Here is a 57671-nt window from a genome sequence, read left to right on the forward strand (position 1 = left end):
GGGGGGGGATAGCGAGATGGAACACAAGTACCTTGCCGACGCGAAGAACTGGGAGGAAGGCGGCGACTACCGTGCGGCGCTGCACGCCGCAGGCGGCGCGCTTGTTGCGGGCCTGGGTGGCGGCAACGCGGTGGCCGGCGCAGTCGGTGCGGGTGCGTCGTCGCTGGCTGCGCCCAAGCTTCAAGAGCTTGGCAATGCGGTGTCAGAGAGTTTGGATACTGGCAATGCGGGGCTGAATGAAGCGCTCGGAAATGTGGCGGCGAACATTGCAGCGGGTGGCATTGGTGCCGTTGTGGGTGGTGGGTCGGGTGCGGCGGCGGCCGCGAATGTGGATCGGTTCAACCGGCAGTTGCATCCGGATGAACAGAAGTGGATCAAAGACAATGCCAAGGCTTTCGCACGGCGGCTCAATGGCGGGCAAGCTCCGTCTGATGTCCAGGTTGCTGACGCAGAGCAGCGCCTTGCACAACAGGGCTTTCGTCAAGTGCAGAACGGTGCTGGCGATGCATGGGACCAAGCTGCGAGCGGCTTCCTGAGCCAGGCGCACATGATGCTCCCTGCCGATCCTTCCTGCGCCGCATGCGGGATTAGTTACTCATTCCAGCCGACCGCAGCGCAAAAAGCCAATGCTGACATGTATGCCAACTATCTGCCGCAGGACCGGAACAGTAGTTTCTACGCGCAGAATGACCTCTCACAACCAACGAGCGCCGCTGTTAGTGCAGCTAACCAGCGAGCGCAGACTATTAACAATTTGATGGGGGCTAGTACGATCGCCGCCCCGGTTGCGGCGGCACTGTTGGTTGGGGCGCCTATAGCAACTGCTGCTGGGGGAATCTTTGGATATGCAGCAATTGGTGGGACGGTGGGTGGTGGAATGGATGCTTCCGGCCAATATGCGCAAACAGGCACCATTCGCCTTTTCCAGTCTCTGTTTGCTGGTGGAACAGGGGCCATCACGGGACCGATTGGTGGTAACGTCGGCTTCATAGGCAACGTGTTGGTCGGTGGGGCCGGTGCGGCTGCAAATACAGCGTTCAATAATATTTTCTATGGCGAAAACAATAGCATTCTATTCGCGGGTGCCGTTGGCTCGACATTCAGCGGTGCTGCGTACCCAATCGGCTTAGGAGTAACAAAGCTGGCGGGGCAGACTCTGCCGTCGCTGGTCTACCCCAATGGGCTGAAGCCAAACATACCCGCCTTGCTCCAAGGTTCGCCAAATCCCTATCCTGCAAACACTGGGGCAACGGCGGGCTCTTTCACCCAAGGATTTGGATCGTTTTTTCCGAGTAAAAAAACGGGAAAGCAATGATGCGAAAGATTGATGATCTACTGCGACAGAATGGTTGGGCTGGTATCTTCTTCAGAGTCGGATTTGAGTTTCTCTTCCTATTTTTTATATTTCACGCTGGCGATGCTTCTGTGTGGATTGAGCGGCATTTTTTCGACCGAAACTTAAATTATTGATCGCGACAAGGAGATGCTGTTAGTGCGCATCTTCATGTGCATGATCGCGGTAGGTTTTTTCGTAGAAGCTATTAACGCGATCAAGCTGCTAGTTGCGTCGCGCGACACAAAAGTCGATCGCTGAACGCTTCAATCGGCAGTTTCATCGGGACGATGCAGATGTGGATTCTGGATAATCCCATGCATTTCGCACAGCAACTCAATGGCGGGAAACGTCGTTGCGAATTGCTCGATCAATCCGACGACCTGCACCGCCGCCGGAGGTATTGGCGGTGTTGTGAGCAGCGTTGCAGATATGGTAGGACAAGTTTTGGTAACTGGTGGAATTCGACCCGGACAAACCGCTATGGCTACGGTTAGCGGGGCAATCTTGAAACCCGTAGGCATGAACACAGGCGCGTATGGAAATGCCGTACTCGGTAGCGTATATTCCATTTTAAATGCGCAGTTTCAAAATATGCTTTACGGGGATAGCAATAGCTTAGTAGGTGCAGCCACCGTTGGCTCCCTCTTTGGCGCCTCTGGCGCGAAATCCGGGTAATATATAAAAGGAAGAGCAGCCCTCCTGTTCCCAGCATACGTTAATTCTGGAATTCCAGCGTTACTTCAGAAGCCAAATCAATCGGCACCTCTCATTGGCATCGGATTCGGTAATGCGGCTCAGGATGATGGCTCCTCCCTCCCACCCCCACAAAAACCAAATAAATGAAGAACACATTGCAGAAAATTTTGTGGGCAGCCCAGGGAATTACTGCCCCTTGGATCATGCTACTACCGCTGGTAATTCTAAAACTACTTGGGTTTAACGTTACCAAAAAATACTTTTACGCTGTTTCAGCTCTGTGTCTGCTATGGATGCTAGAAATTTCAGCCTGGTATTTATATGCGTGGATAAAAACACGGCAGATTGAAAGGAAAAAGAAAATTGACAGACAAAAACCGTAGATGGCCTTCGTGAATTCGCGAGCCGGCATGAAAAAGTCCACTGCCGGCGTATCGTATAACCTTGGATTTCCGCAGCAATGCCGGGTGGCGCGCAACAGGTCATAGTACCAACAATGGAAAACACCGACGAAGATTGACCCGTTCACATTACATAGTGAAACATGGATCAGATCGAGCAATTGCAAGAAAGGGCGCGGATACTGCATGCTCTGTTGACTCGCCATGCAAAGTTTGATGAGGACGCAGAGATGGTTTTGGGTTTTATGACTGGTTTGTTTTTCGATATTGAGCGCGGTGAAGTATTCCCGCCGGTTCATGACAAATATCGATGGTACTTCGCGAATACCGAAGGGCCCCTGTTCAAGTATGACGACCTGGGCGAGGCCCATGCTCAGTATTCGCATGCGTTAGAGGGCTGGGCGACATGACCGGTTCATTCGGCAGTTGCATCCGGATGAGCAGAAGTGGATCAAAGACAATGCCAAGGCTTTCGCACAGCGGCTCAATGGCGGGCAAGCTCCGTCCGATGTCCAGGTTGCTGACGCAGAGCAGCGCCTCGCACAACAAGGATTCCGGCAAGTGCAACATGGCGTTGGCAATGCATGGGACCAAGCGGCAAGTAGCTTCCTGAGTCAGGCTCGCATGATGCTCCCTGCGGATCCTTCGTGCGCTGCGTGCGGCATCAGCTATTCGTTTCAGCCGACCGCCGCACAAAAGGCGGATGCTTGGATGTATGCCAACTATCTGCCGCAGGACCGAATCAATAATTTCTACGCGCAGAATGCTCTCTCACTGCCAGCTAGTGCCGCCGTCGATACGGCTGACCAGGGAGTGCAAGGCACCCCGAACATACTACCCGGAAATACATCAGTCACGACTGGTACAGTTGGCGGGTCATGGCCGCCATTTCTCCCCGGCAAGGAATCGAAATGATAGGTGTGACAAATCTTATGGACAGAGCTTTTAAAAATCCGGGATGGCTTGGAATATCCGCACGCGTGACATTTTGCATCCTGATTATTATTGCCGTGCATTGGTTACGGGATTTTATACTATGGCTATACAATGACATTTTTCGCACCCACACCGTTATAACTATTGAGCAGCATCAACATGCCATATTTACATTTAGCTTCTTAGGCCTATTTTGGCTATCTCTTGAGCTAGTCTACGCGATTATTCTCCTAGTACGCAAAAAACCTCCAAAGAGGTAGCTTTCCGCCCCCTTCACTCTCGCCTCCACATCGAACGCAAGGCATAAATAGATGAAAAATAATAGAAACTTAGTAATCCGTAGCACTATCTATGTGGCCTTAATTTTTTTCGCGATGATGGTTGTGCTGGTATCCTGCCTGGACTTACTCGCCTCACCGATCCTTCGAGAGTTACTGCTTGAACCTTATCAACGAAATTGGTGCGGGATTTTCTCGCGTTGTGCCAGCGGGACTCAAAGGTCATTCATTGAGCACCTTCAAGCAGGCGCGCCCTGGACAAGCTGGGACCTAGTTGCGACAGAGACTCGGCTCAAGAAGGCCGCACTTCTCGGTGCCTTTATCGGTGTTGGCTACGTGGCCATTGCAGCCTTTCAGCACCGGAGACGATGAAAAAGAGAAGAATTCATCCTGCCCCTGCCCTCGCTCGCGGTTGCCCAGTCGCTCCCCTTCTTGCCGCCGGCCACCCCGAACGCCGCCATTGAGCGGCGCCAGATCAGTAGCAGGAAACCGCGCATAAGCGCGCCATGACCCGCCCTGTGATGCATGCCCGGCGCACCCGCGAACCAGCACGACATCGACCAAAGCATCGAAAACATACGCCGCCTGCAGCGGCAGGCCGCCTACCAGCAGTGACTCCCCAACGACTGCAGATTATTCAGAACCTGGTCAAATTTGGCCCTGAATTAATTAATTAGGAAATTTCCTAACCCATTTTCGGATCTGTCCGATTTCAATCTGGACTCAGACTCGGTATCTTCCGTCTTGCGTGGGCGTAGCCCGTCTCCGGCAAGCGGCAACGCGCTTGCGCGGGGGATGCATCGGCACCGAGGCTAGCGGTGCTGGCGCCAACAATGCCTAGTCAAACCCGAAGGAGAGAAGATGATCGGATTTCTTTTGCCACAGCAACACCACTTCTCGATGTTGCGAAAATTTCGATCATTTATTCTCGCTCGCGGATTATCAATGAGCGCTGTTTTCCGCGCCATCTGTTGCACTCCGCATATAAAAGCGAAGCGGTAGTCGCACAAAAGAATACAGAGATTCAACCCGACCAAATCACTAACCTCCGAGTCGAATTGACTGACATGCAAACCGCGTCAATCTATGTCAATGCACTTCCGCAACGCGCGCCGCATGACGCGCGGTGTCGCCCCGTTTGTCCCGTTCATCCTGACGCTGCCTTCGCTCGCGGTTGCCCAGGCCCTGCCCTTCTTCCCGCCGGCCACCCCGCACGCCGCCATCGAGCGCCGTCAGGAACAACAGCAGGAAGCCGCGCGTGAGCGCGCCATGGCCCGCCCTGACGTACTCACGGCTTCCCCCAATTAAAAACGGCATCGCGGGACCGCTGATGCTGCCCGCGGAGTCGCCCTGCTTTCTCATCAAGATGGTGCGTTGGGAAGGTGCGGAGGACTTTGCATGGCTCCAGGCCGAGGCCGGCATCCTGCCCACCCAGTGCGTCGGTGGCAAGGGGCTGGCGACCATCCAGGAGTATTTTTCCGCGCGGCTGCTCGCCCGAGGCTACATGACCACGCGCGTGGTGATCCCGGACCAGAATCTCGCCGGCGGCGAATTGCGCCTGCGCGTGGTGGCCGGACGCATTTCTGGTGTCAAGGCCGAGGGCGCGCCCGGCTGGTGGCGCGTGGCCTTGCCCACCGGCCCCGGCGGCCTGGTGAATCAGCGCGACCTGGACCAGGGCACGGAGAACGTGCGCCGCCTGCAGGGACAGGCCGATGCCAGCATCGATCTCGTTCCCGGCGAGAACCCCGGCGACACCGAGCTGATCATCAAGGCCGGCACCGGCAAACGCTGGCATGCCCTCGTGACAGGCGACAACGCCGGGCTGGATAGCACCGGACGCTACCAGATGGGTGGCACGCTGACGGTGGACTCGCCACTGTTCCTGTACGACAGCCTGACCGTCTCCGGCAGCACCAATGCCAATGCCGGCAACGGCGCGGCGGGGACGCGCTCTTCGGCGATCAGCTACAGCATTCCCTTCGGCTACTGGAACGCCTTCTTCAATGCCAACCAGTCGCGATACCACCAGACGGTGGCGGGTTTCGACAGCGACATCGTCTATGGCGGGCGCAGCACGCAGATCGAGGCAGGACTTGGCTACGTGCCGTTCCGCAATGCCTCGGGCAAGACAAGCCTGTACGGCAAGGTGTTCCGCAAGACCGCCCGTTCCACCCTGGATGGCATCGATATCGAAGTGCAGCACCGCGATTTCGTCGGCTTCGAGGCCGGCGCCGCGCACCGCCAGTACCTCGGCAATACGGTGCTGGATGTCGGCGCGGCATGGCGCGCGTCACTGCCCGCGCACTCCAGGTCGCCCGGCTTTGTGCTGGGCGAGCCCGGCTGGGATGGCAAGTCGGAGATCGTGCTGGCGAACGCCGGACTGATGGTGCCATTCCAGGCCGCCGGGGAGCGCTTGCGCTACCAGGGCAACGTGCGCATGCAGTACGCCCGCACCCGCATCCTGCCGTCCGACTACTTCGTCATCGGCAACCGCTATTCGGTGCGCGGTTTCGATGAACAGCTGACCCTTGCCGCCGAGAACGGCATCACCTGGCGCAACGAACTGGCCTGGCAACTCGCGAATACGGGCCAGGAAGCCTTCCTGGGTTTCGACATGGGACATGTCAGCGGCCCATCCGCCGGGTTCCTGGCGGGCCAGTCGCTGATGGGTGCCGTGATAGGAGCGCGCGGGCGCTGGGCCATGGGTGGCTACGCCGCCCTGACCTACGAGGTCACGCTCGGCAGGCCGGTCAGGAAGCCAGAGTTCTTCCGCACGCACACGCCCAATATCGCGGCGCAGATCGGTGTGGAATTTTAGGCCCCGCAGCCCGGGGGTATCGCGCAATCGATGCGCGCCCAAGAACGTGAATCGTTTGCATGTTTGATTAACCAAGAGGAGAAGACCGAATGAACAGACTGACAGCAGGATCGCTGTTTGCCGCGGCTGGGCTGCTCGCCCTGCTTGGCGGCTGCGCGACCGAATCATCGACTGCCTTGCCCGTGCAGAAGGTCGAGAGTGCCAGCCGCCCCTACGTGGGCGTGCGCACGCCGATCGCAGTCGGGAAGTTCGATAACCGTTCGAGCTATATGCGCGGCGTGTTTTCCGATGGCATCGACCGGCTGGGCGGCCAGGCCAAGACTGTCCTGATCACGCACCTGCAACAGACCAACCGCTTCCATGTTCTCGACCGCGACAACCTGGACGAGATCAAGCGCGAGGCGGGCATCAAGAGCCAGGCGCAGCGTCTCAAGGGTGCCGACTACGTGATCACCGGCGACGTGACCGAGTTCGGGCGCAAGGAAGTGGGCGACCAGCAACTCTTCGGCATTCTCGGCCGCGGCAAGTCGCAGGTGGCCTATGCGAAGGTGGCCCTGAACGTGGTCAATATCGCGACATCGGAAGTGGTGTTCAGCAGCCAGGGCGCGGGCGAGTACGCGTTGTCTAGCCGCGAGGTCATCGGTTTTGGCGGCAGCTCCAGCTATGACTCGACACTCAACGGCAAGGTGCTGGATCTCGCCATGCGCGAGGCCGTGACGAATCTGGTCAACGGGGTCGAGGCCGGCGCCTTGACGCCGCGCAATCCCTGAATGCCAATATCCAGAGGAAAAACTGTGAAGACATTATTCCAGCCGTGCCGCCTGGCGACACTCGCGCTCACGGCAAGCGCATTGCTGGCGGGTTGCGCCGCGCCAGCCAAGCCCCTGTATCAGTGGGAGAGCTACCAGCCGCAGGTTTATCAGTACTTCAAGGGCGAATCGAAGCAAGCCCAGATTGAAGCGCTTGAACGCGATCTGCAGAAGATCATGGCAGCGGGCAATACGCCGCCGCCGGGCTACCACGCGCATCTTGGCATGCTGTACGCCGATGTTGGCAAGGATGACCAGATGGTCCGCGAGTTCCAGACGGAAAAGACCCTGTTTCCGGAGTCGTCCGCCTATGTGGATTTCCTGATGAAGAACATCAAGCAAGGGGGGAGCAAGAAATGAGGGATATGTTCAAGCGCGCGCTCGCGTTCCTGGCCGTCGCAGCGCTGACCGCCGGGTGCGCGGCGCCATCCAGGAATGTCGATTACGCCGCCTACAAGGAGAGCAAGCCGCGCTCGATCGTGGTCCTGCCACCGCTGAACGAGTCGCCTGACGTCGCGGCGACCTACAGCATGCTGTCGCAGGTCAGCTATCCGCTTGCCGAGGCCGGGTACTACGTGCTGCCGGTGGCCCTGGTGGACGAGACCTTCCGCCAGAATGGCCTGACGACGCCGGGTGATATCCATGCCGTCCCGCCAGCGAAGCTCAGAGACATCTTCGGCGCGGATGCCGCCCTCTACATCACGGTAACGGACTACGGGACCAAGTTCCAGGTGGTTAACAGCGCCACGGTCGTAAGCGCGAAGGCGACGCTCGTGGATTTGCGGACAGGGGGCACGCTCTGGACTGGCGCCGCTTCGGCATCCAACAGCCAATCTGGCAACGCCGGCGGAGGCCTGGTCGGGATGCTCGTGGCTGCGGCGATCGCGCAGGTGATCAACAGCGTGTCGGATGCAAGCTATTCGGTCGCGGGAACAGCGAGCCTGCAGCTGCTGTCGGCCGGCAGCCCGGGCAGCATCCTGTACGGTCCGCGCTCCGCCAGGTACGGCTCGGATTGATGGTGCAGCGCCTGCTGCCGCAGTGCTGCCGCCCGCCGGTAGTGTTCACCCGCAAGTGCTCCATGGGCGGCTACACCGCGTTGGCCTGCAAGGTGACGCCTGGCTGGCCGTCAGGAAGCCCGAATTCTTCCGCACGCGGCAGCCCTGCATCGCGGCGCAAATCGGCATTGCGTTCTAGCCCGGACCATCCCTGAAGCCTGGCGGCCACTCCGAGCGAGTTACTAATTGGGGGCGTCCCAGCATGATTCGAAGCTGGGACGCAACGGATAGTGCTTGCCATCCGGGTTCAATCAACAACGTTAGCGGGTATTTCCGATGCAAAGCGCATGCACTATTCCAAGTGATCTTCGCCGCTTGGGACTTGATGGCATCCTGATCATTAACGTTCGCTCGTTTGTCGAGCGCCGCAAGCATATTCAAGCGCAGCTTTTCAGATTCGGACTAGAAGGCGAATTTGTCCATGCGTTTGACGCCGTCGACATCGACAAGCAAATCAATGACAAATACTTCAAGGGCACGGGGCTTCGGCCAGCGCAGAAATCCTGCTCGCTGAAGCATATCGTCGCACTTGAGCGTATTTGCTCTCGAGGCTGGCGACGTGCGCTGATTTTGGAGGATGACGCAGTGTTGGCGGAGACTTTTCCAGCCGGCCTGAAGCAAGCGTTGATCGAGTCGTCGAGACATCGGTGCCCGCACGTCATTTATCTTGGTTGTGGTGGAAACCAGTACACCCCTCGCAGTCAACGGATTGCTGGTCAGCACTTGTACAAGAACAACCGCGGACGCTTTACCGATTCCTATGTCATTGGCATTACCGAGGCATCCGCGAGGCTGGAATGGATGTCTGCGAACAAGATGGATTTGCCGATCGACCTCGCCTTCGATGCGATGGACAGGCTGGTCGGCAATGAGATTCTCTGGTTCGAGGATCCGGTGGTTGAACAGGGTAGCAAGAATGGCGCCTTTGAAACAACACTGCAACCCGGTCGTACTGCGAAGGCGCAAAGATTGCACTTCGCCTGGAAGCGGCTTTGGCAAAAGCATGTGCGTCAGATCTGGCGATAGATCGAGGTCACCAGTATCGGCCGCAAACTTGCGGCACGAAGAAGCACGCGCTGACGCATCGCCCGCCAATGCTTGCTGTGCGCCCCCCATCCACCGCTCAAATCTCCGCCCGCAACCCCACAAAAAACCGCCGCCCCGGCGCCGGCTCGAAATACCGCCCGTTGCTCTCGTTCACGATCACCGAGCCGATGTAGCGCCGGTCGGTGACATTGTCGATGCGCCCATACGCGTACCAGCGCATGCGCCCCACGCGGAAGTTGTAGCCGGCACGCAGGTTGAAGATGGCGTAGCCCGGCGCGTATTGCGTGTTGAGGTCGTCGGCAAAGACGCGCCCTTCCACGCGCATCTCCACGCCCAGCGTGAGGTCGGCCACCGGCTTGTACGTTGCCTCGGCGAACAAGCTGTGGCGTGCGGTGCCGGGCAGGCGATTGCCGGAGGCAACCGTTGCGCCCTGCGCATTGCGGAAAGCGTCGCCAAAGAAGGCGTCGAGCCAGGTGTAGGCCAGCCCGGTGCCGTAGCGTTCTCCGGGGCCGTAGACGCCGCGCCATCCCAGTTCCAGCCCGCGCCGGCGCACACCATTGACGTTCTGGTAGACGGAGCGGCCGTTGTCGTTGGCCAGCGGCACGATTTCGTCGTGGCTGTCGGCATCGAACAGCGCGGCCTCCAGCCGGTGTCCCTGGCCTTGCCATTTGACGCCGATCTCGCCCTGGCGGCTGGTGGATGGCTGCAGGCCAAGGTTGGTGCCGGTGCCGCCTGGGCCGTAGGCCACCTCGGTCAGCGTCGGCGTCTCAAAGCCGCGGCCCAGGTTGGCATAGACGTTGAGCGAGTCGAGCGCTTGCCAGACCACGCCGAGCACCGGGCTCACGTTGTTATACGTGGCGGTGCCGCTGTCATCGGGGCTGGCCGCCGTGATGTAGTGATCGTCGATGCGCAGCCTGACCTTGCTGGCACGCACGCCGCCCACGAGCCGCCAGGCGGGGTTCCAGGTCCAGTCGAACTGGGCAAAGGCGCCGAGGCTGCCCGCCTTGTCGGTCTCGTCGCGGCGCAGCGCGCCCTGCGTGCCGTTCTGGTTCACGAAGCCGGTGCGCGCGTCGCGCATGCCATCGGCGTCGACGCCGGCGCTCCACAGCAGCGGCAGGCCGTTCAACGTGGTGTTGTGGTGCCACGAGAGCGCGCCGCCGCCATAGCTGCGGTCGATATCCACGATGCCGCCCGCCGACGAGGGCGCGATGCCGCTGAAGCCCAGGTACTGGGTTAGCTGGCGCGTGCCGCCGTAGAGGCGGAACTCAAGATTGTCGCGCTCGCTCAGGCGCTGCTCCACCTGCACGCCGCCCTGGTTCTGCCGGACAGTCTTGCCGGTATTGAACTGCGTGGCCAGCGGCACCGCCTGGCGCGGGTTGGCATCGGCCTGGGCGCGGGTAAGGCCGAGCGCGTCCTGCGCCTGCGGCTGGTCGAAGGCGTTGAACAACAGGGTGACGCGGGTGCCGGTGACAGGTTCCGCCACCACCTTGGCGTTGAGCTGGCGGCGCCGGGCCGCGCTGTGGTCGCGGTAGCCGTCGGTTTCAAAGGTCCATGCGTCCAGCACGCCGCCGATCTTGTCGTTACCGCCACCGACGGCCACGCTGGTCATCCATTGCCCGTCGGAGCCGAAGCCGCTCCCCACCCGTGCCATCGGCGCCTTGGGCGGATCGGGCGTAAAGATCTGCACGACGCCCCCCGAGGCGTTGCCGTAGAGCTGGGCGAAGGGGCCGCGCAGCACCTCGATGCGGCTGGCGTTGGTGAGATCGGCAGTGGATGCTTGCCCCTGCCCGTCCGGCATGGTGGCGGGAATGCCGTCGACATACAGCCGCACCCCGCGCACGCCGAACGTGGAGCGGCTGCCAAAGCCGCGCACCGCAAGCTGCAGGTCTTGCGAGTAGTTCTGGCGCTCGCGCGCGGCCACGCCAGGCACGAGTGTCAGCAGCTCCGAGAGGTTGATCAAGGGGCTCGGGGTCGCCAGCGAATCGACCGGGACATTGTCGATCGCGGCCGGCGCGTCAAAGCGCTTCTGCTCGGCGCGGCTGACGCTCACCACCACGTCGGGGAGCGTTTCCTCGGCACAAGCCACGCCCGGCGCGGCCGCGAGCATGGCGGCTGCCAGGCACCACAGACGGTAAGAAGCCAGCCCGGAAACTGGTTTCCGGCTTCGCGCACCGCCCTTGCTGCCTGCCATCTTCCTGCCCTGGGTCCGTTGATCGCTCCCCTTCCTGCCGCGCGGGCGGCCCTGCGCGGCGATCAATTGGCCTTGGGCCGGATCGCGTCGGCGGTGCCCTGGATGAAAGCCTTGATCTTCTCGACATCCTCCATGCTCAGCTTGCCCGTGAAGTCCGGCATGCCGCGCGCCAGGGCGGGGCCTTTGAAGATGAACTTGTCGAGGTTCTGGATATAGGCGGCGTTCAGATAGCCAAGGTTGGGAATATTGCCGCCGCGATCCACGCCAGGCACGCCATGGCACAGCACGCAATTGCTGACATAGAGCGCGGTGCCTGCCGCGACATGGGCGGGGTCATATTTCACGCCCGCCAGCAATCCTTCCGCGCGGTACTGCACGAAGGCGGGCATCGGCGCCTTGCCACCCACGGCGAAGGTGTAGACCGTGCCGGGCCCCTGCCGCTCGGTGGCGCGCTGGGCCTGCCCGTAGACGCCGCCCCAGCCGACGGCGACGGACACGTACTGCTTGCCGTCGACCATGTAGCTCACGGGTGCCGCGATCACGCCGGTGCCCGTGGGGGATTCCCACAGCTTGGCGCCGGTGGCGGCGTTGTAGGCGATGAAGCGGCCGTCGGCCGTGCCCTGGAACACCAGGTTGCCGGCGGTGGTCAGCGTGCCGCCGTTCCACGGCGAGACGTATTCCTGGGTCCACGCGGCTTTCTGCTGTACCGGATCCCAGGCAATCAGGCGGCCGAAGGGCTTGCTCGCGGGCGGCTCGGCGTTGAGGAACTTCGCCGTGTTCCAGCCCACGTTGCCATGCGGCTGGCCAGGCTGCTTGCCGTTGAACGTCCAGTTCTTGTCGTCCATCAGGTTCAGCGGCACATGCTGCGCCGGCAGGTAGACCAGTCCGGTCTGCGGGTTGAACGACATCGAATGCCAGTTGTGCGCGCCATAGGGACCGGGGATGGCGTCATAAGGCTTGTCCGTGGCACGCGCCTCGGGCAGCTCGATCGGGCGTCCGTTCTGGTCGTAGCCGCTGGCCCAGTTCACATCGACGAAGTTCCTGGCCGAGATGAACTGGCCGTTGGTGCGGTCGATGACGAAGAAGAAGCCGTTCTTGGGCGCGTGCAGGATGACCTTGCGTGCCTTGCCGCCAATGTTGAGGTCGGCCAGTATCATGGGCTGGGCGGAGGTGTAGTCCCAGTTGTCGCCAGGCGTTTCCTGGTAGTGCCAGACATATTTGCCGGTATCGGGATCGAGCGCGACGATGGAGGCCAGGTAGAGGTTGTCGCCGCCGGCCGGGCTGCGCTTGCTGCGCGACCAGGGCGAGCCGTTGCCGGTGCCCACGTACATCAGGTTGAGCTCGGGGTCGAAGGCCAGCGTGTCCCATGCCGTGCCGCCGCCGCCGGCTTCCCACCATTTGCCGGCCGGGTCCCAGGTCTTGGCTGCCCTGGCCATCGACTCGTCCTCGAACGGTTTGCCTGGGTCGCCCGGCACCGTGAACCAGCGCCATTTCTGCTCGCCCGTGCCCGCGTCGTAGGCGGTGATATAGCCGCGCACGCCGTATTCCGCGCCGCCGTTGCCGATGATGACTTTGCCCTTGAACACGCGCGGCGCGCCGGTGATGGTGTAGGAGTGGCTGCGGTCGATGATGGTGTCTTTTTCCCAGACCTTGCGGCCGGTGCCCGCATCGAGCGCAATCAGCCGGCCATCGTAGGCAGCGACGAACACCTTGCCCTGGTAAAGCGCCACGCCGCGATTGACGACATCGCAGCAGCCCTTATAGCCGATCGACCTGTCGACCTTCGGGTCGAAGGTCCAGATGCGCTTGCCGCTGCGGGTGTCGATGGCGTGTACCACGCTCCACGAGGCGCTGACATACATGATGCCGTTCACCACCAGCGGCGTGGCTTCCACCCCGCGCGTGGATTCCAGGTCATAGGACCACGCCAGCCCCAGGTCCTTCACGTTGTCGGCATTGATCTGCGAGAGCCGGCTGAAGCGGGTTTCCGCGTAGTCCAGGCCGTAGCTGGGCCAGTCGGGGGTCTTGGCGGCGTTGGTCTCGATAAAGGCGCCATCCACGCCGCGGGTCACGGCACGGATGTGGTCGGCGCTGGCAACCCTGGCAGGCGGCTTGGTTTGCGCGGCCGCGAGCGAGGCCGCGGCCAGTCCTGCCGCCAGCATGGCCAGCTTGCCGGTGCGCCGCGCGGCGCCCGGCCAGCAGGAGAAAGCCCGCTTGGATTCTTGGCTCATTGTGTCTCCTCTTCTTTTATTTATTCTTGCTTCTTCTGGGGGGGAAGCCAGGCTGGTTCTGTGCCAGCGGCTGGCCAATGGTGCGGCGGACATTGCCCGCCGCACCACCGGATTGCAGCGATCCTAAGGATGGCGGCAGAGGCGCGTTATACACACTCGGGATTACCCCGAGGATGACGCCAGGCACGCCCCTGCCTTTTGCGGCAGTGCCGCTCTGCTCAGTAAGCCATGCAGACCGACTTGATCTCGGTGTAGGCCTCGATCGCCGAGCGGCCATGTTCGCGCCCGACGCCGGACGCCTTGTAGCCGCCGAAAGGCATGTTGGGATCGACGATATTGTGCGTATTGACCCAGACCGTGCCGGCATCCAGGCCATCGACCAGGCGCTGCACCGCGCGCAGGTCGTTGCTCCAGATGCTGGCGCCCAGGCCGTACTCCGAGCGGTTGGCCTCGGCCAGCACGGCCTCGGGATCGTCGAACGGCATGGCCACCACCACCGGCCCGAAGACTTCCTCGCGCACCAGGGTCAGGTCCTTGCACGCGGCGTTGGCCACCACCGTGGGCCGCACGAAATAGCCGGGACGGTCCAGCGCATCGCCGCCCGCGACGATCTCCGCGCCTTCGCTGCGCCCGGTGCCGATCAGGCCCATCACCTTGTCGCGATGGCGTGCCGAGACCAGCGGCCCCATCTGGCTGGCGGGATCGAGCCCGGAACCCAGCACCGTGGCATTGGCCACCTTGCCCAGCCCCTCGACCACCCGGTCATAGTGCCGGCGCGCCACGTACAGCCGCGAGCCGGCCGTGCAGACCTGGCCCTGGTTGAGGAAGATGGCGCCGGCCGCGCCCTGGATGGCGTGCGCGGGATCGCAATCGTCCAGCACGATCACCGGGCTCTTGCCGCCCAGCTCCAGCGACACGCGGCGGATATCCTGGCCGCAGCGCGCGCCGATCAGGCGCCCGACTTCCGTGGAGCCCGTGAAAGTAATCTTGTTGACGCCGGGATGCGCCACCAGCGCCGCGCCGGGCACGCCGTCGCCAGTCACCACATTCAGCACGCCCGGCGGGAAGCCCGCTTCGAGCGCCAGCTCGGCCAGCCGCAGCGCGGTCAGCGGGGTTTCCTCCGCCGGCTTTAGCACCACAGTGCAACCGCAGGCCAGCGCCGGCGCGATCTTCCAGACGGCCATCAGCAAGGGGAAATTCCACGGCACGATGGCGCCCACCACGCCCACCGGCGAGCGCCGCGTCATGGCGCTGTAGCGCGTTCCCGGCGGAAACGGCACCGACACATCCAACGTGCTGCCTTCGATCTTGGTGGCCCAGCCGGCCATATAGCGCAGCCATTGCGCGCTGCCGCCCACCTCCAGGCCTTGCGAGAAGGCCAGCAGCTTGCCGTTGTTGAGCGTCTCCAGCCGGGCCAGTTCGTCGCCGTGCTGCTCGACCAGGTCGGCCAGCTTGAGCAGCAGGCGCTCGCGCTGGGCCGGCATCATGGCGCGCCATGTGCCGCCGGCAAAGGCGCGCCCGGCGGCCGCCACGGCGGCATCGATATCTGCCGCCCCGCCGGCGGGCACGCGCGCGATCTCCTCGCCGGTGGCGGGATCGAACACGGCAAAGGTCTCGCCAGACTCGGCCTGGCGCCACTCGCCGTCGATCAGCATGGCATTGCGGATGGCCTGGTTCAGGCCGCTGCGGGCTTCCACGGGTGCATTCATCTTCGTCTCCGGTTGGTCTTGGCTTGATGCCTCGTTGTGGAGACCGAAGTTAGCACCGCGTCCTTGTCACGGCTTGTCTGGCCGTGCAGAAAGCTTGTCGATGCGTGCAAAGCGCACGCTGGCGCGGTTAATGACGCAGCGCAATACGCGTCCCGCCCGCATTCTGCTGGCGCCATTGCGAAGGACTCATGCCAAAGCGCTCATGGAAGACACGGCTGAAGTGCGCCGCGTCGGCAAACCCCAGGGCAAAGGCGATCTCGGTAATGCTGCGCCCGGCGTCCGCGCTGCCGGACAGCCGCACAGCCGCCTGCCGCAACCGGCGCGACAGGATATAGGCATGCGGGGTCTGGCCAGACTCGCGGAACAGGTTATACAAGGTGCGCCGCGAGACGTTCAGAACCGCGGCCAGCCGCTGCGCGGAGAGTTCCGGATCATGCAACTGGGCGTCGATGAATTCAGCGAGGCGATGCATCCGCGCTTCGCCGAGATGCCGCGCCATGGCTGCGTCCGCGCCATCGCCAAGCGCCGGCGGCCGCGTATCCGCACCTTGCAGCGCGGTCTCCACCAGCGAAACGACGGAATCCTGCAGCACCATCTGTCCCTGGTAATCCAGCAAGTGGCCCGAGCAGGTATCGTGCAGCATGGCACCCAGCGCCGACAACGCGATGCGCGCCGCGCCCTCGCCCCGCAACGCCCGGCCGCCCAGGCTGGCCGCCGCCTGCCGCCAGCCGAAGGCGCGCTCCTGCGGCACCAGCAGCACCAGCACCCGGCAGCGGTCCGGCATCTCGATGCTATAGGGTTGCGCGGTATCGTAAATCGACCACATCCCGGGTTCGAGCGAAGCCTCGTTACCCCGTTGCGCAACCCGGCTCTGTCCGCTGATTTGCCAGAAGATCTTGAAGAAACCCGCATCGGACGCCGCCACGTGCCGGGGCTCGCGCGCCACCCTGTGCGCATCGACATCCATGTCCGCCACCGCGCAGGCGCCGAAGCGGGCATAGCTGACGTTGCTATGGAAGCACCCGCGCGTCTGGCGCGTATAGGCTAGCGGCAGGAAGCTGGTATCGATGGCTTCGCACCATTGGTCKAACGTCACGATGGACATCCGTGCCGGTTTCTGCTGCAGATTCTGCACAGCGGGCATCAGGGCATCTCCAGTAACCGGCGGTATGCTGGGGAACGCGCCGGAAGTCCTCGAAGGTGGAGGCCAAGCCTAATGGAAAGCCCACGGGCAGACAATGGGAACAACTACGCAGGCGCGGCGACGGCAGGAAGGGCGAAAACGCCGCATTGCTTGCCGCCCACCCGCCGGCCCACGCTAAGGGCGCGCTTCGTAGACCAGGTTGAACGGCGTTTCCGTGGCGCGGCGGAAGCGGCGGAAGCCGCCCCGCGTAACCACCTCCCGGATACGCTTCTCGCCAGCCTGCGCGCCCAGGCACATGGCGCCTTCCTGCGCGCGCGACGCCGGCGTGCAGATGAAGGTCGACGCCGAATAAAAGATCCGCCCCACCGGGTTGAGGTTCTGCTCCAGCCGGTCCTGCGCGAACGGCTCCACGATCATCCATGTGCCGTCGGGCTTGAGGCTGTTCCACACGTGATGCGATGCGCCGGCCGGGTCGCCCATGTCGTGCAGGTAATCGAACATGGCGGCGAGATCGTAGTCGCTGCCCGGAAAGCTCTTTGCACTGGCGACCTCGAAGCGCACCCGGCTGGCAACCCCCGCGCGTTGCGCCGCCTCGGACGCATAACGAATGGACGGCTCGTGATAGTCGAAGCCGTGGAACGTGGAGTTCGGGTAGGCCTGCGCCATGATGATGGTGCACGCGCCGTGTCCGCAGCCGATGTCGGCCACGCGAGCGCCAGCTTCCAGCCGCGCCTGTACGCCGTCCAGCGCCGGGATCCAGTCGCTCACCAGATGCGCCGCGTAGCCGGGACGGAAAAAGCGCTCGGTGCCGTGGAACAGCGCCGCGTCGTGCTCGTGCCATCCCAGGCCCTGTCCGGTGCGGAATGCGTCGATCATTTTCGGGATCGCCTTGAATTGCGCCACGGCGATCTCGAACGCGCCGGGAATAAATGCCGGGCCGCCTTCCACGGTGAGCGCGAAAGCCTGCTCCTCGCCGAGGCTGAACCGGTCGGTGGCCGCGTCGTACTCCACGTAGCCGCTGGCCGCCTGGGCCGACAGCCACTCGCGCACGTAGCGCGCGTCGGTGCCGGTGTCGCTTGCGAGTTCCTGCGCCGACAGCGATTTGCCGGCAAGCGCCTTGTAGAGTCCCAGCTTGTCGCCGACCACGATCGTCGCGGCATGCATCACCGCGCCGAGATCGCGAACGAAGTTGTCCATGAACGCATTCAGCCTGGTGTCATCGATTGGCATGACGGGCTCCCTGGATGGATAAGTTGCCGTGCGCTGCGCGGCCTCACAGCACACCTCGCAACACGCCTCACAAGACGCCTCACAATACACGATAGATCTCCCAGCGCGCGGTGCCGGAAACCACGAACGGCTCCAGGTCCTTGCCCCATTGCGCGTGGGCCGGTATCGATGCGAGCCGGCCCCATGCGCGGTCCAGCTCGCCGAGATCGTTCACTTCCCAGTCATGGACCACCGTCGCTTCGAGCGCGCCGATCGAGCCGGTCAGCAGGCGCCCGGTGACAAGGCCGGCTTGCGGGGCGATCTCGCGCGCCCATGCCTGCAGCCGGTCGATGACCTCTTGCTTGTGCCCAAAGCGGGCATCGATCTGCCATCTTGCGATCAGCATGATGTTTCTCCTTGAATGGTTGGTGGAGGATGGGATGGGCCGCGGGCGGGTGCGCGCATCGGCTGGCAACCGCCCGGCCCGTGTGCTACCTTTTTTGAACAGCGTCGCCAACGGTGCGGCGCGGCAGGCCGCTGTGCATCCGCAGCCCCGCCCCTCCAGTTCCACTATCGGCTGGCACCGTTGGAATCACGGTTGGAGAAAGCGTGGCTGCCAGAGATGCCGCTTCACCGCAGGCCACTGCCCGACTGGAAATCCGCCTGCTGGGTGATTTATGCGTGACCCGCAATGGCGAGCCGCTACCGCTGCCAGCCTCCAAGCGCACTCGCGCCCTGCTGGGCTACCTGGTTTGTGCCAGCGCGGCCCAATCCCGGCAGTCGCTCTGCGACCTGCTCTGGGACGGGCCCGATGACCCGCGCGCGGCGTTGCGCTGGAGCCTGACCAAGCTTCGACCCTTGCTGGACGACGCTGGTGCCGGGGCGATCAGGCTGGTCGCGGACAGGGAGCGGGTCGCCTTTGCCGCGCAAGGCGCCTCGGTGGATATCGCACGCGTCCATGCGCTGCTTGGCGCCGGGCCCGATGCTGCCTCGCTCGAGGCGCTCGAGGAAGCTGCCCGCCTGCTGCGCGGCGAGTTCCTCGCGGGCCTCGAACTTGCGCGCTGCTACCGTTTCTATCACTGGTGCACGGCGGAGCGGGAGCGTTACGACGGCCTGCGCCGCGCCGTGCTGTGCGCGCTGGTGACGCGCCTGGACGCCACGCCCGCACTGGCGCTGCCTTACGGACGAGCCATGGTGGCCGCCGATCCGCTCGCCGAATCCGCGCATGCCACGCTGGTCTCGCTACTGGCGGCGGCCGGGCGCTATCCGGACGCCGAGCAGCACTACGCCTACGCACGGGACATGCTGCGGCGTGAGTTGTCCACGCCGCCCAATGGCCCGCTGGACGCGGCGATCCACCGCGCGCGCCGGGAGATGCAGGCCGCAGGCGCGGCGGCCTGGGAGAACAGCAACGCGCAAGAAGCGCACGGCAACGACATCCCGGCCGCTACGGCCAACGCCGCCGAGCAGCCCGCCCTGCTGAGCCGGCCATTGATCGGACGCCTGTCCGAGCGCGACGCCATCGAGCGGCTGGTAGCCGGCGGCAGCGACAGCGAAAGCGGCATACTGCTGCTCCTGCTCGGCGAGCCCGGTATCGGCAAGACCACGCTGCTCGACCATTTCGCCGGGCGTGCCGAGGCGTCCGGCTTCCAGGTCCTGCGCGGCCGCTGCTATGAGGCCGAGATGGTGCGGCCCTACGGCCTGTGGCTCGACACGCTGCGCGGCATCGCGCAAGACACCGTGCCTGCGGGCGAGGCGCAGCAGGCGGCGCCGCTGCTGGCCGGCGGCGTACTGGCTGCCGGGCACCGCGAGGGCAGCCGTGAACAACTCTTCGGCGCGGTCGCCAGCCTGCTGCGCGGGCTCGCCGCTGGCCAACCGCTGGCGCTGGCCCTGGACGACCTCCAATGGCTGGATGAAGGTTCTGCCGCGCTGCTCCATTTTCTGTGCCGCACGCTGGAAACCGGCACGCGCATGATCTTCGCCGGCGGCGCGCGGGCGGGCGAGGTCGACGACAACCCATGGGCCAAGGGATTGCTCCACTCGCTGGCGCGCGAAGGCCGCCTGCTCCGGCTGCCGCTCGCCCCGCTGGCCGTGGCCGAGGTCGCTGCGTTGCTCGGCCCGGCGCTGGCCGCGATGGATCCGCTCGCCGTAGCGCGCGATAGTGGCGGCAACCCGCTGTTCGTGCTTGCCCTGGCTAACGCCAGCGACAGGGCGCGCGGCGGCAACGGCTCGCACCGTACGCTTGACGCCCTGATCGCGGAGCGCCTGGATGCGCTGGAACCCGCATCGCGCGAACTGCTGTTGCGCGCCGCCGCGATGGGCCGCGAACTGCAGCCCCGGCTGCTGGCCGAGGTGTCCGGCATTCCCCTAGCGCAATTGCTGACGACCCTGGAGCAACTGGAGCGGCGCGGACTCCTCAAGCCGACCGGCGAGGGTCACTTCGACTTCAGCCACGACGTGGTGCGCCAGGCGGCCTATCGCGCCATCTCGCCGCCCCGGCGCCGCATCATGCATCGCCTGATCGCACAGCAGCTGGTGGTGGCATGCGCGGAAGACCCCAGGCTATATGGCGAACTGGTGCACCATGCGAGTCTCGCCGACGACGCGCCGATGACCGCGCAAGCTTGCCTGGCGGCGGGCGAGCATTGCCTGCGCGTCTATGCCAACGACGAAGCTGCCCTGGTTGCCGGGCGCGGCCTGGCCCAGCTTGAGCGGCTGCCGCAGGGCGCCGAGCGCGTGCGGCTGGCGATCGGCTTGCTCAAGCTGCGCGCGGTTGCCGCTACCAGCGCCGGCGCGCGGCGCCTGCCCACGCTCATCGGCGAGATGGAAAGCGAGATCCGCGCCGCGGAAGCGCTCTCGCTGCACGAAGAAGCCGCCACCGGCCTGCATATCCTGTCGTGGTTGCGGCAGCAAGGCAACGACACCGAGGGCGCGCGGCGCGCCATCCTGGAGGCCGAGCGCATGACGCGCAAGGCCGATGCCGCCACGCGCTGCCAGCAGCTCGCCAATACCGCACGCTGCCTGCTGGAAGTGGAGACGGATCTGCCCAGGGCGCGCGCCATGATCGCCGAGGCAGACGCGCTTGCCGAGTCGCTCGACCTGCAGACGATCGAGCTGATGTGGGGCCACGGCCTGCTGGCGCGTGTCGATGGTGACCTGGCGAGCGGCCACGGGCAGGTGGCGCGCGCGGTGGCCCTTGCCAGGCAGCGGCAGGATCACTGGCGGGAGTACGAGTGCCTCGTCTGGCAGGCCACCATCGCGTTCGAGCTTGACCGCTTCGACGAGGTCGTCGGGCACAGCGCTGAGATCGAGCAGGCTGCGCGGCGCATGGGCGAGACGGGCACGGCGGGCAAGACAACCGAAGCCGCGGATGCCGTGGAGCCCGCCGCCCCGTTCGCTGGCGCGCTGGGAGCCCTTGCCAGGCTGCGTCTCGGCCAGCCCGCCGCGCAGGACGAACTGGCGGCATCGCTGGCGTCCTTGCGCAGCGTGGACGACAAGGCGCACCTCGCCTATGCGCTCAACGCCGCCGCCGCGATGGCCCTGGACCGGGGACAATGCGATGTTGCCGGTACCTGCGCGAGCGAAGCCCTGGAAGCGGCCCGCGCCGTTCGCAGGCTGACCGAAATGACGGTGGCAGCCGCCTGCCTGGTGCAGGCCGCCGCCAGCGCGGGCGACGCGGCCAGCGCGGCCGGGTGGCTCGCGGACCTGCGCTGGCTGGCGGCCGGCCACCAGCCGGGCGCGCGGGCGGCGGCGGCGCTGGATCGCGCGGTGCTGGCATGCCGTGCCATTCCAACGCTTGCGCCAACGCCGGGGCACTAGCCTACCTGCATGCACTTCCGCACTTTCCGCACCCCGACAGGAGGCCCGCCATGTCACGCATCATCGTTGAGCGCAGTTTCACCACCCCGCAATCCGACGAAGATATGAAGATCGTCGCCGACCGCGAGCGCCCTTGCCTCGCCCTCTACAACGTCACCTGGAAACGCAGCCTGATCGCTGCCGACCGCAAGCGCATGGTCTGCGAGTACGAGGCCGCCGATGCCGAGACGGTACGCAAGATCCAGCACGAAGCGGCGGCGAGCTTCGATCGTGTCTGGGTGGGCGATGTCATCGAGTGAGGGCGAACCGCGCCGGGCGGCTAGGCGGCTAAACGGCTAAGCGGCCGCCGCCCGGCGCACCTTCATCAGCGCGTCTTCCAGGGCTTCATGTGAGATGGAGCCAATGGCGAGCCGCAACGCATGCGGCACGTTGGGCGTAACGGCGAAAGGCTCCGCGGTTGTCACCAGGACGCCTTCGCCCTCCAGCGCGGGGGCGACGCGGTCGGCGCGCAGGTCCTCGGGCAAGGTCAGCCAGAGATAGTAGGACGAGCGGTGCGCCACGATATCGCTGCCGCGCAGCACGCGGCGCGCCAGGCTTTGGCGCAGCCGCGCGTCCTTGCGTTTCCGGTCTTCCAGATCGTCGACCTGACCGGTTTCGATCCAATGGCAGCCAAGCGCCACGGTGAGTGACGGGGTGTTCCATGTCGAGACACGGATGGCGCGCTCGATCGCCGGCACYAGCGCGGCGGGGGCTGCGACAAACCCCACGCGCAGGCCGGATGCCACGCTCTTCGACAGGCCCGATACATAGACCGTCCGCATGGGTGCGTAGGTAAAGACCGGCCTTGGCGCCGGCTCGGCAAGGAAGGCATACGCACCGTCCTCGATGATCAGGAAATCGTGACGCGCGGCCAGTTCGGCCAGACCGATGCGTTCCGCCTCCGCCATCACCGTGCCCAGCGGATTGTGCATCGTGGGCATGGCGTAGACCGCGCGTACCGGACGCCGCTTGCAAAGCGCGGCCAGCCTGTCCACGTCCATGCCGCCAACCGTGTGCGGCACCGGCTCCAGATCGAGGCGATGCGCCTGAGCCAGCATCTTCATGCCCGGATAGGTCAACGCATCGACGGCCAGTACATCGCCCGGCTTGAGCAGCGCCATCACCGTCACGGCCAGTCCCTGCTGCGCGCCGTTGACGATCAGCACCTGATCGCCGCCCACCCGGATACCCCGGTTGCGCAGGTGCCGGGCCGCCGTCTGCCGCTCGTGCGGCCGCCCGCCCTGCGGCGCCGAGTGAAGCAGCGCATCGAGATCGCCCGAGGCGGCGATGGTGCGCAGGCCGTCCCGGAGCATATCGGCCTGGCCCGGCAAGGACGGATAGTTGAAGGTGAGATCCACCGCGCCGAAGCGCGCGGGATGCTGCTCCATGCCCAGGCCGCGCGGCAGCGACGTGTCCCGCACGAACGTCCCCCGGCCCGTCTCGCCGACGACGAGTCCGATCGATTCCAGTTCCTTGTAGATGCGCGAAGCCGTGGCCAGGGCGATGCCATGCTGCTTCATCAGGGCACGAACGGTCGGCAGCTGCGTGCCTGGCGGCAACATCCCCTCGCGGATGCGGCCGGCGATCTCGTCCATGATGGTTTTGTACCGGGTCGGTGCGGGGATCATCCTCTGCCTTCTGCGTTCTGCCTTCCGCTTTCTGCCTTGTCTTTGTATCTAGAACAATTTTTTGTTTGTACCAGACACAAAGATTACGCTACCACCCTCATCAACGTAAAGGGCTCCGGCGGGCTTCCACGAGCACCGGGGAGTTGCAGGCATGATCGAACTCGCAACCTTGTCCGTATTCGCCGCGGCAGTGATGGTCCTGCTGCTGTCACCCGGGCCAAACATGGCCTTTGTCATGGCGCACGGCATCACCTACGGAGCAGGCGGCGGCACCGCCGCGGCGCTGGGCATCGCGGCGGCGGACCTTGTGCTGACCGTCCTGACCGCCACCGGCATCACTGCCGTCATCGCCGCGTGGCCGCCCGCCTTCGACCTCATCCGCTACGCCGGCGCCTTATACCTGCTGTGGATGGCCTGCAAGGCGCTGCGCCGCCCCCTTGCGCCGCTGGGCACGGTGGCACAGCAAGCCTCGTTGATATCCGTTTTTTTCCGGTCCACGCTAAACAGCCTGTTGAACCCGAAAGCCCTGCTGTTCTTCATGGTCTTCCTGCCGCAGTTCGTCGACCCGGCCAAGGGGAACGTAGCCAGGCAACTGGTTGTCCTTGGCTGCGTGCTGACGCTGATCAGTACCGTCTTTCACGCGCTGCTGGGCGCGGCCGGCGGCTCGGCGCGCCGTTTCCTGAGCCGCAATCCGCGCGCCGCCATCTTCCAGAAGTACGGGCTGGCGGTGGTGCTGGCGCTGCTGGCGCTAAGGCTGATCGCCATGCCGAGGGCGTCCTAGGCCGACAGCCCCATCCCCAAGCAAACCAGCAACGGAGAGCATGAGATGTACATCGCAGCCTTTATCTACAAGCCAGGCGAGACCGACGAGGAATTCAGGCGATTGAGCGCGGTCATCGACGAAGTGGCGGCCGCCAGCCCCGGGTTTCTGGGCGCCGAGTCATGGCGCTCGCCGGACGGCAAGCTGGTCAACGCCAGCTACTACTGGCGGGACCAGGAAGCCCTGCGTGCCTTCGCCACCGACCCGCGGCACCTGGACGCGAAGCGCCAGTACCGCAAATGGTATGACGGCTATCACGTCGTGGTATCCAGGGTGGAGCGCGTCTACGGCGACGGCAGCCTTCAGCACCTCACCCGCTTCGGCGAAGCAGAGAAAAAAGGCCAGTCGATCAACCGGCCCAACGATCCTCGCGGCAAGGCAAGGTCGATATGATGATTGGCGGCATCCTCCCCAGGAAGGAGCCGCCGGTCAGCGCGGCGCCCCCGGCAACCGCGCATGCGCTCCGCTCAGAAGCGGTGACGCATGCCGACGGTGGCGCCGGTCTGGTTCGCGCCCGGCAATGCCGTGCCGCTGCCGTTCAGGCCCAGCGTGGAGCCGGACTTGTTCTTCACATAACCCACGTTCAGGTAGGCGTCGGTGCGCTTTGACAGCGAGTAGTCGGCCGACAGCACGAACATCCACGGATCCGCGTCGCTGTCCTTCATGTCGGTGTAGTAGGCCGCGCCCGTCAGCTGCAAGGCGGGGGTGAACTTGTACTGCGCGCCGGTCCAGTACACATTGCTGCGGGTGACGGCGGCCGTGGCGCTTGCCGTGCCATCGTCACGCAGCCAGCGATAGCCAGCAAACACCTTGGCATCGCCAAAGGCATAAGCCGCGCCAATGGCGGCGCGCTTGGCGCTGCGATCCTTCAATGCGACGGAAGAACCCTGGAACTGGTCATAGGCGGCGCCGACCGAGAAGCCACCCGCTGCGTAGGCCAGGCCCGCGCCGTAGTTGCGGCCGACCTTGCTTTCGCCCGGCACTTCGCTGCCATTGGCCACGGTGGCATCGCGCCCGGTGCTGTAGAAGCCGGTAGCGGTCAGGCCGCCGAACTTGCCGGTGTACTTGATGGCGTTGTCCGCACGGCCGTTGAACTGCGAATCGACGCTGTTGAGCGAGTAACGCGGGCCGACGGCCATCGGATCATAGGCACCGAACAGGTCATACAGCGAGTTCTGCTGGCGGCCCAGCGTGACGGCGCCGAAATTGCCCTGCAGGCCGACATAAGACTGGCGGCCAAACAGGCGGTTGCCCTGGCCGGACGTGCCGGAGTCGATATCGAAGCCGCTTTCCAGCACGAAGATACCCTTCAGGCCGCCGCCCAGGTCTTCGGTGCCGCGCAGGCCCCAGCGCGAGCCGGACAAGTTGCCGGAGTTCATGCGCGTGACCGTGCCGCCCGCGGAGCCGGCGGCAGGCATGTGGTTGATGACTTCAATGCCGACGTCGGCGATGCCGTACAGCGTGACGCCGGACGCGGTTTGGGCGAACGCTGCGCCGGAAGCTGCAGCTGCTGCTGCGGCAGTCATTGCAAGGAGAGCTTTCTTCACTGGATTTTCTCTGTCTTATGGATGGATGAGGCGGTCTGCCACCGCCCGCGGGCAACCATGCGGGAAACGCCATGAACCGCACCCGTAGCGGTGAGACGCATTGTCCATGTCTTATATGAAAGCCATATGTCTAATGGCTGAATGTCTTGTATTGATGTCATTCAGGTGAGAGCGAGAGCGGGCGCAGACAGGCGCAAGCAGGCACCGGCCGGGTATGGCACGCCATGATGTAAATGGTTGCGCGCCCGTTGCGCGCGAAGCGTGTCGCCGCGGGCTAGGCAGGGAACGGGTAATCGGCGTCGAACGCCGCGAAGCGGGCCTGCAGGAACTCGATCAGGCGGCGCTGCCGGTAAGACGGAAACCGGCTTTGCAGGAACACCAGTTGCAGCGGCACGCTGTCCTGGTACCAGTCGGGAAACAGGAGCACCAGGCGGCCGGCACTGACGTCGGCCGCCACATCGAACCAGCTTTTGAACGCGATGCCGTGGCCCGCCAGGGCCCAGTCGCGCACCACGGCGCCATCATCGCTGGTGCGCCGCCCGTTGGCTTCCACCTCCACCCTCGTCTGGCGCGAACGGAACGGCCAGCGCATGCGCGCCTGGCCACCCGGTGCCAGGCACAGCATCTGGTGCTGCGCCAGCGCGTCGGGCGAAGCCGGTGTACCGCAGCGCTTGAGATACCCCGGCGCGGCCACCGCAACGCGCCGCGTCAAGGCAAGCTGCCGGCGCACCAGCCCCGAATCCTCCAGCCAGCCCACCCGCACGGCCAGGTCGACGTTGCTGCGATAAAGATCGGCGAGCGTATCGCCGATGGACAACTCAAGCGAAAGCTGCGGATGCGCCAGCAGGAAATCGTCCAGCCAGCCTCGCAGCAAGGTGCGCCCGAGGTCCGCCGGCGCCGACAATCGCAGCGGCCCTGCGAGTTCCTCTCGCTGTTCCGCCAGCGCGCCCTCGCCCTCCTCCAACGCCGCCAGTGCCTTGCGTGCGGCCTCCAGGAACACGCGCCCCTCCTCGGTCAGGCGCATGCGGCGGGTGGTGCGGGCGAACAAGCGCGCGCTCAGGCGCTGCTCAAGCCGGATCAACGCCGCACTGGCCGTGGCCGCGGTACGGCCCAGCTCGCGGGCGGCGGCGGAGAGGTTTTCAAGTTCGGCGGTGCGGACAAAAAGTCGCAGGTCGTCTAGGGAGTACATTCAAAACCGGTTTGATGAAATTGCCTGGGCAGGCGAAATTATCAAACGAGCAACGCAGTGCCGCAAGACGGCCGTTTGCCGAAGGACCATTTTCGGGAGCGGCTTGAACTGGCCGCGCAGACGTCAACCCGGCGCTCCGCCGCGCCACGCACACAGCGCCGCGGCGACGGGTTCGCCCGGCAAGAACTCCTGCTCGAGGCGCCCTCGCTCCTGTCTGCGCAAATGCTGGTAGATATCCCCCTCAGCGACCCTCGGTCCCTCGAGGGTCTCGATACTGGCAGGCACAGGCTCCGCCACCGCCAAAGCACCGTCTAGTCATCCCGCCCGACAGCCGCCTGAATAAATTCCGCCGTCTGCCAGTAGTGCCGCGTCAGCAATGACACTGCCCGCTCAACATCCCCGGCCAATACCGCTTCAGCCACAGCCGCATGCTCCGCATGCACATCCCGCACGCCATAGGCATTGCGGATCGAGCATTGCCTGTATCGATAGGCCTGGTCGGCAAGCTCCTCGCTGAATTGCCGGAGCCAGCGGGAGCGGCAATTCGCGATCAGGCTGCGATGGAACTCGCGGTGCAGCCGCTCCCACTCCCGGTTGGGTACGTAGGTATCGTCCTGTGCCGAGCGCGGGGTTCGCGAGAGCCGGTGCAAGGCCAGCACGATCTGCTCTTCCCATTGCGTCGACGGATGCGCCATCGCGTCTTTCAGCGCCATCTGGTCGATGTCGGCGCGGGTGCGCGTGAGCGCTTCGAGCTCGTCGAGGTCCACCGGAGCGGCCGTGAAGCCGCGCTGGTCGTGGCGCACTACCAGCCCTTCCGCGGCCAGCCGGCTCAGCGCTTCGCGCACTGGCGTGTTGCCGGCGGCGTAGCGCTCGCAGATGGTTTCGATACGCAGCTTGACACCCGGCTCGATGCCACCCGTGAGGAGGTCATCCCGCAATCGTTCATAGACGGAGCTGGCAACCGTGACGGCCGGCGTCCTGGCTCCGGTGGCTGCGGTTTCGGGAAGTGACGGTGACATGGTGCGCATCGGGAGATTTTATCGATTTTCGTCACGCGTTGATACGTGCGGCCCTGATGTAAACCCTAATCTCAAAAAATATCGATATTTAATAGCATATTAATAAATATCGATATTTTGCGATGTTCGAAACCTGGATGGAGTGTGCGATGCGGCTGGCAAGATATGAATTCGAGGGGAAGATCTGCCTCGGGGTGGTGGACGGTGCGGAGATCGTCGAGACCGTGGCGGGTGTCGCGGACTGGAGCGAGTGGTTCGCGCTGCCCGATGCGGCGCGAGGCCGCCTGTCCGAATCCCTGGCGGGGGCAAGGCGCCTGCCGCTTGCCGCGGTGCGGCTGCTGACCCCGCTGGCAAGGCCGGGCAAGATCATCTGCCTTGGCCTGAATTACTACGATCACGCCGCGGAAGGCGGGAATGCGAAACCGGAATACCCGGCCTTTTTCTTCCGCGGCGCCACGTCCCTGCTGGCGACGGAAGCCCCGATCCAGCGCCCGCGCTGCTCCGACAAACTCGACTATGAAGCGGAACTCGCGGTCGTCATCGGCAAGCGGGTGCGGCATGCCAGCCGCACCGATGCGCTGAACTGCGTGGCCGGATACGCCTGCTTCAACGATGCGTCGCTGCGCGATTACCAGCGCAAGACGGCGCAGTGGACGATCGGCAAGAATTTCGATGCCACCGGGGCGTTCGGGCCGTGGATCGTGACACCGGACGCATTGCCGGCGGGCGCCGCCGGCCTGCGCATTCAGTCCCGCCTGAACGGGCAGGTCATGCAGGATTCCAACACCAGGCACATGATCTGGGACGCGGCGGAAACCATTGCCCTGCTGACGGAATGCCTGACCCTGGAGCCGGGCGACGTGATCGCCATGGGCACGCCCGCCGGCGTGGGCTATCCGCGCACGCCGCCGGTGTTCATGAAGCCCGGCGACAAGATCGAGATTGAGATCGATGGCATCGGCGTGCTTTCCAACCCTGTCGTGGACGAGCCCTGACGCGCGCGCCGGCGACTCGCGTTCGGCGGCGCCTGCAGCGGGCCCCGCGCTGAAGGCCGCCCCCCATCGCCGGGCGCTATCCGAACGTCGCGGCCTGCGCCTGGGTCCAGCGATCAAGGCCCGGCGCCATCACAGGCGCCCCGCCAGTTCCGCCGCCGCCTCCTCGTCGGTGCGCTCGAAGCGCAGCGGCGTGACGGAGATGCCGCCGCGGCCGATCACGACGGCCTCGCTGTCCTCGGCGTCGGGGCGCGGGCCGCGAGAGAACTGCAGCCAGTGATACGGGATCCCGCGCGGGTCGACATGCGCCCTGACGGCGAGATCCTTGACCAGGCCGACGCCCTGGCGCGTCACCGTCAGCGGGCCGGCCGACTCGGGTACCACATCGGGGAAGTTGACGTTCAGGCAGGCCTGCTGGTTCCAGCCTGCCGCAAGCAGGCGGCGGATCACCTCAGGGGCCAGCTCGCCCGCAGTTTCCCAGCGCACCGCATTGCGATCGGTAAAGGCCTGGCTCAGCGCGATCGCCGGGATGCCCAGCAATACGCCGGTCATGGCGGCGCCTACGGTGCCTGAGAACACGGTTTCGAGCCCAAGGTTGGCGCCGCGGTTGATGCCCGACAGGACCAGGCTCGGCGGGGCATCGGCCATCAGGTGCCGCGCGGCCATGACGACACAGTCGCCCGGCGTGCCGGACACGCCAAAGCGGCGTTCGCCCTGCTGGCTGATGCGCAACGGCGAGTGCAGGCTCAGCGAGTGCGAGGTCCCGCTCTGGTCGTGCTCGGGCGCGACCACCCAGACCTCGCGCGCCAGCTTGGCGGCCACGGCCTCGAGCACGGCCAGGCCGGGGGCGTCGATGCCGTCATCGTTCGTAAGGAGTACGCGTTCCAGCAAGAGTTCGGACATGGAGAAAGGGGGCTGTAGATTGACGAATCCTGGGCTGCCTTGCGCGGGAAACAGCGTCAGGCGCAGCGCAAGGCGTTGCAACGGCCATGATGTGGCCGGCCGGGGCGAAGGCCAACTATAAACCGAAGCCGAGGCCGGTCGGCCGCACAGCGGCGCGCGTTGCCGGATTCGCCAAGACAGCACGGTATCCGGCTACTAACCTGCAGCTCATTGTTGTCCGCCCTGCCCGCGCCGCGCGCGCCCAAAACCCCAATACGCCATGCCGTCACCCCGTCACACCGTTCCACCCAGCGCCATCTGGCTGTCCAGCCTCGCCTTCGTGCTGATCTGGTCGACCGGCTTCATCGTGGGCCGTGCGATCGTGCCGGTGGCGCAGCCCAGCCTCTTCCTGCTGGCCCGCTTCTCGCTGGCGGCCCTGCTGTTCACCGGCGTAGCCCTGGCCGGCGGCGCGCGCTGGCCGGCACTGCGCGATGTGCCGAAACACTTGCTGGCCGGCGGCCTGTTGCACGGCAGCTACCTGGGTGGCGGTTACTGGGCCATTGCACATGGCCTGGCGCCATCGGCCATGGCCTTGCTCGGCGCCTTGCAGCCGCTGCTGACGGCGCTGCTGGCGATCCCGCTGCTGGGAGAATTCCCGTCCCGCCGGGGCTGGGGCGGACTTGCGCTGGGCTCGCTGGGCGTAGTATTGGTAGTGGCCCCGGCCACCCTGGCCAGCGCGCCCAGCCCGGTATCGCCGTGGGTGGTGCTGGTGGCGGGGCTTTCCATCCTCTCCATCACCATGGGCACGATCCTGCAAAAAACCTCGATTGCCGCCGCCGACCTGCGTGCCAGCTCGGCGTGGCAGAACGTGGGCGGCGCACTGGTGGCCGGCGCGCTGGCCTGGATGCTGGGCGAGACGCACTGGCAGCCGGGCCTGGCGCTGTGGTCCGCGCTGGCGTGGGCCACCCTGGTGCTGTCGGGCCTGGGCACCTACCTGTTGCTGCGCATCGTCAGGCGCGGCCAGGCCGCCAAGGCGGCCTCGCTGATGTTCCTCGCTCCGCCGCTGGCCGCGTTGCAGGCCTGGGGGCTGTTTGGCGACCGGCTCGGGCCCCTGCAATTGCTCGGCCTGATCGTTGCCGGACTTGGGGTCTGGCTGTGCCAGACCGGCCAGGGCGGCAAGCGCGGCGACGCCATTGGGAAAACCGGCCATGTCGCCGCCCGATAAGCGCGCCTTGCCGGCGATACCGGCGAGCCTGCCGGCTCCGCTGGTGGAGACTCGCGTCTACCAGCCGGAGCCAGAGCGGCATCGCCATGACTATTACCAGGTACTGTTCGGCCTGGACGGTGCCTGCGAGTTGGAAATCGGCGGACACCTGCACCGGCTCGATCCCCGTAGCGGGCTGATCGTACCTGCCGGCGAGTGCCACGATTTCCTCGGGCTGGGGAACAACCGGCAACTGGTGCTGGACGTTCCGCCCGGTTCGCTCGCGTTGCCGGCGGCACTGACGGACCGTGTGAGGGCGTTTGCCGTCACCGACGCCTGGAGCGCCGGCGTGCGGCGCGTGGCCATGCTGCAGCAAGGCACGAGCCAGGCCGGCTCGCGCCAGCATCACTGGCAGTTGGCGGCCACGCTTGCCTCCGACCTCGCGCAAGCGCTCGGCGTGGATGGCCGTGTCCGGCCGGCGCATTTCCCCCTGGCGGAAATCGACGCCTACCTGCGCCAGCATCTGGAGGCACCTGTGCGCGCCAGCCAGCTTGCGGCACATTTCGGCTGGAGCGTAAGGCGTTTCCACACCCTGTTCCGCGACGCCTTTGGCGATACGCCGCATCGTTACCAGACACGCATGCGGCTGGACCAGGCCACGCGCCTGCTGGCCGACCGGAGCCAGGCGCTGGCGGATATTTCGCTGACGCTCGGCTTTCCCGACCAGACCACCTTTACCCGCAGCTTCACCCAGCGCTTTGGCATGCCGCCGGGCGCATGGCGCGCCGGCCTCGGGCCCGAGCGTATCGCCGCCCGCGCATCGCGCCGCCGCTAGCCGCTCCGCCGCCGCGCGACCCCACACGATGTGTCCCGGCCGCGCCGCACTTCCACCCCGCCGGAGCCATTTCAGCATTTTTTCCTGCTATTCATATAAATTTCAAAAACAAATGCTGGTCGATTGTCTTTAATCTGCTCGCCACTTCCGTCCAATAGCACCGCATCGGACTGCTTGCTTTCCAGCCAATGCTTGTCTTAAAAGGCAAACAATTGCGCCGGAAGGCCAGTTTTCAGTAGGACATGCCCACCAGGCATCCCCTATGAAGATGCGGCGCCGGCCTTGTCCGCACCATCTGCGCGACTTGTCCACGGAAGCCAGGAGGCGCAACCGGACCGCTCCCAAAAGGGGCGATTCCGGACAATTACCGATCGGAGACAAGAGATGAGTGAAAACGGAGAAGCGCTGCACCGCGGCCTTGGCGAACGCCAGATCCGGCTGATGGCGCTGGGCTCGGCCATTGGCGTGGGCCTGTTCCTGGGCTCGGCGAGCGCCATCAAGATGGCCGGGCCGGCCATCATGCTGGCCTATATCATCGGCGGCGCCATGATCTTCCTGATCATGCGCGCGCTCGGCGAAATGGCCGTGCACAACCCGGTGGCAGGTTCCTTCTGCCGCTACGCGCAGGACTATATGGGGCCGCTGGCCGGCTACCTGACGGGCTGGAACTACTGGTTCCTGTGGCTGGTGACCTGCATCGCCGAAATCACCGCTGTCGCCATCTACATGGGCATCTGGTTCCCCGACGTGCCCCGCTGGATCTGGGCGCTGGCGGCGCTGGCCGCGATGGGCTCGGTCAACCTGCTGGCGGTCAAGGCCTACGGCGAATTCGAGTTCTGGTTCGCCATGATCAAGATCGTCACCATCGTGCTGATGCTGATCGGCGGCACCGGCATGATCGTGGCTGGCTTTGGCAATGGCGGCGTGGCGATCGGCATTTCCAACCTGTGGACCCATGGCGGCTTCATGCCGAACGGCGCTTCCGGCGTGCTGATGTCGCTGCAGATGGTGATGTTCGCCTACCTCGGCGTGGAGATGATCGGCCTGACCGCCGGTGAGGCGAAAAACCCGCGGAAATCGATCCCAGGCGCCATCAACTCGGTGTTTTGGCGCATCCTGATCTTCTACGTGGGCGCGCTGTTCGTGATCCTCGCCATCTACCCCTGGAACGAAATCGGCACGCAGGGCAGCCCCTTCGTGATGACGTTCGAACGCCTCGGCATCAAGACCGCCGCCGGCATCATCAACTTCGTGGTGCTGACCGCCGCGCTGTCCTCCTGCAACGGCGGCATCTTCAGCACGGGCCGCATGCTCTACAACCTGGCACAGCAAGGCCAGGCGCCGCGCGCCTTTGCCGTGACGGACCGCAACGGCGTGCCGCGCCGCGCCCTGCTCGTTTCGATTGCCGCATTGTTGTGCGGCGTGCTGCTGAACTACCTGGTCCCCGAGAAGGTGTTCGTCTGGGTCACCTCGATCTCCACCTTCGGCGCCATCTGGACCTGGGCCGTGATCCTGGTCACGCAGATGAACTTCCGCCGCGGCCTGTCCTCGGCGGAACGCAGCAAGCTCGCCTTCCGCATGCCGTTCTGGCCCTATGGCTCCTGGGTGGCGCTGGCCTTCCTGGGGCTGGTGGTCGCGCTGATGGCGTACTTCCCGGATACGCGCATCGCGCTGTACGTGGGCCCGGCCTGGCTGATCCTGCTGACCTTGCTGTATTACCGGCTGGGCATGCAGTCCCGTTCGCCGGTGCAGTACCAGGGCTAGGGCCAGCCCTGTCCCCGCCCGCCGCGCCGTGATGCTTGTCCGGCACGCGCGGGCGCGTCGGCCAAGCTAGAATGACCCCCAAACCATCCACAGCCAGGGGGGAGCGGGATGTCAGACGCACTTGCGGCGCCCAGCAGATCCGAAAAGCCGAGCGCCGAAGCGCGCGCAACCGCCGTCGCAGCGACCATCGCGAAGGCCGCGATCGACCAGGCCGACCATGCCATGCGCAACTGGACCGATCCCGAACCCGGGCCGGTCCGCATTGGCTCGCCCCGGCACTTGCGCATGTTCTGCAACATGCTGCTGCAAACCCACAACCCCTATAAACCGGCCGTCATCGACTGGCCGAGCCTCGACCCCGACGCCTTGCACCGGGTGACGTCCCTGCCGATCTGGGATATCGCGGTGCAGACCGAGGGACGCGCGTCCATCCGTGTGCAGTCCTTCGCCAATACCGTGGCCGAGCCGCTGCTGCGCAGCGCGCTTGAGATGGACGGCGCAGAGGAGGCGCGGCACAAGGTGGTGCTATCGAAACTGGTCGAGGCATATGGCATCGCGCTGGCGCCTGAACCCGAGTACCTGCCCCCCGCCGACGCCGAATGGGGCTGGCTGGTGACCGGCTACAGCGAGTGTATCGACAGCTTTGCCGCGTTCGGACTGTTCGCCGCGGCCAGGCGCTCGGGCTTCTTTCCCGCCGAACTGGTCGAAACCTTCGAACCCGTCATCCAGGAGGAAGGCCGGCACATCCTGTTTTTCGTCAACTGGGCCGCCTGGTACCGCCGCAGCCTGCCCTGGTGGCGGCGCCCCCTGTACGCGCTCAAGGTGATGCGGGTGTGGGCTTTCCTGATCTGGGAGCGCGTTGGCATTGCGCGCGGCATCGATGCCGATGGCATGGCCAAGGACGCCAATTTCCCGATGAACAGTACGGCAGCGATCGCCGAGACCTTGTCCGCGCGCGAGATGATCGATCTTTGCCTGGCCGAGAACGAACGCCGCATGGCGGGTTACGATCCGCGCCTGTTGCGGCCGGAGACCGTTCCCAAGCTGGCCCGGCTTGCCCGCCGCTTTCTGCGCTGAGCGCACCTTGACCCACCTGAAGCTGTTCTGGAGCCTTTTGAGATGTTCCTGTTGTCCCTGATCCCCCTCGCCATCTGGTGCGTGCTGCTGGCTGGCCGCGCCGGCTTCTGGCGGGTGCGCAAGCCCGGCCCCGCGCCCGCCCCGGCGCAATGGCCGGAAGTGGTCGCCATCATCCCGGCACGCAACGAGGCGGCCGTCATCGGCGGCGCGGTGACCAGCGTGCTGGGTCAGTCCTATCCCGCGCCCCTGCGGCTGATGGTGGTGGACGACCATAGCACCGACGGTACCGCCGACATTGCACGCAGCGCCGCGGCTGCGCTGGGCAAGGCGGAATCGCTTGCGGTGATCACGGCGCGCGAGCTGCCACCCGGCTGGAGCGGCAAGGTTTGGGCGCAGTCGGAAGGCCTGGAAGCCGCTGACAGGCTGGCTCCCGCGGCCACCTGGGTGTGGCTGACGGATGCCGACATCCATCACGGCCACGGTGTGCTGGCGCAGCAGGTGGCGCGCGCGGAATGCGAGCAGCGGGACCTGGTTTCATTGATGGTGCGGCTGCGCTGCGCATCCTGGTGGGAGCGCATGATCGTCCCGGCCTTTGTGTTCTTTTTTGCCAAGCTCTACCCGTTCGCGCGCGTCAACAACCCGCGCAGCGGCGTGGCCGCGGCCGCCGGCGGCTGCATGCTGGCGCGGCGCAGCGCGCTGGCCCGCATCGGCGGATTTGCCGCGATCCGCGGAGAACTGATCGACGACTGCAGCCTGGCAGCCTGTATCAAGCAAGGCGGCTCGATCCGCCTGGACCTCGCCGACGACAGCATCTCGGCGCGCCCCTACGATGACTGGCGCAGCCTGTGGGATATGATCGCGCGCAGCGCCTACACCCAGCTGCGCTACTCGCCGCTGTTGCTGGCCGGCGCCGTGGCTGGCATGGTGCTGACCTACCTGGCGCCACCCCTGCTGGCGCTTGGCGGCGGCCTGCGGCTATGGCCGGCATGGGCGGCCTGGCTGGCCATGACGCTGGCCTACATGCCCATGCTGCGCGAATACCGCCAGCCCCTGTGGCTGGCGCCGCTGCTGCCGCTGACGGCCTTGTTCTACCTTGGCGCCACCATCGATTCCGCGCGCCGCTACTGGCTGCGCAAGGGCGGGCAGTGGAAAGGCCGTGCGCAAGCGCCGCAGCGCGGCTGACGGCAGCGGGCCGGAGGCTGGCAGCGCGCCTGCGCCGCCAGCCAGTTTCAGCGCAGGTAGCCGGCGGTACGGAACCAGTCGAGCGCCTCGCCCAGGCCTTGCTGGTAGGGCCGTGCCTGGTAGCCAAGCACCTGGCGGGCTTTTTCCGAACTGAAGAACATCCGGTATTTCGACATCGACAGGCCATCGGCCGTCAGGAAGGGCTCTTTGCCCGTCATGCGCGCCACCGCCTCCGCCGCGAAAGCGAGCGGGTAAAGCGGCCAGCGCGGCAGGCTGATGGTGGGCGGGCGCCGCCCGGTCATGGCGGCAATGTCGGCCAGCATCTGCTGCAGGGAGACGTCCTGCCCGCCAAGAATATACCGCTCGCCGGTCACGCCGCGCTCCAGCGCCAGCATATGCCCGGCCGCCACGTCGTCCACATGCACCAGATTGAGGCCAGTATCGACAAAGGCGGGGATCTTGCCGCTGGCGGCTTCGACAATGATGCGGCCGGTAGGCGTCGGCCGCACGTCGCGCGGGCCGATCGGCGTGGAGGGATTGACGATCACCGCCTCGAGGCCGTCGCGGGCCACCATGCGCTCCACCACGCGCTCGGCCAGCACCTTGCTGCGCTTGTAGGCACCGATCGCCTCATGGTCGCCCATGGCGGCGTCTTCTGCCACCGGCGCCGTGGCGCCCGCTACCCGCAACGTCGCCACGCTGCTTGTGTACACCACGCGTTCCACGCCGCAGGCGAGTGCCGCGCCCATCACGGTTTCGGTCCCGGCCACATTGGTGCGTACGATTTCCTCGGGATCCGGAGCCCACAGGCGGTAATCCGCCGCCACATGAAACAGATAGCGCACGCCTTTCAACGCACTTTCCATGGCGCGTGCATCGCGCATATCGCCCTCGGCGATCTCAACCGGCAGGTCCTCCAGGTTGCGGCGCGGGCTGCCCGCGCGTACCATCGCGCGCACCCGGAACCCGCGCTCCAGCGCCTGCCGCGCTACCGCCGAACCGAGAAAACCCGATGCGCCCGTTACCAGGACATAGTCTCCTGACGTCATGTTCCCCACAGGAATAACCCTCAAAGTGTTGCAGGCGTTTGCCAGGTGCCAGACAAAGGTTGCGGCACGGGTATATAGTAACCACCGTATGACGGGAAAGTGATTCCGGAATATCAACTAATGCTGAACCCGTTGACTGGGTCGGGGGGCCTATTTTTATGCAGGTGATTCTTGCTCAACCCCGCGGTTTTTGTGCCGGCGTGGTGCGCGCGATCGAGATTGTAGATCGTGCCCTACTCAAGCATGGAGCCCCGGTGTTCGTGCGACACGAAATCGTGCACAACAAGCACGTGGTGGAAGGGCTAAGGCAAAAGGGTGCGCGCTTCGTGGAAGAACTGCATGAAGTGCCGACCGGCGCCGTCACGATTTTCAGCGCGCATGGCGTCTCCAAGGACGTCGAGAGCGATGCGCGGACCCGCCAGTTGCACTCGATCGACGCGACCTGCCCGCTCGTGATCAAGGTACATACGCAGGGCCGGCAATATGCCGCCAGCGGCCGCACGGTGATCCTGATCGGCCATGCCGGCCATCCGGAGGTCGAAGGCACCATGGGACAGATCCCGGGCAAGGTCATCCTGGTGCAAAGCGAGGCGGAGGTCGCGCAACTCGACCTGCCCGCGGATACCCCCGTGGCCTACGTCACGCAGACCACGCTGAGCGTGGACGATACACGTAATATAATTGCCGCCCTGAGCCGGCGCTTTGCCAACCTGGTGGGGCCGGATACGCGCGATATCTGCTACGCCACGCAAAACCGGCAAAGCGCAGTCCGCGAGCTGTCCAAGCAGGTGGAGGTGATCCTTGTGATCGGCGCCACCAATAGCTCCAACTCCAACCGCTTGCGCGAGATCGGTACGGAAAGTGGCGTGCCGAGCTATCTGATTGCCGACGGCAGCGAGCTGAACCCCGAATGGGTGCGCGGCGTCGAAGTCGTGGGTATCACGGCAGGTGCGTCCGCGCCCGAGGAAATGGTCAAGGACGTGATCGCCGCGCTGCGCAGGCTCGGACCGGTGGAGGTGTCCACCATGGATGGCCGCGAGGAGCACGCCGAATTCCGCTTGCCCGCCGAGCTGGCCGATCCGTCGCCGCGCAGGCAGGCAGCCGGCACGGCCGCAACCGAGGCCGTGCCGCAGCCGGACCCGCAAACCGCCGCTGGCTGACCCCGGCCGCCCCATAACAAGGAAGTACATTTTGGCCATTCCCTTTTTGCAGGTTGCCCGCGTGGGCGCCTATGTCGTCAAGCAGCATCTCTCCGGCAACAAGCGCTATCCGCTGGCACTGATGCTGGAACCGCTGTTCCGCTGCAACCTGGCCTGTAACGGCTGCGGCAAGATCGACTATCCGGACCCCATCCTGAACCAGCGCCTGTCCATCGAGCAGTGCCTGGGCGCGGTCGACGAATGCGGCGCCCCGGTGGTCTCCATCGCCGGCGGCGAACCGCTGCTGCACAAGGACATGCCCACCATCGTCAAGGGCATCATTGCGCGCCGCAAGTTCGTCTACCTGTGCACCAATGCACTGCTGATGGAAAAGAAGCTGGACCAGTACGAGCCCAGCCCTTACTTCGTCTGGTCGGTGCACCTGGATGGCGACCGCGAGATGCATGACCGTTCGGTGAGCCAGGAAGGCGTGTACGACCGTTGCGTCGAGGCGATCGCCGCGGCCAAGAAGCGCGGCTTCCGCGTCAACATCAACTGCACGCTGTTCAACGATGCCGAGCCGGAAAAAGTGGCCCGCTTCTTCGACTCCGTGAAGGCCATGGGCGTGGACGGCATCACCGTATCGCCGGGCTATGCCTACGAGCGCGCGCCGGACCAGCAGCACTTCCTGAACCGCGGCAAGACCCGCCAGTTGTTCCGCGACATCCTGTCGCGCGGCCGTGCCGGCAAGAACTGGGCCTTCAGCCAGTCCACGCTGTTCCTGGACTTCCTGGCCGGCAACCAGACCTACAAGTGCACGCCCTGGGGCAATCCGGCGCGCACCGTGTTCGGCTGGCAGCGTCCGTGTTACCTGGTCGGCGAAGGCTATGTCGGCACCTTCAAGGAACTGATGGAAGGCACCGACTGGGACGCCTACGGCGTCGGCAACTACGAGAAGTGCGCCGACTGCATGGTCCACAGCGGCTTTGAAGCCACCGCGGTGGCCGACACCATCGCCCATCCGCTCAAGGCGCTGGGCGTTAGCCTGCGCGGCGTGCGCACCTCGGGCCCGATGGCGCCGGATATCGACCTGACCAAGCAACGCCCTGCCGACTACGTGTTCTCGAAGCACGTCGAGATCAAGCTTGAAGAGATCGGCCGCGCCAAGTCATCCAAGGCAGCCAACGACACCGCCGCCACACGGAAAGCCGCCACGCGCTGAAGCGCAGGCAATCCGGAATGCATAAAGGCTCGCACCCTGGGTACCGCGTGTACCGGGGGCGAGCCTTTTATCGTCCATGCCGGCGGTAACGCCGGGGGCTCAAGCGTCGGCGTTCTGGCGCGCGTTGTGGTTGGCCAGGTACTTGAGCAAGCCGTCGATGCCGTTACGCGCGACGATATCGGCGAACTGCCGGCGGTAGACCTCGATCAGCCAGGCGCCCATCATATTGATGTCGTAGATCTTCCAGCCGTTGCCGACGCGCTGCAGGCGGTAGTCGATCTGCATCTCGTCGCCGTTGTTGAGCACGCGCGTCTCGACCACCACATCGGTGGCGCCGCTGGCGGCCAGCGCGGGCTTGTAGCGGAACTTGACGTTCTGCTCGCGCAGTTGCGACAGCGAAACCGCGTAGCTGCGCACCAGCAGGGTCTGGAATTGCTCGTACAGTTGCTTTTGCTGCTCGGGCGTAGCATTGCGCCACGCGCTGCCGACCGCCAGCCGGGTGGTACGCTCGAAATCGGTGTAGGGCAGGAACTGGCGCTGCACTACTGCGGTAATCTTGCCCAGATCGCCGCCGCGGGTGTCGGGGCTGGACTGGATGGTGCCGATCACGCCTTCGACGGCGGCCCGCACCATGCGGTCCGGCGAAGACCTGTCGACCGTTTGCGCCTGTGCGGCGGAAACCATCGCCACCACGGCGAGCGGGGCCAGAGCCTGGAAAGCAATACCGTATTTCTTCATGCGAATTTGGACCTGAATATGCCAGTCGGTTCGCCGCCGGAAATGCCCGGCAGACTTGCCAAGGGAAACATGCCGCGCCGCGGGCTGCGAGACCGCAGCCCGGCTCGCGCGCGTGTGCCGGGGCAGTATAGCGTACCGAAGCCGGCGCTCGCCGCGCCGGCGGCAACCGCGCATTGCATGACGGCGCGGCCAAAGCGGCAGCGCTATGCCGCGTCCTGCCGTTATACTCGCGGCTGCCGCTTTGCGCGCTGCGCTGCGCTTTTTTTCGCGCCTCGTTGCGCGCCACACAGTTACTGTCCCCCTTATCGCCCATGTTGACGTCGTTGGTCATCCGCATCGTCCAGTTTTCTACCCGCCGCGCGTGGCCCGTGATCGCGCTGACGCTGCTGCTGACTGCCGCCAGCGGCGTCTATGTGGCAGGCCATTTCGCCATCAACACCGATATCAGCCGCCTGCTCCAGTCGGACCAGCCCTGGGCGCGCCGCGATGCCGCCGTGAGCGCCGCCTTTCCCCAGCGCGACCAGATGATCCTGGCCGTGGTGCAGGCGCCGGCCGCGGAACTGGCGGACGCCGCCGCCGACGAGCTGGCCAAGGCGCTGCGCCAGCAGGGCGAGCGCTTTCGCGCCGTCAGCCAGCCGGGCGGCGGGGAATTCTTCGAGCGTAACGGACTGCTCTTCGTCGAAACGGAAAAGCTGCGCGATACCACCACGCAACTGACCCAGGCACGTCCCCTGCTCAACGCCCTTGCGCATGACCCGACCCTGCGCGGCCTGTCCGATACGCTATCGACTACGCTGTCGTTGCCGCTGCAACTCGGGCAGGTCAAGCTGGGCGACATGGCCAAGCTGCTCGGCAGCAGCGCGCGCACGGTGGACCAGGTACTGGCAGGCAAGCCCGGAGCGCTGTCCTGGACCGGATTGGTCGACAGCAGCCTGCAACCTGCGCCCGGCGGCGTCGCCACGGCGTTCGTCGCGCTCAGCCCCGTGCTCGACTACGCCGGCCTGCAAGCCGGCGCGGATGCCGCCGGCGCTATTCGCGCCACGGCGGCCAAGCTCGGGCTGGCCCAGCGGTACGGCGCCACGGTGCGCCTGACCGGCTCGCAAGCGCTGGCGGATGACGAATTTGCCTCGGTCAAGGAAGGGGCCGCCTTCAATGGCGTGCTGACGTTGCTGGTGGTGATCCTGATCCTGTGGCTGGCATTGCGCTCCAAGCGGCTGATCCTGGCGGTACTGGCCAGCATGCTGGTGGGCCTGGTCATCACCGCCGCGCTCGGGCTGGCCATGGTCGGCGCGCTCAATATGATCTCCGTGGCCTTCGCCGTGCTGTTTGTCGGGCTTGGCGTGGATTTCGGCATTCAGTTCGGCGTGCGCTACCGCGCCGAGCGCCATGTGCATCCCGAAATCCCGGTAGCCCTGGCGAGTGCCGCCAAGGCGGTCGGCGTGCCACTGGCGCTTGCCGCCGCCGCTACCGCGGCTGCCTTCTTCTGCTTCCTGCCCACCGACTACCGCGGCGTGGCCGAGCTGGGCCAGATCGCAGGGGTGGGCATGCTGATCGCGTTCACCACCACCATCACGCTGCTGCCCGCGCTGATCACGGTATTCCGCCCGAAGGACGAAGCGGGACGGACCGAAGTGCCTGGCTTCAAGTGGCTGGCACCGGCCGATGTGTTCTTCGAGCGCTATCGCAAGCAAGTGCTGCTGGTCACCTGCGGCCTGATCCTGGCCGGCTCGCCCCTGCTGTTGCACCTGCGGTTCGACTTCGATCCGCTGCACCTCAAGGATCCGCACTCGGAATCGATGGCAACCCTGCTCTCGCTCAAGGATGCGCCCCAGGCCGGCACCGACAACGTCAACGTGCTGGCGCCCTCTCTTGCCGTGGCCGTCGCCGCCGCCAACCGCCTGGCAGCGTTGCCGGAGGTGTCGCGCGTCGTCACGCTGCAGACTTTCATACCCGACGACCAGCCAGCGCGGCTGGCCTTGATCGCCAAAGCATCGGCGAGCCTGATGCCGGTGCTGACGCAGACCGTGGCCACGCCTGCGGACGATGCGCGGCTCGTCAATTCGCTCAAGAACGCGGCGCGCCAGCTCACCCTCGCGGCGGAGGATCATCCCGGCCCGGGCGCCACCGAAGCCGCCCACCTGGCTACGGGGCTGCGCAAGCTTGCCGGCGCGGACGCCGCCACCCGCGCGCGCGCCGAACAGGCCATCGCCCTGCCGCTGCGCCTCGCGCTGGCCCGCCTGCAGCGGATGCTGTCGCCGCAGCCGATCAGCCGGGAGACCTTGCCGCCCGCCCTGGTACGCGACTGGGTCGCCCCCGACGGACAGGCCCTGGTCAGCGTGAGCCCGAAGCTCCCCCCGGCGGCCAAGCCGGGAGATGCGTCGAGCAGCAACAGCGATGCGCGCGACGCCGCGCTGACGCGCTTTATCGATGCCGTGCAGCGCGTCGAGCCCGCCGCGGTAGGTGGCCCGATCTCGATCCGGGGCTCCGCCGACACCATCATGACCGCCTTTGCCCAAGCCGGCATCTGGGCCGTGCTGTCGATCACGCTGCTGCTTTGGATCACGCTGCGCCGCGTGGGCGATGTGCTGCGCACGCTGGTGCCGCTGCTGGTGTCCGCGCTGGTCACGCTGGAACTTTGCGTGGTGTTCGGCATCCCGCTCAATTTCGCCAACGTGATTGCCCTGCCCCTGCTGTTTGGCATCGGCGTGGCCTTCAAGATCTACTACGTGCTCGCCTGGCGCGAGGGCAAGACACACTTGCTGCAGTCCCCGCTCACCCACGCCGTGCTCTTCAGCGCCGCCACCACGGCCGCCGCCTTCGGCAGCCTGTGGTTGTCCCAGCATCCAGGCACGGCCAGCATGGGCAAGCTGCTGGCGCTGGCGCTGGCATGCACGCTGGTCGGCGCCGTATTTTTCCAGCCGATCCTGATGGGACGTCCGCGCGAGCGGTCCGCGCCCGCTACCGGACCGGCCCATTGAAACGCCATCTCAACATGATGAACCGCCCCGTCCCTCGCTTCTCGCGCCTACTGTCGGCGCTTTCCCTGTCGCTACTGGCCACGGCATGCGCCACCGGCCCGCAAGCCAACCCGGACGACCCGCTGGAGCCGCTCAACCGCGCAGTCTTCAAGGTCAACGACAAGGCTGACGAGTACGTAGCAACGCCGCTGGCCAAGGGCTACCGTGCCGTCACGCCACAGCCGGTGCGCACCGCTGTCACCAATTTCTACTCGAACCTGGCCGACGTCGGCAACACAGTCAACAACCTGCTGCAAGGCAAGGGCGTGGACGCGGCGGAAAGCTTCATGCGCGTCGCCATGAATTCGGTACTCGGGGTCGGCGGCCTGATCGATATCGCTACGCCAGCCGGCCTGAGCAAGCACTCCACCGACTTCGGGCTGACGATGGGCGTGTGGGGCGTGCCCGCCGGCCCGTACCTGGTGCTGCCGCTGTTCGGTCCCAGTTCGATCCGCGACGGGGTGGGCCTGTATGTGAACTTCCAGCTGTCGCCTACCACGTGGGTCGAAAAGGACGTGCAGTGGGCGCTGTGGGGCGTGGGTTTCCTCGATGCACGTACCAATGCACTGGCCGCGACCGATCTGTTGTCGCTGGCGGCACTGGATAAATACAGTTTCGTGCGGGATGGGTACCGGCAGCGCCGGCAGTACCTGATCCAGGGTGGTGGCGGGAAGCTGCCGGATTACGAGGATACGGATGCGCCCGCCGAAGGAGCGGCGCCCGCGCCGGCCGGCGGGGAAGAGAAAAAGCCTGAAGCGGAAGGGACGAAGCCTTAAGCTTTTGCTGCCCGGTCTTCGATCCGGCCGCCCGGGTCAAAGGCCGGGCGGCGGCTCACCCTAAACCAAACCCCGCCCCCACCCGGCCCCGCGCCACCTCCAGCGCCAACCTCGCCAGCCTGGCATCCCGACCCAGCCGGATCAGGTCCGGCACCTGCCCCGGCCCCGCCAGCAGCGCCTTGAGCAACGCCAGGATATCGGTGCCGCCATCGGGCCCCATCCCCGCCACCGCGGCGGGCGGCACATCCCGTTGCGCGGGATCGATCACGACCCGGCAGGCGGCAAACGGCACCCCGAATTCCTGGGCGATCCGCGCCGCGATATGAGACTCCATATCGACCGCCAGCGCCCCCGTGGCAGCGTGCAATGCCGTCTTGGCAGCCACCGAGGTCACCGCCTGGTCTGAGCCCGCCAGCGTCCCGGCAACGGCTTCCGGCAACGCAAGGGACAGTGCGCGAGACCAGCTTGCATCGACCGGCCGCGACGTATCGCCGTCGTGTACTGCGGTGGCGACAATCACCTTGCCAGGCGCAAGCGCGGGATCTAGCCCGCCCGCCACGCCAAAGCTGATCACGCCCGCGCAGGGATGCGCCAGGCGTTGCCGCAAGCCTTGCGCCAAGGCTTCGGCGCGTAGGCCGTGCAGGGTTTCAATGCCGGGGCCCGCGGCAATGCGGGCCTCGAAGCGCATGCCGGTCACCACCAGCGTGGGACCGGCGGCCTGCCGTTGCGGCAGGCGCGCGGACAAACCGGGCGAAGCTGGCGCGCTCACATCCCCCACGCCACTGCCCGCGTGCCGTCGCGGCGCAGGTTGCGGTAGCGCGCCACGGCCCAGAGCGGGAAGAAGCGGGCATAACCGTGGTAGCGCAGGTAGAACACGCGCGGGAAGCCCACCGCGGTGAAGCGTGCCTCGTTCCACAGGCCATCGGCCTGCTGCGTGCGCACCAGGTAATCGATCCCCCGCGCCACGGCGGGATGATCGACCTCGCCCGCCGCCATCAGGCCCAGCAAGGCCCATGCGGTTTGCGAAGGGACGCTGGGCGCGGGCTCATAGCCCTGGTAGTCGAGGCGGTAACTGCTGCCATCCTCGCCCCAGCCGCCGTCGGCGTTCTGGATCGACACCAGCCACGCTGCCGCGCGGCGCATCTCCGGGGCCTCCGGTGGCAGGCCGGCAGCGTTCAGCGCGCACAGCGCGCTCCAGGTGCCGTAGATGTAGTTCATGCCCCAGCGGCCGTACCAGCTGCCGTCGGCCATCTGCTCGTCGAGCAGGTAGCGCAGCGCGCGCTTGAACGCCGGACTGCTCGCCGAGTTTTCACCCAGTTGCGCGAGCATCGACAGGCAGCGCGCCGAGACGTCGGCGGTGGGCGGATCGAGCAAGGCGCCGTGGTCGGCGAACGGAATATTGTTCAGGAATTCATGCGTGTTCTCGGGCTCGAAAGCGCCCCAGCCGCCGTTGCCGCTCTGCATGCCGGCCACCCACTCGCGCGCGCGGCTAACCGCTTCGTCATAGCGCGCGCGATGGCTCGCCGGGGCGACGGCCGGCGCCGCCGCGCCGGAACGCGCCGCGCGGTCCATGGCCATGGCCACCACGGCGGTATCGTCCACGTCCGGGTAGTGCGGATTGGCGTACTGGAAGGCCCAGCCGCCGGGACGCACGTCGGGACGCCGCACAATCCAGTCRCCGCGCACGTCCAGCACCTGCAGGGGGCGCAGCCATTGCAGGCCGCGCTCGGCCGCCGCCTCGGCGCGCGGGCCGCCGACCTCCAGCAAGGCGTGGCTGGCCAGCGAGGTATCCCAGACCGGCGACAGGCACGGCTGGCAATAGGCTTCGTCGCCATGCACGACCAGCAGCTTTTCGATGGAAGCGCGCGCCACCGCCACGTCCGGATCGGTACGCGGTACGCCCAGCACGTCGAACATCATGACGGCGTTCGCCATGGCCGGGAAGATGGCGCCCAGGCCGTCCTCGCCGTTCAGGCGTTCGCGCACGAATTTCTCGGCACGGGCAATGGCACGCTTGCGCAGGCTGCGGGGGAACAACGGCTCCGCCACGCGCAGGCCAGCATCCAGCGCGCTGAACACGGTGAACCAGACCCGGTTCTGATGCGGCGCCCTCGGGGCCAGGCGGGCCGCCTGGCAAGGACGGATAAACAATTCGTCGATGCCCACGCCACGCGGGTTCCTGGCCTGGGGGCGCAGGCTGTTGAGCACCAGCAGCGGCACGATCACGGTGCGGGCCCAGTACGCGACCTTGGACAAATGGAACGGGAACCAGAGCGGCAGCAGCATGATCTCGACCGGCATCATCGGCACCGCTTGCCACGGCATCACGCCGTACAGCGCCAGCAGCGTGCGGGTGAAGACGTTGCTGGCCTCGGCGCCGCCCTGGGCGTGGATGGACGCGCGGGCGCGGCGCATAGGCTCGGATTCGGTATCGTCGCCAATCATCTTGAGGGCGAAATACGCTTTCACGCTGGCGCTGATGTCCGAGCGGCCCTGATGGAACAGCGGCCAGCCGCCGTCGGCATTCTGGATGCGGCGCAGGTAGCGCGCGATACGCGCTTCCAGCACGGCATCCGGGGTCTCGCCCAGGTAGTGCACCAGCAGTACGTATTCCGCCGGGATCGTGGCGTCGGCCTCCAGCTCGAATACCCAGTGGCCGTCCGGCCGCTGGGTCGCCAGCAAAGCGTCAAGCGCACGGTCGAGCGTGCCTTGCAGCTCGTGATGCTCCGGCGCACCCTGCACGGCCGTGGCCGGCGTGGGGGATAGTGCTACTTGGCTCATCGGTCTCGATGTCCTCTTTTCAACAACGCAATCAGCAATACCTCGCGGGATCGCCTCAGATGAGGCCATGCCGGAGCAGAATCCAGAACAGCCGCGCCCGCGGCACGCGAACGCGCGCGCGCGGATTGGCCCAGCCGCGGGCCAGCAAACGCTGCAGGACTACGTGGTAGACCTCGCCCATGATGCGCGGCGAGCGCACGATCCGGCGAGGACAACCCGCCATGATAGCGAAAGCCTGCGCATAGTACGCCTGAGCCTGCTGCGCCACTTCCGCGCAGGCACGGCCGATGGCGGGATGGCCGACGATAGCTTGCGGCGCGCCGAGYGGCACGCCGGCGGCCGCCAGCGCTTCGGCCGGCAGGTAGACGCGGCCGAGCCCGGCGTCTTCGTCGATATCGCGCAGGATATTGGTGAGCTGCAGCGCGCGGCCGAGGTGATGCGCCAGCGCCACGCCGGTGTCGTGCTCCATGCCGAACACGCGCACTGCGAGCCGCCCTACCGCGCTCGCCACGCGGTCGCAGTACAGGTCAAGGGTAGCGTTGTCCGGTGCGCGGATATCGGCCAGGACGTCCATCGCCATGCCATCGACGACGGCGAGGAAGTCTTCCTGCAGCAATCCGAAGCGCTGGATCTGGGTGGCCAGGCCACGCAGCGCGGCCGGCGGCGCACCGGCATAGCACGCGGCGAGATCCGCGCGCCACGCATCCAGGCCGGCGAGGCGCGCGGCGCGCGGGCCGTCGCCATCGGCGATATCGTCCACGGCGCGGCAAAAGCCATAGATCTCGAACATCGCCTCGCGTTGCGCGGGGGGCAGGATCTTGAGGGCGGTATGGAATGAGCTGCCGGACGAGACGGCATTGCCCGCTGGCGGGACGGTTTGCACTGCGATTTCTGTTCCGGCCACGTAACTCCTCGTCACGCGTTGAACCGCCGTGCTGCTGTGCTGCCTCGCCCTGGCTAGTCGCCGCGGCCAGGCACGCAGCACAAGGCGGCATGTGTTTGGGGTAGTGGGCAATTATACCAAGTCCCGCCATGGGCGCGGCCGGCAGCCGAAGGTGGGTGTTGGCGGGGGGCGCGAGCCGGAGCCGTGCGACAAGAGCAGCAGCGGAACTGCGCGGGCGGCGCGCTTATCGGATACGCCGGCCGGCGAGGCGAAGCTCCATCACAAAAATACCCCGTTCCGGGTCATAGCGGGCAATTTCCGCGCAATTGGCAGCATTTTTTTGATTTTTATCGAATTCACCCGCACCCACCACGGGTAGCGGCGCGGGCTGCACCTGCGACGCCGGGTCGCGCCCCGCTTCGGCGGCGGCCTGCATGCGGCGCAGGTCGGCGAGCACCAGCGGCGAGATACGATCGAGCAGACGGCTGGACCTTAGCTTGTTCATGGCGGCCTTCCCCGGATGGATGTCGCCAGTGTAGGCCGGCGTCCCGGCCGTTGAATGTGCCCTGAGACACGCTCCGGAGCGGATTTCGCGCGATGTCACGCTCCGCGCGGCCAGGCTCTCCGGGGCCAGGCTGCCTTTGAACTGGTGCGCGAGTGGGTTCTGTTGATCGAGGGTGGTCCGCTGGTGTCGCTACGTCTTCTTGCTGACGCTGGGGGTAATGGCCATGGCGATCCGTGTCCTTGCTCCAGGAGGCTTCACAAGCGCGCCTGCCATTGCCGGGCAGGCCGCGCCGCTAAGGGCCGGTGCATTGCGCGTCCGGCCCGCCAGTGAAAGCCGATTCATCGCTGTCGTCAAGACGCGGTGCCGCGTAATCGTGCCGCCGGCATGGCAATGCGCAAAGATCTGAACACTGCAATCGAAAACGTTCAGATCGCATGGTATCGCCATGCCGGTCCAGCGGCTTGCGGCCTTACGTGCCTACGCGCTTACGCGCCGGACGCGACCGTCACGAACACCGGGTTCGAATAGAACCACAGGTCGTTGTAGTTGCGCGCGTTGATGGCATCGAAGCGTGCCGCATTCTCGACCAGGTCGGTCTTGGTGTCGGGCAGCGGGTTGCCGTTCGCGGTTTCTCCCGGCACGTTCAGCCCGAGATTGGTGCCCCGCAGGCGGAAGTACTGGCTCTTGGCCGCGGTGAACGTGTAGGTCACCGTGTTGTAGCCATCCTTGTCCAGCTTCCAGTCGGTCTTGGTGAAGGTTGCGATGACCTTCGTGGAATCATTGGTCTCCTTGCTGTATTCCGGCGTACCAGGCGCGGGGCGACGGGTGACGTCGCCGGCGATCAGGTCGATATGGTCCACGGTCGGCCTGACGTTGACATTGACGCCGCTGTCCAGCGGATACTCGAACCGGTTCCGGTCCGGGCTCTTGAAACGGATCGTGACAGTGACCTTGTCACCCGCCTTGGCCATGAGTTCGCCGCCCATCTCGCGCTTGGTGCTGCCGGCCGCCACATTGAAATCCAGTGCATTGATCAGGTCGCCGAACACCGAGAAGGACTTGCCCGCACGCAGGCTGTCCAGCAAGCCCTTGATGCCGGTGCCTTCCATCCACAGGTAGTTGCGTGCGTATTCGCCCGGGAAGTAGCCGCTGCTGAACTGGCCGCCCGCGGTCTTGAAATGGTGGTCCGAGTTGGCGAGGTTCCAGAAGCGGCGCCCGTCGCCCAGCAGGGCATCCCAGATGCCACCGACTTGCGCCACCACATAGTCCACGCCGCCATAGGTGCGCGACTTCAGGTTGGCATCGATATAGGCGCTGTTGTAGCCGCCGCGATCCGGCTCCATCTGGTTGCCGACCATGCCTTCCACCGCGAACACGATATTCGGCGCGAGGTCGTTCAACTCACGATAGTTGGCGGCGGTGTACTTGCCCGGATTGCGCGACGGGTGGTTGATCAGCGCGTAGCTGCTGTCCGGGTAATTTGTCTTGAGCCAGTTGAAGGCCAGCAGCGCGTCGGCGTGCGTGGTAAAGGCGCGCGGGCCTTTGGCATTCCACGCCGCCACGTCCACCGGATTGAACAGGGTGTCGGCGCGGTTGGTGAAGAAATACTCGAACTCGTTGGCGGCCTTGAGGGCCGGTGCGAGCGCGGGCGAGCCGGAGAAGATGCCCACGTTCATGTGGTCGTGGGTCGGCATGTCCCACTCGAAGGCGGAGAAGATCAGCTTGCCGGGATAGCGGCCGTCAGCCTGCATTTGCTTGACGGCAGGCACTTCGTAGTCCGCCATGCCCTTCGAGAATGCCACCGAGCCGCCAGGGATGGCCGTGCCGGCCGGGTCGCGATCCGAGACGCGCAGGTGGTTCGACAAGGCCATCCAGTCGAGGTTGCTCGCGGTGAACGCCTGGTCGAGCACCGTGGCCAGGGGGCTCTGCGCATCGTTGGACTGGATCGTATGTACATGCAGGTCGCCGGTGGTCCACTTGCCCGTGACTTCCGCGACCGGCGGGGTGACCGGCGCGGCCGGCGCGGCCGGTGCGCCGGGGGTGGCCGGAGCGGCGGGGCTGGATTGGTCGCCGTTGCCGTTGCAACCGTAGAAGCCGCCGGCGATGCATAGCGAGGCGGCCAGGCCGATGATGGATTTGGAGTGACGCATTGGATTTCCCTGGTGACGTTTTACGTATTGACCCGATCTGTCCGCGCGCCCTGGGCCGCCGGGCGATGCGTGTCACTGGCATCACCCCTTGCCCGGACGCACTGGCAAAGATTCTTGTGGGCGCCGATGTTGACGATCGTTAGTGACAGAAAGGTGACGTCGGGAAAACAAATCCTGTTTTTTGGTAAAACGATACACTTAGTCAGCCTAATGTCGCCTCTTCGAGACAAAATTCCAACCTACAGAACAAAAAACAAATGCCTGCGACATCTCTTCATGCGCATGTCATCTCTGCTGGCTAGCTTTGCCGCTTCCTGTTCCACATGGAAAGTCATGACAAAGAAGCACGAAGCCGATGCGCGGCAACAGGTACAGAAGACAACAACCAGCGTGCCGGACGAACGCCGCAGGAGCTTGCTCAGGGCCGGACTGGGTGCGACGCTGCTGCCTGCTGCCGGCAGGCGGCAGTGCATTGCTGGCTGCGTGCGGGGGTGGGGGTGGCGACGACGCGCCCGCCGCGCCGAGCACCGGCAGCCCGGCACCGCAGCCACCGGCCGGCCCGCAGCTGGCATCCAATTTCGCGCTGGCGGTACTGCCCGATACGCAGTTCTACTCGCGCTATGCAACGCTGGCGGAGAACGACCAGTTCGGCCGCAAATTCAACAGCGAGCCGTTCCAGGCGCAGACCAACTGGGTCGCGGACAATGCCAAGGCGCTCAACATCCCCTTCCTGATCCATCTCGGCGACGTCGTGGACCAGCAAGGCAAGCCCGAGCAGTGGGTGGTGGCCGACCAGGCCATGAAGGTGCTTGAGAGCGCCAAGATCCCGTATTCGATCCTGGCCGGGAATCACGATGTCATTCTCGACCTCGACTACAGCGGCGGCCCGAACGACACCGGCACCGACACGGAGCGCACGCTGGCCAACGAGCCCTACCTGAAGACGTTCGGCACGGCCCGGGCCAGCAAGCAGGCCACCTTCGGCGGCCGCGACCCGAGCGGCTTCCACGAGTACCACGTGTTCGAAGCCGAAGGGCAGAAGTTCCTGGTGCTCTCGCTATCGTGGCGCGTCTCCGACAACGGCATCGCGTGGGCACGCCAGGTACTGCGCAACAACCCGACGCTGCCAGCCATTCTCGCCAACCACCAGTTGATCAATATCGACAAGGACGGGGTTACACCGCTCGAGGTGCCCTACGGCCTGCTGCTGTGGGAAAAACTGATCAAGGACAACGACCAGATCTTCATGACGCTGAACGGCCACTACCACGGCGCCGCGCGGCTTACCAAGACCAATGTCTACGGCAACGCCGTCGAGGAAATGGTGGTCGACTATCAGATGGCCTACCAGGGCGGCAACGGCCTGATGCGGCTGTACGAATTCGACCTCACCGCCAACCAGATCAAGGTGCTGTCATTCTCGCCGTGGGTGCCGCAAAAGCCCAAGCACACGCTCAATGGCTTCGACCAGGCCGTGCTCGACGCGCCCAACGAGACCTTCACCATCCAGATGGACTTCGCCAAACGCTTTGCGCGCTTCAATCCGGGCTTCAAGGCCGCCACGGCAACGCGTACATCGCTGGCGGACCAGGCCAAGGCGATGATTCTCGCGGGCTTCAAGGAACCTGTGAAGGCCGAACAGAAGCCTGCCAGCAATTCGGAGGACTATCCGCACGTGGCGCAAACCGTGGCGCACTGGCGCTTCTTCGGGGGCGCCGCGGGCAGCGCGGTGCCGGTGGGACAGGTCGTGGCCGACCAGTCCGGCGCCAACCCGCTAAGCCGCGCCGCGCTCAATGTGGACGGCGTGACTGCCGCCCAGCTGGGCGATGTGGTGTGGTCCGACGACCACCACTACCTGTCGGCCGCGCCGGGCAGCGTGCGCTTCCTGAACACCAACAAGAACGCGCCGCTGCGCATGAGCTATTTCGTCACGGGAAGCACGGCACCCATCAATGCCGCCACCCTGGAAAGCGGCTACACCGTCGAAGCTTTCATCAAGATCGACAAGAACTGGAGCGCCGGCAACAACGCGTGGATGAATATCATGACGCGCGACGGCAAACGCGGGAGCCTGGCCGGCTTTACCGGGGGCGACCCCGAGTCGCCGCCGCTGCTGTTCGCCATCTCCAGCCTGCGCGAAGTGCAATGGGAAGTCGTGCCGGTGCTGAGCGGCAGCCGCGACGGCAAGACCAACTGGTCCGGCGAGATCATTGCCGACAAGTGGCTGCACGTGGCCATCGTCAACGACGATGTCAGCCATGAAACCATTCTCTACGTGGAAGGCGCGCCGGTGCTGCGCAATGCCGGCAACGCCCCAGGCCTGGCCACGCTCGCGGCGGACATGCCCTGGGTAATCGGCGGCGGTTCCTGGGACGGTGCGCGCGCCGACGGCTTCTTTGGCAGCATTGGCGAGATCCGCATCGTGGGCAAGGCCCTGCAAGCCGCCGAGTGGCTGACGGCACGCAAGGCCTGAGRCCGGATAGGGGGTGTAGCCGCGGCGTCTCCCGGCGCAGCCTGGCATCGGGGCGGACGGTGGCGGATTGCGCCCCGATTGCACCTGGATTGCACCTGGATTGCGCCCGGATTGCGTGCAATGGCAATCCGGGCACGCACTATAGTGGAAGCTGGTTTCCACCAAGCCGGGAGGATCGCCGCATGAACGCCAGAATCTATCGCAACACAGTCGTGAAGATCCTGATCGCCACGCTGATACCGGTGGCGGCAGCGCACGCGCAGCTCGGGGACATGCTCAAAGGCGCGACGCAGGGCAGCGAGGGCGCCATCGGCGGACTCGGCAGCCTGGGCGGGATGGGCAGCATGCCTTCGCTGCAATCCCTGACGTCCGGCAGCACCGGCAATATCGCCGGCATACTGGAATTCTGCGTCAAGAACAACTATCTCGGCGGCGCCAGCGGCGCCGCTTCCGTCAAGGACAAACTGCTGGGCAAGGTTGAAGGTGGCTCGCCCACCGCCGATAGCGGCTATACCGACGGTGCCAAGGGCATCCTGCACAACAGCGACGGCAAGCAGTTCGACCTGAGCGGCGGCGGCCTCAAGGATCAGGTCACCAGGCAGGTCTGCGACAAGGTCCTCGCCCAGGGCAAGTCGCTGCTGTAAGCAGCGGCTTGCCGCCCCTGCCGGGGCGGATACTCAGGCAGCCAGGCGGAACGCCGACACCGCGTGATGCAGCGCGTCGGCCTGATCTTCCAGCGAAGCGGCGGCGGCGCTCGCCTGCTCCACCAGCGCCGCGTTCTGCTGCGTCATCTGGTCCATCTGCGCGACCGCGCGATTGACCTCTTCGATGCCGGTGCGCTGCTCCGCGGTGGCCGATGCGATGCCATCCATGATGGACGTCACGCGGCTGACCGCGTTGACGATCTCGGCCATGGTCTGGCCAGCCTGCTCGACCAGGGCAGAGCCGCTGTCGACCTGGCCCACCGACTCGACGATCAGCGTCTTGATCTCCTTGGCCGCGCCCGCGCTGCGTTGCGCTAGATTGCGCACTTCCCCCGCCACCACGGCGAAGCCGCGCCCCTGCTCGCCGGCGCGAGCGGCTTCCACCGCGGCGTTCAGCGCCAGGATATTGGTCTGGAAGGCGATGCCGTCGATCACGCCGATGATGTCGTTGATCTTGCGCGAGCTGGCGGTGATGCCGCGCATCTTGTCCACCACCTGGCTCACCACGCTGCCGCCCTGCTGCGCAATCTGCGAGGCGTCGGCCACGTACTGGCTGGCCTCGGTGGCGTTGTCGGCATTCTGGCGCACCGTCGCCGTGATCTGCTCCATGCTGGCCGCGGTCTGCTGCAGCGAGGCAGCCTGCTGCTCGGTACGGCTCGACAGGTCGGTATTGCCGGAGGCAATCTCCTGCGCGGCCGAAGTAATGGATTCGGCCGACTGCTGGATCCCCGAGACCGTGCGCGCGAGCTGGTCGCGCATATGGCCGATCGCGTACATCAGGCTGGCGCGGTCATCCGGGGCGACCGTGACCTGCGCGGTGAGGTCGCCGCCAGCCATGCGCAACGCAAGCGCCGCCGCGGTGGCGGGCTCGCCGCCGACCGAGCGCTGGATGCTGCGGATCAGGAGCGTCGCCACCACGGAAATCACGATGCCGAGCAACACCAGCAGCCCGAGCGACTGATACAGCGAGGTGCGGAATTGCGCCTCCACGTCATCCATATAGGTGCCCGCGACGAGGTCCCAGTTCCATGGCTTGTAGCGTGCCACGTAGCCGACCTTCGGGCTTGGCTGGTCGCTGCCAGGCTTGGGCCACCAGTAGTCCAGATGACCCGAGCCTTCCGCCGAAGCGCCACGCGCCGCGATATCGACGTACAAGGCGTTGCCCTTGGCGTCCTTGAAATCGCGCAGGTTCTTGCCATTGAGCTTGGCGTTGATGGGATGCATCAGCATCACGGAATCCGCGCTGACGATGGTGATGTAGCCGTCCTTGCCATAGCGCTGCGCGGCGATGCGGGCAGTGGCCTGGGCCTTGGCCTCATCCTCGGTCATCTTCCCCTGGCGTGCCTGCTCGGCATAGTCGCGCACCAGGGACAGCGACATATCGACCACGTTGGCCAGTTCGCCACGACGGTCCGCCATCTGCAACTGGCGGGTCTGGAAGGCGTGCATCACGGTCAGCAGGAGCAGACCTAGCCAGGCCAGCACGAGAGGGATCCACAGCTTTTTTCGCAAGGTCAGTTGATTCATGAAGTTCGCTTTTTCTAGGCAAGTACCAGCGATGCGGGAGACACGCGGCATCTCCGGGATATCGGAACGGCTTGCGCCTTCTTTAGCGTCAACTGGGGAAAGCCCGCAAGAAAAAAGCAAGAAGCGGCATCTATATCGTACAAAGCACCACAGTGAAGAGAGATCCCGTCGTGACGAGGACGCCGGCACTCTCATGGTGCATTGCCGGCCACCCGAATATGCCTGTCAAAAACCACTGGAATGCGGCTACAATCCGCCTCGCATTCGGATTCACTGTTGCAAGTGAATTGCAATTGGAATGCAAATGGTTCGAAGGTGCCCTCGCGCGCGTCAAGCGGCGGGGGTTAAACGGGAAACAGGTGCGCCACGGCCAGGCCGCGGCAAATCCTGTGCTGCCCCCGCAACGGTCAGCAGGTACAAAGGTGTCACGCCGCGCCCGTAGGCAGCGGCAGCCACTGCGCATCGATGCGTGGGAAGGCGGCACCCCGGACGCGCCCCAGTGGCAGGCGTCCCCCTGCGAGCCCGGATACCGGCCTTCGACCGATCACCGAGGCTGCGGACGGGCGGCCAGGCGTGAGGCGGCTGGCCATGGGCCCGCCGCCACTGCGCGCTCGTCCGTGGCTTCTTCGTTCATTGCCGCCAGGCGGGGTCGCCTGCGGCCAACGATGGAAAGTCCATGTCCGCGCGCCCTCGCATTGCCCGCACCCCCCTGCCGGGCTCCTCCAGGCACCTTTTCACTCCCGCCCCGCGCAAGCTGGCGCACCACTGCGCGCTCGCGCTCTCGCTCGGGGCCTTTGCCACGCTGGGCACGGACGCGGCCTGGGCCGCGGACGATACGCCAGCCTCGGAGCGCTCCCAGCCGTCTCGGAAAGACACCACGGTGCTACCGGCGGTGATGGTCACCGGTGACTCGCAGTTGCCAGGGCTGGCACTGTCGGAGCCCACGGGCACGGGCAGCCGGCTTGGCCTGACCCCGCTGGAAACGCCTGCCAGCGTCGAGGTGCTGTCCGGCGAGACGATACGCGAGCGCGGCGACCAGTCGGTGCGCGAAGCCGTTACCCGCACCACCGGCATAACCTCCAACGGCGCCCCCGGCAACGGCGGCACGTCGCTCACGGCGCGCGGCTTCTCCGGACAAGGCTCGGTGATGCAGCTGTACGACGGCACACGGCTCTACGTCGCCTCCGGCACCGTGACCTTCCCCTTCGACACCTGGTCGGCGGACCGCATCGAAGTCCTGCGCGGCGCGGCCTCGGTCATGTACGGCGAGGGCGCGATCGGCGGCGTGGTCAACGTGATCCCCAAGAAGCCGCTGCGCGCGCCGATCGCCAACGAGCTGCAGCTCACCGGCGGCACCCAGCGCACCGCGCGCGCCGCCTTCGACAGCGGCGGCGCGGTCAACGAGAATCTCTCGTACCGCTTCAATGCCAACTACGCGCGCTCCGGCGGCTGGGTGGACCGGGGCGATTCGCGCAGCGTGGCGGTGTCGGCCGCGGTGCGGCTCGACGTATCGCCGGAGTTCAATATGACGCTGTCCTATGACGACGGCGACCAGCACCCGATGCAATACCTGGGCACGCCGCTGGTCAGCGGCAGCCTGGACACCTCCCTGCGCAAGAAGAACTACAACGTCGGCGATGCCGAGATCACCTACCGCGACCGCTGGACCCGGCTCGCCGCGCAATGGCAGCCCAATGAGCGAGTGACGGTGCGCAACCAGTTCTACTACCTCACCAGCCAGCGCCACTGGCGCGATGCCGAGTCCTATACCTTCCTGCCGGCAACCGGCCAGGTGCGCCGCACCGACTACCTGGAAATCCTGCACAACCAGGAGCAGGTGGGCGACCGCGCCGACCTGAAGATCGACGGGCAGCTGTTCGGCATGGCCAATACCGCCCTGGTGGGATTCGACGTCAACCGGATCAACTTCACCCACAGCAACAACTCGCCCTACGGCGGTACCTCCACCGTGAATGCCTACCAGTTCGATCCGGGCCAGTTCTTCAGCCCGCCGGGCATCGTCACGTCGCCGCGCTTCCGTACCCACACCACGCAATACGCGCTGTTTGGCGAAGACCGCCTCAAGCTGACCCGGCAATGGTCGGTGATCGGCGGCGTGCGGCTCGACCATGCCGAACTGGAGCGCGGCAACCTGGTCTCCGGCGACGACTGGACCCGCAGCTTCAACAACGTCACCTGGCGCGCGAGCACGGTCTACGAATTCACACCCGCCTTTTCCGTCTACGCGCAGTACGCCACGGCCACCGACCCCCTTGGCGCACTGATCACCACCTCRGATGCGCAAAAGGACTTCAAGCTCGCTACCGGCAGGCAGATCGAAGCCGGGGTCAAGCAGTCGTTCTGGAACCAGCGCGGCGAGTGGACCTTTGCCGCCTACCAGATCGTCAAGAAGAACCTCCTCACGCGCGATGCCGGCAACCCGGCGCTCTCGGTGCAGGTAGGCGAGCAGTCCTCGCGCGGGCTGGAAGCCTCGGTCAGCGTGGAACTGATGCGCGGCCTGCGCGTGGATGCCAACGGCACCTTGCTGCGGGCCCGGTACGACGACTTCACCGAAAGCGTGAACGGCGCCCTGGTCTCGCGCAACGGCAACGTGCCGACGAACGTGCCGCAGCAGGCGGCCAACCTGTGGCTGACCTGGGCCTTCGCGCCGCGGTGGCAGGCCGGCGGCGGCCTGCGCTACGTGGGCAAGCGTTATACCAACAATGCCAATACGACGGCCATGCCGTCGTACACGGTGGTCGATGCCTCGCTGCAATGGCGCATATCGCGCAAGACGGCGCTGACACTGCGGGTCTACAACCTGTTCAACCGCGACTACGCCGAATCGTC

General features: G+C 65.5%; 45 protein-coding genes, 1 pseudogene and 1 riboswitch (1 of these 47 running past the window's edge). Of the genes and pseudogenes, 27 read left to right on the forward strand and 19 right to left on the reverse strand.

Translation table 11 applies throughout. The annotated features are described in order from the left end of the window. The 10 genes and pseudogenes from AC1DT6_RS18685 to AC1DT6_RS18730 all read left to right on the forward strand — a co-directional run. Positions 1 to 1315: pseudogene (locus AC1DT6_RS18685) on the forward strand (hypothetical protein); the annotation flags it as partial. Positions 1316 to 2175: 860 nt separating this feature from the next. Then, positions 2176 to 2415 carry a hypothetical protein gene (locus AC1DT6_RS18690; RefSeq protein ID WP_441635217.1) on the forward strand — a complete coding sequence of 80 codons (240 nt, stop codon included), beginning with the start codon at positions 2176 to 2178 and terminating at the stop codon, positions 2413 to 2415. 161 nt (positions 2416 to 2576) lie between these two features. Then, positions 2577 to 2843: a hypothetical protein gene (locus tag AC1DT6_RS18695; RefSeq protein ID WP_441635219.1), complete on the forward strand. Its 267-nt coding sequence runs from the start codon at positions 2577 to 2579 to the stop codon at positions 2841 to 2843. A 16-nt stretch (positions 2844 to 2859) separates the two neighbouring features. Beyond that, a complete protein-coding gene (locus AC1DT6_RS18700; protein ID WP_441635221.1) occupies positions 2860 to 3348 on the forward strand; it encodes a hypothetical protein in 489 nt (162 codons plus the stop codon). Between the two features lie 1385 nt (positions 3349 to 4733). Further along, on the forward strand, positions 4734 to 4955 hold the full coding sequence (locus AC1DT6_RS18705) for a hypothetical protein (RefSeq protein ID WP_441635223.1): 222 nt from the start codon (positions 4734 to 4736) through the stop codon (positions 4953 to 4955). Between the two features lie 22 nt (positions 4956 to 4977). Next, on the forward strand, positions 4978 to 6465 hold the full coding sequence (locus tag AC1DT6_RS18710) for a ShlB/FhaC/HecB family hemolysin secretion/activation protein (RefSeq protein ID WP_441635225.1): 1488 nt from the start codon (positions 4978 to 4980) through the stop codon (positions 6463 to 6465). A gap of 89 nt (positions 6466 to 6554) precedes the next feature. Then, on the forward strand, positions 6555 to 7235 hold the full coding sequence (locus AC1DT6_RS18715) for a CsgG/HfaB family protein (RefSeq protein ID WP_441635227.1): 681 nt from the start codon (positions 6555 to 6557) through the stop codon (positions 7233 to 7235). 24 nt (positions 7236 to 7259) lie between these two features. Beyond that, on the forward strand, positions 7260 to 7634 hold the full coding sequence (locus AC1DT6_RS18720; protein WP_441635229.1) for a DUF4810 domain-containing protein: 375 nt from the start codon (positions 7260 to 7262) through the stop codon (positions 7632 to 7634). Then, the gene (locus AC1DT6_RS18725) at positions 7631 to 8290 is read left to right on the forward strand and encodes a DUF799 domain-containing protein (RefSeq protein WP_441635231.1); all 660 of its coding nucleotides are present in this window, start codon (positions 7631 to 7633) and stop codon (positions 8288 to 8290) included. Before AC1DT6_RS18720 ends, AC1DT6_RS18725 begins: the two co-directional genes overlap by 4 nt. Before the next feature lie 315 nt (positions 8291 to 8605). Further along, complete coding sequence (locus AC1DT6_RS18730) at positions 8606 to 9355, forward strand: glycosyltransferase family 25 protein (protein ID WP_441635233.1); 750 nt, start codon at positions 8606 to 8608, stop codon at positions 9353 to 9355. A 97-nt stretch (positions 9356 to 9452) separates the two neighbouring features. Here the strand turns inward: AC1DT6_RS18730 and AC1DT6_RS18735 are convergent, their stop codons facing one another. From AC1DT6_RS18735 to AC1DT6_RS18760, 6 genes are all read right to left on the reverse strand, one after another. Continuing rightward, positions 9453 to 11567, reverse strand: coding sequence for a TonB-dependent receptor family protein (locus AC1DT6_RS18735; protein ID WP_477111518.1), 2115 nt, complete (start codon positions 11565 to 11567; stop codon positions 9453 to 9455). Between the two features lie 62 nt (positions 11568 to 11629). Continuing rightward, positions 11630 to 13798 carry a PQQ-dependent dehydrogenase, methanol/ethanol family gene (locus AC1DT6_RS18740; RefSeq protein ID WP_441635237.1) on the reverse strand — a complete coding sequence of 723 codons (2169 nt, stop codon included), beginning with the start codon at positions 13796 to 13798 and terminating at the stop codon, positions 11630 to 11632. A 218-nt stretch (positions 13799 to 14016) separates the two neighbouring features. Continuing rightward, positions 14017 to 15507, reverse strand: a complete 1491-nt coding sequence (styD, locus tag AC1DT6_RS18745) for a phenylacetaldehyde dehydrogenase StyD (protein WP_441635239.1) — start codon at positions 15505 to 15507, stop codon at positions 14017 to 14019. A gap of 127 nt (positions 15508 to 15634) precedes the next feature. Next, positions 15635 to 16651, reverse strand: coding sequence for a helix-turn-helix domain-containing protein (locus AC1DT6_RS18750; protein WP_477114808.1), 1017 nt, complete (start codon positions 16649 to 16651; stop codon positions 15635 to 15637). A 174-nt stretch (positions 16652 to 16825) separates the two neighbouring features. Beyond that, complete coding sequence (locus tag AC1DT6_RS18755) at positions 16826 to 17881, reverse strand: class I SAM-dependent methyltransferase (protein ID WP_441635243.1); 1056 nt, start codon at positions 17879 to 17881, stop codon at positions 16826 to 16828. A gap of 79 nt (positions 17882 to 17960) precedes the next feature. Then, on the reverse strand, positions 17961 to 18266 hold the full coding sequence (locus AC1DT6_RS18760; protein WP_441635245.1) for a hypothetical protein: 306 nt from the start codon (positions 18264 to 18266) through the stop codon (positions 17961 to 17963). A gap of 203 nt (positions 18267 to 18469) precedes the next feature. On the opposite strand from AC1DT6_RS18760, the gene AC1DT6_RS18765 reads away from it, so the two are divergent. Together AC1DT6_RS18765 and AC1DT6_RS18770 are read left to right on the forward strand one after the other, a co-directional pair. After that, positions 18470 to 21679 (forward strand): ATP-binding protein, encoded by a 3210-nt coding sequence (locus AC1DT6_RS18765; protein WP_477111519.1) that lies wholly within the window; start codon positions 18470 to 18472, stop codon positions 21677 to 21679. Between the two features lie 50 nt (positions 21680 to 21729). After that, positions 21730 to 21978 (forward strand): nickel-binding protein, encoded by a 249-nt coding sequence (locus AC1DT6_RS18770; protein ID WP_441632356.1) that lies wholly within the window; start codon positions 21730 to 21732, stop codon positions 21976 to 21978. 36 nt (positions 21979 to 22014) lie between these two features. Here AC1DT6_RS18770 and AC1DT6_RS18775 read toward each other — a convergent pair whose 3' ends face one another. Beyond that, complete coding sequence (locus AC1DT6_RS18775) at positions 22015 to 23313, reverse strand: aminotransferase-like domain-containing protein (protein WP_477114809.1); 1299 nt, start codon at positions 23311 to 23313, stop codon at positions 22015 to 22017. Positions 23314 to 23497: 184 nt separating this feature from the next. On the opposite strand from AC1DT6_RS18775, the gene AC1DT6_RS18780 reads away from it, so the two are divergent. Together AC1DT6_RS18780 and AC1DT6_RS18785 are read left to right on the forward strand one after the other, a co-directional pair. Then, positions 23498 to 24127 (forward strand): LysE family translocator, encoded by a 630-nt coding sequence (locus tag AC1DT6_RS18780; protein WP_441632360.1) that lies wholly within the window; start codon positions 23498 to 23500, stop codon positions 24125 to 24127. 45 nt (positions 24128 to 24172) lie between these two features. Next, complete coding sequence (locus AC1DT6_RS18785; RefSeq protein WP_441632362.1) at positions 24173 to 24559, forward strand: antibiotic biosynthesis monooxygenase family protein; 387 nt, start codon at positions 24173 to 24175, stop codon at positions 24557 to 24559. A 74-nt stretch (positions 24560 to 24633) separates the two neighbouring features. Here AC1DT6_RS18785 and AC1DT6_RS18790 read toward each other — a convergent pair whose 3' ends face one another. The 3 genes from AC1DT6_RS18790 to AC1DT6_RS18800 form a co-directional block, all read right to left on the reverse strand. Continuing rightward, positions 24634 to 25713: a porin gene (locus tag AC1DT6_RS18790; RefSeq protein ID WP_441632364.1), complete on the reverse strand. Its 1080-nt coding sequence runs from the start codon at positions 25711 to 25713 to the stop codon at positions 24634 to 24636. Between the two features lie 274 nt (positions 25714 to 25987). Beyond that, a complete protein-coding gene (locus AC1DT6_RS18795; RefSeq protein ID WP_441632366.1) occupies positions 25988 to 26902 on the reverse strand; it encodes a LysR family transcriptional regulator in 915 nt (304 codons plus the stop codon). A 311-nt stretch (positions 26903 to 27213) separates the two neighbouring features. Next, a complete protein-coding gene (locus AC1DT6_RS18800) occupies positions 27214 to 27921 on the reverse strand; it encodes a GntR family transcriptional regulator (RefSeq protein WP_441632368.1) in 708 nt (235 codons plus the stop codon). A 149-nt stretch (positions 27922 to 28070) separates the two neighbouring features. On the opposite strand from AC1DT6_RS18800, the gene AC1DT6_RS18805 reads away from it, so the two are divergent. After that, a complete protein-coding gene (locus AC1DT6_RS18805) occupies positions 28071 to 28916 on the forward strand; it encodes a fumarylacetoacetate hydrolase family protein (RefSeq protein WP_441632370.1) in 846 nt (281 codons plus the stop codon). A 129-nt stretch (positions 28917 to 29045) separates the two neighbouring features. Here the strand turns inward: AC1DT6_RS18805 and surE are convergent, their stop codons facing one another. After that, on the reverse strand, positions 29046 to 29816 hold the full coding sequence (gene surE, locus AC1DT6_RS18810; protein WP_441632372.1) for a 5'/3'-nucleotidase SurE: 771 nt from the start codon (positions 29814 to 29816) through the stop codon (positions 29046 to 29048). A gap of 259 nt (positions 29817 to 30075) precedes the next feature. On the opposite strand from surE, the gene AC1DT6_RS18815 reads away from it, so the two are divergent. The 5 genes from AC1DT6_RS18815 (at position 30076) to AC1DT6_RS18835 (ending at position 35857) form a co-directional block, all read left to right on the forward strand. After that, positions 30076 to 31020, forward strand: coding sequence for a DMT family transporter (locus AC1DT6_RS18815; RefSeq protein ID WP_441632374.1), 945 nt, complete (start codon positions 30076 to 30078; stop codon positions 31018 to 31020). Further along, entirely contained in the window at positions 31004 to 31834 is an 831-nt protein-coding gene (locus tag AC1DT6_RS18820; protein WP_441632376.1) for a helix-turn-helix transcriptional regulator, read from the forward strand. Before AC1DT6_RS18815 ends, AC1DT6_RS18820 begins: the two co-directional genes overlap by 17 nt. A 384-nt stretch (positions 31835 to 32218) precedes the next feature. After that, on the forward strand, positions 32219 to 33598 hold the full coding sequence (locus AC1DT6_RS18825; RefSeq protein ID WP_441632378.1) for an amino acid permease: 1380 nt from the start codon (positions 32219 to 32221) through the stop codon (positions 33596 to 33598). 108 nt (positions 33599 to 33706) lie between these two features. Further along, entirely contained in the window at positions 33707 to 34675 is a 969-nt protein-coding gene (locus AC1DT6_RS18830; RefSeq protein WP_441632380.1) for a ferritin-like domain-containing protein, read from the forward strand. A gap of 42 nt (positions 34676 to 34717) precedes the next feature. After that, positions 34718 to 35857, forward strand: coding sequence for a glycosyltransferase (locus AC1DT6_RS18835; protein ID WP_441632381.1), 1140 nt, complete (start codon positions 34718 to 34720; stop codon positions 35855 to 35857). A gap of 47 nt (positions 35858 to 35904) precedes the next feature. Here AC1DT6_RS18835 and hpnA read toward each other — a convergent pair whose 3' ends face one another. Further along, positions 35905 to 36906 carry a hopanoid-associated sugar epimerase gene (gene hpnA / locus AC1DT6_RS18840; RefSeq protein WP_276285979.1) on the reverse strand — a complete coding sequence of 334 codons (1002 nt, stop codon included), beginning with the start codon at positions 36904 to 36906 and terminating at the stop codon, positions 35905 to 35907. A gap of 158 nt (positions 36907 to 37064) precedes the next feature. Between hpnA and ispH the strand changes: the two genes are divergently transcribed. Further along, entirely contained in the window at positions 37065 to 38066 is a 1002-nt protein-coding gene (ispH, locus tag AC1DT6_RS18845; protein ID WP_441632383.1) for a 4-hydroxy-3-methylbut-2-enyl diphosphate reductase, read from the forward strand. Between the two features lie 31 nt (positions 38067 to 38097). Next, positions 38098 to 39267 (forward strand): adenosyl-hopene transferase HpnH, encoded by a 1170-nt coding sequence (hpnH, locus tag AC1DT6_RS18850; RefSeq protein WP_441632385.1) that lies wholly within the window; start codon positions 38098 to 38100, stop codon positions 39265 to 39267. A gap of 99 nt (positions 39268 to 39366) precedes the next feature. Here the strand turns inward: hpnH and AC1DT6_RS18855 are convergent, their stop codons facing one another. Beyond that, positions 39367 to 40005 (reverse strand): MlaC/ttg2D family ABC transporter substrate-binding protein, encoded by a 639-nt coding sequence (locus AC1DT6_RS18855; protein ID WP_441632387.1) that lies wholly within the window; start codon positions 40003 to 40005, stop codon positions 39367 to 39369. 311 nt (positions 40006 to 40316) lie between these two features. Here AC1DT6_RS18855 and hpnN point away from each other — a divergent pair, with 311 nt between their 5' ends. Continuing rightward, on the forward strand, positions 40317 to 42983 hold the full coding sequence (gene hpnN / locus AC1DT6_RS18860; RefSeq protein WP_441632389.1) for a hopanoid transporter HpnN: 2667 nt from the start codon (positions 40317 to 40319) through the stop codon (positions 42981 to 42983). A gap of 17 nt (positions 42984 to 43000) precedes the next feature. Further along, complete coding sequence (locus AC1DT6_RS18865; RefSeq protein ID WP_477102210.1) at positions 43001 to 43798, forward strand: MlaA family lipoprotein; 798 nt, start codon at positions 43001 to 43003, stop codon at positions 43796 to 43798. 55 nt (positions 43799 to 43853) lie between these two features. Here AC1DT6_RS18865 and AC1DT6_RS18870 read toward each other — a convergent pair whose 3' ends face one another. The 5 genes from AC1DT6_RS18870 to AC1DT6_RS18890 form a co-directional block, all read right to left on the reverse strand. Further along, positions 43854 to 44531, reverse strand: coding sequence for a phosphorylase (locus tag AC1DT6_RS18870; RefSeq protein ID WP_441632424.1), 678 nt, complete (start codon positions 44529 to 44531; stop codon positions 43854 to 43856). A 32-nt stretch (positions 44532 to 44563) separates the two neighbouring features. Beyond that, positions 44564 to 46579 carry a squalene--hopene cyclase gene (gene shc, locus AC1DT6_RS18875; RefSeq protein WP_441632391.1) on the reverse strand — a complete coding sequence of 672 codons (2016 nt, stop codon included), beginning with the start codon at positions 46577 to 46579 and terminating at the stop codon, positions 44564 to 44566. Between the two features lie 55 nt (positions 46580 to 46634). Further along, on the reverse strand, positions 46635 to 47483 hold the full coding sequence (hpnD, locus tag AC1DT6_RS18880; protein WP_441632393.1) for a presqualene diphosphate synthase HpnD: 849 nt from the start codon (positions 47481 to 47483) through the stop codon (positions 46635 to 46637). A 223-nt stretch (positions 47484 to 47706) separates the two neighbouring features. Continuing rightward, complete coding sequence (locus tag AC1DT6_RS18885; protein WP_441632395.1) at positions 47707 to 47967, reverse strand: hypothetical protein; 261 nt, start codon at positions 47965 to 47967, stop codon at positions 47707 to 47709. Positions 47968 to 48452: 485 nt separating this feature from the next. Beyond that, on the reverse strand, positions 48453 to 50117 hold the full coding sequence (locus AC1DT6_RS18890) for an S-layer protein (protein ID WP_441632397.1): 1665 nt from the start codon (positions 50115 to 50117) through the stop codon (positions 48453 to 48455). Between the two features lie 433 nt (positions 50118 to 50550). Here AC1DT6_RS18890 and AC1DT6_RS18895 point away from each other — a divergent pair, with 433 nt between their 5' ends. Both AC1DT6_RS18895 and AC1DT6_RS18900 read left to right on the forward strand, forming a co-directional pair. Next, positions 50551 to 52590 (forward strand): LamG-like jellyroll fold domain-containing protein, encoded by a 2040-nt coding sequence (locus AC1DT6_RS18895; RefSeq protein ID WP_477111520.1) that lies wholly within the window; start codon positions 50551 to 50553, stop codon positions 52588 to 52590. A gap of 182 nt (positions 52591 to 52772) precedes the next feature. Continuing rightward, on the forward strand, positions 52773 to 53234 hold the full coding sequence (locus AC1DT6_RS18900; protein ID WP_441632401.1) for a YjjA family protein: 462 nt from the start codon (positions 52773 to 52775) through the stop codon (positions 53232 to 53234). Between the two features lie 33 nt (positions 53235 to 53267). Here AC1DT6_RS18900 and AC1DT6_RS18905 read toward each other — a convergent pair whose 3' ends face one another. Further along, positions 53268 to 54821, reverse strand: a complete 1554-nt coding sequence (locus AC1DT6_RS18905; RefSeq protein WP_035865338.1) for a methyl-accepting chemotaxis protein — start codon at positions 54819 to 54821, stop codon at positions 53268 to 53270. A 296-nt stretch (positions 54822 to 55117) separates the two neighbouring features. Continuing rightward, positions 55118 to 55373: riboswitch (cobalamin riboswitch) on the forward strand. A 124-nt stretch (positions 55374 to 55497) separates the two neighbouring features. Between AC1DT6_RS18905 and AC1DT6_RS18910 the strand changes: the two genes are divergently transcribed. Continuing rightward, a protein-coding gene (locus AC1DT6_RS18910) for a TonB-dependent receptor (RefSeq protein ID WP_477111521.1) crosses the window boundary here: on the forward strand, positions 55498 to 57671 show its 5' portion. It continues 73 nt past the right edge of the window; only the first 2174 of its 2247 coding nucleotides appear in the window; the start codon lies at positions 55498 to 55500; the stop codon falls past the right edge of the window.

The sequence above is a fragment of the Cupriavidus sp. 01L45 genome (assembly GCF_056399885.1).

Excerpts from the sequence above, each read along its gene's own strand:
- AC1DT6_RS18855 (WP_441632387.1), bottom strand. The coding sequence starts at position 40,005 with ATGAAGAAATACGGTATTGCTTTCCAGGCTCTGGCCCCGCTCGCCGTG.
- hpnA (WP_276285979.1), bottom strand. The coding sequence starts at position 36,906 with ATGACGTCAGGAGACTATGTCCTGGTAACGGGCGCATCGGGTTTTCTC.
- AC1DT6_RS18770 (WP_441632356.1), top strand. The coding sequence starts at position 21,730 with ATGTCACGCATCATCGTTGAGCGCAGTTTCACCACCCCGCAATCCGAC.
- AC1DT6_RS18755 (WP_441635243.1), bottom strand. The coding sequence starts at position 17,881 with ATGCCAATCGATGACACCAGGCTGAATGCGTTCATGGACAACTTCGTT.
- AC1DT6_RS18805 (WP_441632370.1), top strand. The coding sequence starts at position 28,071 with ATGCGGCTGGCAAGATATGAATTCGAGGGGAAGATCTGCCTCGGGGTG.
- AC1DT6_RS18795 (WP_441632366.1), bottom strand. The coding sequence starts at position 26,902 with ATGTACTCCCTAGACGACCTGCGACTTTTTGTCCGCACCGCCGAACTT.
- AC1DT6_RS18715 (WP_441635227.1), top strand. The coding sequence starts at position 6,555 with ATGAACAGACTGACAGCAGGATCGCTGTTTGCCGCGGCTGGGCTGCTC.
- styD (WP_441635239.1), bottom strand. The coding sequence starts at position 15,507 with ATGAATGCACCCGTGGAAGCCCGCAGCGGCCTGAACCAGGCCATCCGC.
- ispH (WP_441632383.1), top strand. The coding sequence starts at position 37,065 with ATGCAGGTGATTCTTGCTCAACCCCGCGGTTTTTGTGCCGGCGTGGTG.
- AC1DT6_RS18735 (WP_477111518.1), bottom strand. The coding sequence starts at position 11,567 with ATGGCAGGCAGCAAGGGCGGTGCGCGAAGCCGGAAACCAGTTTCCGGG.
- AC1DT6_RS18760 (WP_441635245.1), bottom strand. The coding sequence starts at position 18,266 with ATGCTGATCGCAAGATGGCAGATCGATGCCCGCTTTGGGCACAAGCAA.
- AC1DT6_RS18705 (WP_441635223.1), top strand. The coding sequence starts at position 4,734 with ATGTCAATGCACTTCCGCAACGCGCGCCGCATGACGCGCGGTGTCGCC.
- AC1DT6_RS18690 (WP_441635217.1), top strand. The coding sequence starts at position 2,176 with ATGAAGAACACATTGCAGAAAATTTTGTGGGCAGCCCAGGGAATTACT.
- AC1DT6_RS18835 (WP_441632381.1), top strand. The coding sequence starts at position 34,718 with ATGTTCCTGTTGTCCCTGATCCCCCTCGCCATCTGGTGCGTGCTGCTG.
- AC1DT6_RS18885 (WP_441632395.1), bottom strand. The coding sequence starts at position 47,967 with ATGAACAAGCTAAGGTCCAGCCGTCTGCTCGATCGTATCTCGCCGCTG.
- AC1DT6_RS18820 (WP_441632376.1), top strand. The coding sequence starts at position 31,004 with ATGTCGCCGCCCGATAAGCGCGCCTTGCCGGCGATACCGGCGAGCCTG.
- AC1DT6_RS18905 (WP_035865338.1), bottom strand. The coding sequence starts at position 54,821 with ATGAATCAACTGACCTTGCGAAAAAAGCTGTGGATCCCTCTCGTGCTG.
- AC1DT6_RS18830 (WP_441632380.1), top strand. The coding sequence starts at position 33,707 with ATGTCAGACGCACTTGCGGCGCCCAGCAGATCCGAAAAGCCGAGCGCC.
- AC1DT6_RS18725 (WP_441635231.1), top strand. The coding sequence starts at position 7,631 with ATGAGGGATATGTTCAAGCGCGCGCTCGCGTTCCTGGCCGTCGCAGCG.
- AC1DT6_RS18695 (WP_441635219.1), top strand. The coding sequence starts at position 2,577 with ATGGATCAGATCGAGCAATTGCAAGAAAGGGCGCGGATACTGCATGCT.
- AC1DT6_RS18785 (WP_441632362.1), top strand. The coding sequence starts at position 24,173 with ATGTACATCGCAGCCTTTATCTACAAGCCAGGCGAGACCGACGAGGAA.
- surE (WP_441632372.1), bottom strand. The coding sequence starts at position 29,816 with ATGTCCGAACTCTTGCTGGAACGCGTACTCCTTACGAACGATGACGGC.
- AC1DT6_RS18730 (WP_441635233.1), top strand. The coding sequence starts at position 8,606 with ATGCAAAGCGCATGCACTATTCCAAGTGATCTTCGCCGCTTGGGACTT.
- AC1DT6_RS18900 (WP_441632401.1), top strand. The coding sequence starts at position 52,773 with ATGAACGCCAGAATCTATCGCAACACAGTCGTGAAGATCCTGATCGCC.
- AC1DT6_RS18815 (WP_441632374.1), top strand. The coding sequence starts at position 30,076 with ATGCCGTCACCCCGTCACACCGTTCCACCCAGCGCCATCTGGCTGTCC.
- AC1DT6_RS18825 (WP_441632378.1), top strand. The coding sequence starts at position 32,219 with ATGAGTGAAAACGGAGAAGCGCTGCACCGCGGCCTTGGCGAACGCCAG.
- AC1DT6_RS18890 (WP_441632397.1), bottom strand. The coding sequence starts at position 50,117 with ATGCGTCACTCCAAATCCATCATCGGCCTGGCCGCCTCGCTATGCATC.
- AC1DT6_RS18710 (WP_441635225.1), top strand. The coding sequence starts at position 4,978 with ATGCTGCCCGCGGAGTCGCCCTGCTTTCTCATCAAGATGGTGCGTTGG.
- AC1DT6_RS18865 (WP_477102210.1), top strand. The coding sequence starts at position 43,001 with ATGAACCGCCCCGTCCCTCGCTTCTCGCGCCTACTGTCGGCGCTTTCC.
- AC1DT6_RS18740 (WP_441635237.1), bottom strand. The coding sequence starts at position 13,798 with ATGAGCCAAGAATCCAAGCGGGCTTTCTCCTGCTGGCCGGGCGCCGCG.
- AC1DT6_RS18800 (WP_441632368.1), bottom strand. The coding sequence starts at position 27,921 with ATGTCACCGTCACTTCCCGAAACCGCAGCCACCGGAGCCAGGACGCCG.
- AC1DT6_RS18780 (WP_441632360.1), top strand. The coding sequence starts at position 23,498 with ATGATCGAACTCGCAACCTTGTCCGTATTCGCCGCGGCAGTGATGGTC.
- hpnN (WP_441632389.1), top strand. The coding sequence starts at position 40,317 with ATGTTGACGTCGTTGGTCATCCGCATCGTCCAGTTTTCTACCCGCCGC.